Source organism: Janibacter anophelis NBRC 107843 (assembly GCF_001570945.1).
Classification (GTDB): domain Bacteria; phylum Actinomycetota; class Actinomycetes; order Actinomycetales; family Dermatophilaceae; genus Janibacter; species Janibacter anophelis.
The window spans coordinates 1-57,671 of sequence record NZ_BCSQ01000012.1; the positions used below are offsets into that span (position 1 = coordinate 1).

Below are 57,671 nucleotides of genomic sequence, written 5' to 3' on the forward strand. Positions count from 1 at the left end.
GAGACAACTCGTTGGTCGAGGTGCGAGGGCGTCCGCGCCCGAGCCTCGAGACAACTCGTTGGTCGAGGTGCGAGGGCGTCCGCGCCCGAGCCTCGAGACCCTGGTGGCGTTGATGTCACCCGGTGTCGTTGGCGCCATGTGGTCCCCCGGAGAGGGGCAACCAGGCGACACCAACGACGACGGGGTCACCCGGTCTCGAGGCTCAGGCCAAGGGGCCTTCGCACCTCGACCCACGAGACCCCGGCTTCCAGGCTCGTCCCTCGCACCTCAGCCAGCATGGGTCCCCGGACATGCCGAGAGGCCCGGACCAACCGGTCCGGGCCTCTCGACATCTGGTAGCGGGGGCAGGATTTGAACCTGCGACCTCCGGGTTATGAGCCCGGCGAGCTACCGAACTGCTCCACCCCGCGTCGTTGCGTTCTTAACTCTACGTGAACGAACGGGGCAGACCAAATCAGTTCTCCTCCAGGTCAGCCGAGCCCCCTCCGGGCTGGGCAGCTGCAGCGGCCTCGATCTGCTTCTTCAGCTCCTTCTGCGCCTTGTCGTAGGCGGCGAAGTCGCCCTCCTTGAGCGCGTCCTGGCCGTCCTTGTACGCCTTCTGCATGGCGGAGATGGCCGCGCGCAGCTTCTTCTCGTCGGCCGTGAGGTTCTTGGGCTCGGTGGGTTCCTTGGGCTCGGTCGGCTCCTTCGGCTCCGGCTCACCCGTCGGTCGACCCTCGGCGTCGACACCCGCGTCACCGCCGAAGAGCTCGTCGAGCGCGGTCTCGAGGTCCTGCGCCCACGCCACCTTGCCGCCGAAGGTCACGACGACGATCCGCAGCTGCGGATAGCTCGTGCCGGAGGCCGACGAGAGATAGATCGGCTCGACGTGCAGGAAGCCCTCCCCGACCGGCAGCGCCAGCTGGTTGCCGAAGGAGACCTGCGAGCCACCACGGTTGGCGTTGTTGAGGTAGTCGGTGAGCGTCTGCCCACCATCGCCCGAGGTCGCGTTGGACGAGACGATGTCGTTCTGCACCTGCCCGACGCCGGGCACCGTCGTGTTGCGCGGCACGGACAACAATCGAAGCTGCCCGTAGCCGGACGCCGGTTTGCCCTCGACCGACCCCGCATCCGCGTCCACGGCCAGGTACCCCGCCATGACGTTGCGGCTACCCCGCGGGATGTACGTCGACGTGAGCGACCACGACGGACTCTTCTGGTCGGGCATCGCCAACGAGAGGAAGTACGGCGGCTGCGCGACCCCCGAGTCACCCCGCGACGGGTCGTCCGGCACGCGCCACCGGTCCTGGCCGGCACGGAAGTCGCTCGCGGACGTCACGTGGTAGTCGGCGAGGACCGCGCGCTGCATCCGGAAGAGGTCCTCCGGGTAGCGCAGGTGCGACATGAGATCGCCGCTGATCTCCCCCTTCTCCTTGAGCAGACCGGGGAAGGCCTTGTCCCAGGAGGCGACGATCGGGTCGCTCTGGTCCCACAGGTAGAGGTTGACCGTGCCGTCGAAGGCGTCGACGGTCGCCTTGACCGAGTTGCGCATGTAGTTGATCCGGTCACCGACGAGCGAGCTGGCCTGCTGCGTCTGCACCGACGAGACCTGCCCCGACTGCACGCCCGACATGGAGAAGGCGGTGCTGTACGGGTAGTTCTGCGACGTCGTGTAGCCGTCGACGACCCACTGGATGCGCCCGTCGACGATCGTCGGGTAGACGTCGTCGTCGAGCGTCAGCCACGGCGCGACCCGCTTGACCCGCTCCTTGGGCGTGCGGTGCTCGAGCAGTCGCGAGTCCGACCCGACCGCGTCCGAGAGCAGGAACTTGATGTCGCGGTGCGTCAGCGCGTACGCAGCCTGCCGTGCACGCGAACCGATGGCCACGCCCCCTTCGCCCTGGTACGTGTAGCGCGACTCCTCGCCACCGGTCGGCTGGTCGATCTCGCGGGGGGTGTCGGTGTCGCCCTGCCCGACGATCGAGAAGTGCTGCATCTCCTCGCCGAAGTAGATCCGCGGCTCGTACTCGCCGATCTCGCTCGACGGCGAGATCCACTGCGGGTTGCCGGCGCGGGCCTGCGTGCCGCGGGCCATGACCAGGCCGTAGCCGTGCGTGTAGACGGTGTGGTCGTTGACCCAGTCGCGGCGGTCGCTCGGCACCTTGTCGAGGTCGAGTTCACGGGCGCCCACGACGACGTCGGTCGTCTCGCCGTCGATCTCGTAGCGGTCGACGTCGAGGTCGTCCTGGAAGGTGTAGTACGGCTGCTGCGCCTGCAGCTCCTGGTAGGTCGGGCTGACGACCGACGGGTCGAGCAGCCGGATACCGGGGATCGACGCGGCGTCCTCGCGCAGCTGTCCCGACGAGACGTCGGAGACGGCGTCGTAGGAGGCCGTGTCGACGCCCGTGACGCCGTGCGCGGCGCGGGTCGCGTCGATGTTGCGCTGGAGGTAGGGCTCCTCGAGCGAGTTGCGCGAGGGCGAGACCTTGTACGTCTCGACGAGCGCCGGGTAGATCGAGCCGACGACGACCGAGAGCACGATGAGCGTGCCGACCGCGATCGTCGGCAGGCGCCACGAGCGGCTGCGCACGGACGCGAGGAAGAGTCCGGCGCACATGGCGGCGGCGACGGCGAGGATGTACTTCGTCGGGATGACGGCGTGCACGCCGGTGTACCCGACGCCGGTCAGCACCTCGTTCTCCTCCGTCGTGAGGGCGTGCGCGCTCAACACGTAGCTCCACGCTCGCAGCAGCGCGAGGAAGGCGGCGATCACGGCGAGGTGGAGGAAGGCGGTGCGTGTCGAGCGCCCGCGCCCCGGCGGCACGATCCCGCCGTAGACGTAGTGGGCGAAGAGCGCGGCGAGCAGCGCCGCGAGCGCCGCGACGGTGAGGAACCCGACGACGAAGTTCCACCACGGCAGCGCGAAGAGGTAGTAAGAGATGTCCCGCCCGAACTGCTCGTCGGTCATCCCCGTCGACGTGGAGTTGCGCCACAGCAGCCAGGTCTGCCACTGGCCGGCGGCGGCGAGACCGCCGAGGATGCCCAGGACCGAAGGGAGGGCGATGGCCGTGGTCCTGCGGAAGGGTTCGATCGCCCGCCGGTACTGGGCGAGCGCCTGCTCCCCCGGCGTCATCGGCACCGTCATCGGGCGCGAGCGGTGGGCCAGCCACAGGCTCAGACCGATGGGAAGGGCGGTGAGCACCCCGCCGACGACGAAGAGACCGACCTGCGTGCGCAGCCGCGACCACCACATGTCGGAGTAGCCGAGGGCGCCGAACCACAGCGACTCGGTCCACAGGCTCGCGGCGATGCTCACGAGGAGCAGCAGGACCGCGACGGCCGCCACGATCTTCGCCAGGCGGCTCGAGGGCACGCGTCGGGAAGGGGGACCCGGGTCCCGGGGCGGCGGGGCGCCCCCTTCGTCATCCGGCCAACTCGCGCTGCTCATGGTGGGGTCACCGTACCCAGCCGACCTGAGGTGGCGTAAGGCAGCATGGTCTCCGTGCCCGACTCGTCATCCAGCAACCCCACCACCGAGCCCCTCGCCGTCGCCGCCCTCGAGACCGAGCGCCACGTCGCCTCGGCCGGGTGGGACCAGAACCCACGCGTCTTCGCGCTCGTCGACACCGCCGCCCTCGCCGCGGCCGAGCCGCAGCTGGCGGCGTCGCTCACCGGGGACGCCGACCGTGCCCCCGGCGCGCTGACCGCCATCGAGCAGGAGGACCTGCCGCGCACCTCCGACCTGGAGTCGCTGCTGGGGCGGATGGCCTGGCCCGAGACGGTCGACGGGGCCGCGATCGCCGTCGAGCGCATCGTCATCCCGCCGGGCGCCGAGCGTGACCTGCCGCAGGAGCACGACGACGCCCTGACTGCGTTGTCCCAGCACCCGCAGCGCGAGGACGTGCGTCTGCTCGTCGCCGTCCACCGCGACGGCCGCGCGATCTGCCTGCTGCGCCAGCGCGCCAACGACCGCGACGACCGCGTCGCGACGGGTGAGGACATCGCCCCCGGTCTCGTGCACGCGCTGCGGGCGACGCTGGAGGGCTAACCCGCGTTCGCGACCACGTCCTCGCACGTCGCGAAGTCCGCGGTCTCCCCCTTCGCGATGTCCTCCACGGTGTCGCTGGCCTCGGTGAAGTCGCCGACGGGCACCACGGTCAGGCCGTCGGGGACGTGCCCGACGACGTCACCGCAGTTGCTCTCGGGGGCGAGGAACCAGTCGGCGCCGGTCTCCTGGGCGCCGACCATCTTCTGCGCGATGCCGCCGATCGGGCCGACGACGCCGGAGTCGTCGATCGTGCCGGTGCCGGCGATCCGCTCGCCGCCGGTCATGGCGCCCGGGGTGAGCCGGTCGCGCACGGCGAGGGCGAACATCATGCCCGCGCTCGGGCCGCCGACGTTGCCGGCGTCGATGCGCACCTCGAAGGGGTAGTCGAACGTCGACTCGATGCCGATGCCGATGCCCGCGCGGCCGCCGCCGAGGTCGGTCGTCTCGACGGTGACCTTGCGCTCCTTGCCGTCGCGGCGGATGACGAGGTCGACGTCGTCGCCGGGCTTGCGGTCGGAGATGCCGTCCACGACGTCGGCAACGCGGTTGGTCCGCTTGCCGTCGACGGAGACGATCTCGTCCTCGAGCTCGAGCTGGTCGGCGGCCGGGTACCCCTTGCCGATCGAGGCGACGATGTTGTCCTGCGGCACCTCCACGCCGGTGCTGCGCATGCCGACGGCGATCGAGTTCTTCTGCGAGCCCTGCATCTGGGCCTCGTTGAGCTGCTCGATCTCGTCCTCGGAGACGCCCTCGGGGAAGAGCTGCTCCTCCGGCACCACCCGGGAGTCCCCGTCGAGGTGGCCCATGACGTACTCCCAGCCGGTGATGTGCCGCTCGGGCCCACCGAGCACGCGCACGGTCGTGAAGTAGAGGGCGCCCTCGGTCGGGTAGCTCTTGGCGCCCTTGACCGTCACCAGCTCGGAGCCGTCACTCAGGGTGCCGAGGGTGTCCGTCGCGGGGCCGGGGCGCTCGATCGCGTACGGGACCTTGATCAGCATGCCCGCGAGCGTGACGATGAGGACGAGGAAGGACACCACGAGGACCCACCGGGCGATGCGCTCACTGCGCGGGACGGTGTGGACCGGGTCGGTCACGGGGCCTCCTGCACCCCGGGTGGGAACCATCCGGGGCCTAGCGTGGTTGGGTTGAAGGACAGCACATCCTCTCAGGAAGAGACGGGACGGCCGACGTGAGCAACGACCCAAGCACCCCCTCCGGTTCCCCCGGGGACGACGGGCTGCCCCCCGAGATCATGAAGATCTTCCGCGACCTCAACGGCGGGCGTGACCTGCCGCCGCAGCTCGTCGAGCAGCTCAAGGCCATGGGCATGGCCCATGCCGACCCGGCCCAGGTGGCCGCCATGACCTCCCAGATCCAGTCGATGTTCGCCCCCGGCGCACAGCGGAAGGGGGTGGACGTCACCGCCGCGGTCACGGCCGCCCAGGAGCAGGCCGAGTCCGAGGACCACGAGATGGGCGAGCGGGAGCGCGGCCTCGCCGAGCAGGCCGTGCGGGTCGCGTCGATGTGGCTCGACCAGGTGACCGACCTCGAGGCCCCGGCGCTCACCGGCGCGGCCCTCTCCCGCTCGGAGTGGATCGAGGCGACGATGCCGGTGTGGGCCTCGCTCGTCGACCCCGTCGCCGACGGGCTCTCTGCGGCGATCCGCGACTCGATGACCTCGCGGCTCGACGACGCCGACGCCCCCGACCTGCAGGCGATGGGCCTGCCGGCCGGCATGGACCTGTCGATGCTCACCCAGCAGCTCGCTCCCTTCGTCGACACGATGTCGTCGCAGCTCATGACCGCCCAGACCGCGGAGGCCGTCGGGACGCTCTCCTCCGACACGCTCACGGCGACCGAGGTCGGCGTGCCGCTGCTCACGACGCAGGTGGGGCTGCTGCCGGGCAATGTCGCCGGCTTCGCCGAGGGGCTCGACGTCTCGCTCGACGAGGTGTGGCTGCACCTGGCGGCGCGCGAGGCGGCGCGGATGCGGCTCTTCACCGCCGTGCCGTGGATCGGGCCGCAGATCCTCGCCGCCGTGCAGGCCTACGCGCGGGGCATCGCGATCGACACCGACGCCATCGACGCGGCCGTGCGCGAGATCGACCCGTCCGACACTGCGGCGCTGCAGGAGGCGCTGACCGGTGGCTTCCTCAACCCGAGTCCCACTGCGGCACAACGGCATGCGCTCGGCCAGCTCGAGACCTGGCTGGCCCTCGTCGAGGGCTGGGTCGACCACGTCGCCGCTTCCGCGACCCGCGACCACCTGCCGCACACCGCGGCGATGACCGAGACGATCCGGCGCCGCCGGGCGACCGGTGGACCGGCGGAGAAGACCTTCGCCGCGCTCGTCGGCCTCGAGCTGCGACCGCGTCGGCTGCGTGACGCCGCCAACCTCTTCGCGGCGCTCGAGGAGCGCGTCGGGGCCTCCGGCCGCGACGGCGTGTGGGCGCACCCCGACGTCGCGCCGACCGCGGCCGACCTCGACGACGTGCTGGGCTTCGTCGAGCGCACCGCCGCGGGTGGCACCGACGAGAGCGCCGACCTCGACGCCGCGCTGGAGTCGATCCTGCGCGAGGCGGACGAAGGGGGCTCCGCCGACTCCGGTCGTGACCCGTCCGGTGACTCGTGAGCACCCACGCCCATCTCGACGCCGACATCCGTGAGCTGCTGACCGCCTGGTCGGCACCGTCGCCGGCCCAGGAGCGCCTGCGGCAGGAGTACCTGGCGCACGTCGACACGCACGAGCAGGCGAGCGCCAAGGCGGGGCCGCCCGCGCACTTCACCGCCTCGTGCCTCGTCGTCGACGAGGCGGGCGAGCGGGTGCTGCTCACCCTGCACCGCAAGGTCGGACGGTGGTTGCAGTTCGGCGGACACATCGAGGCGAGCGATGCGGGGGTGGCGGGCGCCGCCCTTCGCGAAGCCGTCGAGGAGTCCGGTCTGCCTGCGGACGCGCTCACGCTGCGCCCCGCCCTGGCCCAGCTCGACCGGCACTCACTGGGCTCGGGCTTCTCGCGGTGCACCGAGCACCTGGACCTGCGCTGGGTCGCCGTCGCAGCCGCCGGCAGCGCACCGGTCGTCTCCGCGGAGTCGCTCGACGTGGCCTGGTGGCCGGTCGACGACCTGCCGCCCGACACCGAGGACTCGATCCGCGAGCTCGTCGCCCTGGCCATCGCATCGGCCGGGTCACCCACACAATCTTGACGTCAAGGATGTGCATTTCCCCGGGCGGATGCGCGCCCGAACGCGCATTCGCCCGGGGAGATGCGCGGTCGGGGTCGCCTGTGGATGACGGGCGGAGCGGTCCTGCCGTCTGCGCCAGAGTGGGTGGTCACTGATCCCGAGTGACCGAGCGAGCACCGATGCACCCACCGACCCATCCACCGCGCGAGGCGCGGCTGCGCCCCCTTCGTCGTCAGGACGGGAGCGTCCAGCTGGGTGTCGGGCCGCGCTCGGTCCGGCTCATCGGGCTCACCGACGCCGAGGTGCGCTGGCTGGCCGCCCTCGACCCGCGGCGCGCGCTGACCGAGGCGCTCACGACCGCCGCACTTGAAGGCATCGAGCCCGCCCGGGCCACCGATGTCCTCGACCGGCTCATCGCCGGCGGCCTGCTCTCCCCCGTCGACCGCGACCGGCTCCCGTCCGTGGCGGTGGTGGGCGCGGGGGCGCTCCCGTCGCTCCTCGTCGACGTCCTGCGGCAGGGCGAGCAGGTGGGCGTCACCCGGGTGCGAGCCGGGGGCGAAGGGGGTCCCGCCGACCTGGCGGTCGTCGTCAGCCACGCCCCGGCCGACGCCGCGTCGGTGCACCCGTGGCTCACAAGCGGCGTCCCGGTGCTGCCGTTGTGGTGCCAGCCCGAGCACGCGAGCATCGGCCCCGTCATCGCGCCCGCCGGTCGCCCCTGCCTGCACTGCCTCGACCTGACCCGCGTCTCGGCCGACCCCGACTGGCCGCACCTGCGCGCCCAGCTGACCCGGCCACGCGTCACCGGCCCGGAGCCGGCCGACGGGCTGCCCGCGGTGCGGCTGCTCGCAGCCGGCCTGACCACCGCGCTCGTGCTCGACCACGTGACAGGGCGGGTGGCGGCGCCGGAGTGGTCCTTCGAGGTCGCCACGCCCGGGCCCACCCTCGAGCGGCACCGGTGGCCGGCCCACCCCGGCTGCCCCGAGTGCGGCGAACCGGGGCGCGCCGTCCGCCGGCCCCGGCCGGGCACCACGACACCCGGCGACAGGGGGTCCAGCGACCGATCAGGCTGGGACGACACAATGGCCGGGTGAGCCAACCTCCTCGTGGAGCCGCCGGCCGTGCCGCGCGGCTCGCCTCCCTGCCGCTCGGCCACGCCGGGCGCAGCGCCCGCGGCATGGGCCGCCGCCTCACCGGCACCCCGGCTTCGGTCGTCAACGAGGAGATCCAGCGGCGCACCGCGGAGCAGCTCTTCACCGTGCTCGGCTCGCTCAAGGGTGGCGCGATGAAGGTCGGCCAAGCGCTCTCGGTCCTCGAGGCCGCGATGCCCGAGGACCTCGTCGAGCCCTACCGCGAGATGCTCGTGCGGTTGCAGGACGCCGCGCCGCCCATGCCCACGACCGAGGTCCACGAGGTGCTCGCCCGCGACCTCGGGTCGCGCTGGCGCGAGCAGCTGACGATCGAGGACGCACCGGTCGCCGCTGCGTCGATCGGCCAGGTCCACCGGGGCGTCACCTCCGACGGCCGCGTCGTCGCGGTCAAGGTGCAGTACCCCGGCGCCGACAAGGCGCTTCGATCGGACCTGCAGCAGATCGCGCGGCTCGCCCGAGTCGCGACGACGTGGATGCCGGCCGTCGACATCAAGCCGGTGACCGAGGAACTCCTCGCCGCGGCCGACGAAGAGCTCGACTACGGACTCGAGGCGGCCAACCAGCGCGCCTTCGCCGAGGCCTTCCGCGGCGACCCCGACGTCGCCGTGCCCGACGTGGTCCTGCAGACGCGGCACGTGCTCGTCGGCGAGTGGCTCGAGGGGGCTTCGCTCAGCCAGGTGATCCGCCAGGCCGACCAGGACGTGCGCGACCGGGTGGGGCAGCTGTACCTCGAGTTCCTCCTCGAGGGCCCGCGACGGGTCGGGCTGCTCCACGCCGACCCGCACCCGGGCAACTTCCGCCTCACGCCCGACGGGCGGCTCGGGGTCCTCGACTTCGGGGCCGTCGCGCGCGTGCCGCACGGCATCCCGCCGGTCGTCGGCACCCTCGTGCGGCACGCGCTGGCCGGCGACGCGCAGGCGGTGCTCGCCGGGCTGCGCGCGGAGGGCTTCGTCCTGCCGGGCATCGAGGTCGACGCCGACGAGGTGCTCACCTACCTGCTGCCCTTCGTCGAACCCCTGCGTGAGCCCGAGCACGCCTTCACCCGTGAGTGGCTGCGCGGCGCCGCGCGCGGGGTGACCGACCTGCGGGCGCCGGAGTTCGCCACCGGGCTGCGGATCAACATGCCGCGCGAGTACGCGATGATCCACCGCGTCTTCGTCGGCGCGACCGGCGTGCTCAGCCAGCTCGGCGCCACAATCCCGGCCCGGGGGTCGATGGAGCGGTTGCTGCCGGGCTTCGCTGAGCCGGAGTAGAGCGCGCATCTGCCCGGGCACATGCGCGTTTCCGCTCCGACGAAGAGGGGTCAGCTCCCCTTCGTCTTGGCGGCCTTGGCCTGGGCCTTTGCGGCCTTCTTGTAGTCCCGGACCTCCTGCAGCGAGGTCTCGTCGGTGACGTCGGCGACCGACCGGCGTGACCCGTCCTCGGCGTAGGGGCCGATCGCCTCGCGCCAGCCGTCGGGCTGCACGCCGAGCTGCTTGCCGAGGAGCGCGGCGAAGATGCGCGCCTTCTGGTCGCCGAAGCCGGGCAGTGCCTTGAGTCGGGTGACGATCTCCTTGGCCGAGGCGTCGGTCCAGATGCGGGTGACGTCGCCGTCGTACTCGTCGCGCACCACGGTCGCCACGGCCTGGATGCGTCCGGCCATCGAGCGGCCGTAGCGGTGGACGGCCGGCGGGGTCGCACACAGGTCGGCGAAGGCCTCGGGGTCGGCGTCGGCGATCTGGGCCGGGTCGAGGGTGCCGAAGCGCTCCTTGACCTTGGCCGGCCCGGCGAAGGCGCGCTCCATCGGGAACTGCTGGTCCAGGAGCATCCCGAGCAGCAGGGCGAAGGGGTCGGTCGAGAGCAGCTCGTCGGCGGTCTCGTCCTGGGCGATGCGAAGGGAGGTGGCCATGCGCTCAAGCCTCCCACGCCGGGTGCCCGGCAGCGTGTCGTACTGCAGTTCGCTGCACGACCGACGAGGATCAGCGGCTCCGTGGCGGCTCACACCGCGAACTGCAGTACGACACACCTCTGGCCCCGCGCCCCTGACACCACTCCCCCTGACACGACAACAGGCCCCACCCGGGGCATCGGGTGGGGCCTGTTGGTCAGGCCATCGGGTCGGGCGTCATGCCGCGACCCTCGAATGCAGCTCATCGGAAGCTCAGGTGAGCGGGTCGGGGGTCGTGGCGCCGTGCCTGCACCAGGCGCTCGTCCGCGTCGGGGACGTAGGCCAGGGGCCGGTCGACGGGACGCCGTCGCAGCTTGAAGTACTTCATCTCGGTCATCTCCTCTCGCGGGTCGCTCAGGCGGGGATGGGGTGCTTGCGGGGCCGGCCGCGGGGCCGCTTGCGCGGGATGACGCGTCCGGCGTCGAAGAGCTCGCCGCCCCAGACGCCCCAGGGCTCGCGGCGCTCGAGGGCTCCCTCGAGGCACATCTGCTGGAAGGGGCAGTGCTGGCAGAGGGCCTTGGCGTACTCGACGCCCGCGGGCGTCTCGGCGAACCAGATCTCGGGCTCCTCCGCCTGGCAGGGCGTCAGTCGCTGTATGGGTGGGTGGCTGGTCAAGGTCGTCACTCGGGATCTCCTGTGGCGTGTGATGCGGGTGCTGGTGAGCGGTGCTGGGACACGACGAAGGCCGCGGTTCCCTGGTGTGGGATGCCGCGGCCTGATGTGGGAGGACCGGAGGGTCGTCTACGAGACGACGGGTCCATCAGGGCGCGGATCCACGACGAAGAGGGCCTTCGGGCCGGCGACACGGATGCGGTCGCGGGTGAAGACGCCGGTGGCGCCGCCGATCAGATCGGCGGACGGCACGAGGGCAGCCCAAGACGCCGGGATGATGTTCATCGTGGTGTTGTCCATGGGTCCTGCCCTCCTCTCGTCGACGCGCTCTCGGTTCACACGCAGGTGTTCCGACTGACAGGAGACAAACCTAGAGCACACATCCGGCACGCGCCACCGAATTAATTTCCGGAAGGTCTCCGGATCACTCCTCGCCCTCGCCGACGGCCGTCGCGGCGACCTCGTCGGGGTCGGCGCCACCGACGACGGCGAGCACCTGGTCGGCGTACTGGGAAAGCTTGCGCGGACCCACGCCGCTGATCGCGGACAGCTCGCGCTGCTGGGTCGGCTCGGCCTCGGCGATCGCCTCGAGGGTGGCGTCGGTGAAGACGACGAAGGCGGGCACGGACGCCGCCCGCGACACCGCCAGGCGCCAGGCGCGCAAGCGCTCGAAGGTCGCCTCGTCGTAGGTGGGTGGGCACTCGGGGCAGCGCCCGGAGGCCCGCTCGGTCGCGGTGTTGAGCTCGGTGCCGCACACCTTGCACACCTTGGGCCGTGAGGGCTTGAGCTTGCTGCCGCGCGGCGCGGAGGTCCGCTTGGGCGTGGAGCGCGCGCCCTCGCCGAGGATGCTCGCGGCCTGGTCGAGGAACCGGCTGACCCTTCGCGTCGGCCGCGCACCGGGCGTGCGCGCCCGGGCCCACGACAGGTGCAGCACCTCGCGGGCACGGGTGACGCCCACGTACATGAGGCGCCGCTCCTCCTCGATCTCCTCGACGCCCTCGGCCATCATGATCGGCAGCAGCCCGTCGGAGCAGCCGACGAGGAAGACGACGTCCCACTCCAGGCCCTTGGCCGCGTGGAGCGAGGCGAGGGTGACGCCCTCGACATCGGGGGCGTGCTGGGCGGCGATCCGCTCGTCGAGGTCGCGCACGAGCTCGGGCAGCCGCGCCTCGGGGCTGGCCGCCGTCAGTCGCGCCGAGAGGTCGACGAGCGCCTTGAGCGACTCCCACCGCGAGCGCACCGCCCCGGTGCTCGCGGGCGGGTCCTCGTGCCAGCCGATGCCTCCGAGCACGTCGGCGACGAGCGCGGGCAGCGGCTTGCTGCCGTCGTCGCTGCGCGCGGCGCCACGCAGCAGCAGCACGGCCTCACGCACCTCCTTGCGCGAGAAGAACCGCTCCCCTCCCTTGACGAGATAGGGCACCTCGGCGTCGGCGAGCGCGGACTCGAGGGCCTCGGACTGCCCGTTGGTGCGGAAGAGCACCGCGATCTCGCTGAGCGGGCGCCCTTGCGCCGCAAGGCCTTTGACCTTGTCGGCGACCCACGCGGCTTCCGCCGGGTCGTCGTCGAGCGCGGTGAGCGAAGGGGGGTTCCCCCCTTCGCGCTGCGGCACCAGCTCGACGGCGCCTCCGCGACGCTGCCCGTTGGTGTCGGTGAGCATGCGGTTGGCGAGCGCGAGGACCGGGGGCGTGGAGCGGTAGTTGCGCACGAGCCGCACCGTCTGTGCGCCGGGGTGGTGCCGGGTGAAACCGAGCAGGTGCTCGGGGGTCGCGCCGGTGAAGGAGTAGATCGTCTGGGCCGGGTCGCCGACGACGCAGATGTCGCCGCGGCCGCCGAGCCACAGGTCGAGCAGGCGCTGCTGCAACGCGTTGACGTCCTGGTACTCGTCGACGACGAAGTGCCGGTACTGGTCGCGCACGGTGCGCGCGATGTCCTCGCGCTCCTCGAGGATGCCGACGGTGAGGAGCAGGACGTCCTCGAAGTCGATGACCCCGCGCTCCCCCTTGACGTCCTCGTAGGTCGAGATGAGCCGGGCCATCGCGGTGTGGTCCATGCCGGGCGGCTCGCGGCGGGCGCGCCGGGCGGCGGCCGCGTAGGTCTCGGGGGTGAGCAGCGAGACCTTGGACCACTCGATCTCGGAGGCGACGTCCCGCAGCTCGGAGCGGTCGAGCCGCATGCCCATGCGGGAGGCGGCCTCGGCGACGACGGGGATCTTGTGCGGCATGACCTCGGGCGCCGCGCCGCCGATCGCCGACGGCCAGAAGTAGTGCAGCTGCCGCAGCGCCGCGGCGTGGAAGGTCCGCGCCTGCACGCCGACGACCCCGAGGTCACGCAGCCGGGTGCGCATCTCGCCGGCGGCCCGCGCGGTGAAGGTCACAGCCAGCACCCGCTGCGGCTGGTAGGCGCCGGAGCGCACGCCGTAGGCAATGCGGTGGGTGATCGCGCGGGTCTTGCCCGTCCCCGCACCGGCGAGCACGACCATCGGCCCGCTGGGGTTGGCGGCGACCTCGCGCTGCTCGGGGTCGAGCGCGGCGAGGATCTCGTCCGCGGACTGCGGGCCGGGCTGGGTGCTCACCCCGGCACTCTCTCAAATGCCCCCGACACCACGCCCCTCACACCTGGTCGAGCCGCTCCCCGAGCCACCCCTCGATGAGCCGCGCCGAGATCGACAGCCGCCCCGCGGCCCGCAGGTACCCCTCGCGCAGCTCCGCGCGGAACTCCTCGCGCGTGAACCACCGCGCCTCGGCGATCTCGTCGGGCTGGCAGACCAGGTCGGTCGTCGTGGCGCGGGCGGTGCAGCCGAGCATGAGCGACGCGGGGAAGGGCCACGGCTGGTCGGCGACGAAGCGCACGTCGGTGATCGCCACCCCGACCTCCTCGCCGACCTCGCGGATGACGGCGCCGGCGATCGTCTCCCCCGGCTCGACGAAGCCGGCGAGCACGGAGAACCGCCCCTCCGGCCACCCGATGTTGCGGGCGAGGAGCAGACGGTCCTGCGCGTCGGTGACGGCCATGATGACGGCGGGGTCGGTGCGCGGATAGTGCTCGGACCCGTCGTGCGGGCAGCGCCGCACCCACCCCGACTGCACGACCTCGGTCGGCTCCCCGCACCGAGGGCAGCGTGGGTGGCGGGCATGCCAGTTCGCGAGTCCGAGCGCGGTCGCAAAGAGTGCGGCCTGCGCCTCCGGGAGTTCGGTGGCGACCTCGCGGAGCCCGGCGAAGGGGGCGGCGTCCAGCTTTTCCTCCCGGGAGGCTCCCCCCTTCGGCGGCAGCGGACGGCATGCGGCGACGTGCGCGACCCCGTCGAGCAGACCGAGGTAGAGCAGGAGGGCGTCGGCGTCCTCGGGGACCGGCGGCCGCAGGTCGAGTGACCGGTCGGGACGAAGGGGGCTGCGGTCGCCGTGCAGCTCGATGACGCGCGTCGCGGGGTCGGCCAGGAGCGTCTCGAGGCGGCCGGGGTCGGTGCGGGCGGGTCCGTCGCGGTCGATGACGGAGGCCGTCATGGGCAGGTCGTGCATCGGGTCATTGGCCACGACCCCCACCCTAGGACCGGGGGCAGATCGCCCGCCGAGGGGCGTTGCTCCCGGGCTGCGCCCCCTTCTCCTCGTACGGTGGGCTCGTGACCTCCCGTGGACCGCTGTCTCTCGCCGCCCTGGCCAGCGCCGCCGTACCCGGCCTCGACCCGAGCTCGGTCGAGGGGGTCGTGGGCACCGAGCCGGCCCGTTCGTACGACGTCGCCTTCGTCCAGGACCACGACCACCGGCGCTGGGTGATCCGCTGCCCGCGCACGCCCGCGGCCTCGGCGCGACTCGAGCAGTCGGCCGCCCTGCTGGCCCTGCTCGCCCGGCGCCTGACGATGCCCGTCCCGGCGGTCAAGGGCTGGGTGGCGTTGCCCGAAGGGGGCCGCGCCGCCGTCCACCAGTACCTCACCGGCCGCATGGTCGACCTGTCGTCGATCGCGCCCGGTTCGAAGCTCGCGGCCGGCCTGGGGCGGGCCCTGGCGCAGCTGCACAACCTCGACCGCCGCATCTACGAGGAGGCGGGGGTGCCGGTGTACGAGGCCGAGGCCTACCGCACCCGGCGCCTGGCCGAACTCGACCGCGCGGCCGCCACCGGGCGGGTCCCGACGGGGCTGCTCACCCGTTGGGAGCACGATCTCGAGGACGTGGCGCTGTGGCGGTTCACGACCACGCCGACCCACGGGGCGGTCAGTTCCTCGACGGTGCTCGCCACCCCGGACGACGGGGAGGAGCCTGACATCAAGGCCTTCCTCGGGTGGGAGTCGGCGCAGGTCGCCGACCCCGCCGACGACCTCGCGGTGCTCGTCGCGGAGCTCGACCCGGAGAGCCTGGACACGGTGATGGAGGCGTACGCCCACGCTCGGGTGGACCGCCCGGACCGGCACCTGCAGCAGCGCGCCCGGCTCGTGCACCAGATGTCGCTCGTGCGCCGGATGATGTCCGCGGTCGCCGCCGGTGATGACGACGGTGCCGAAGAGCTGGCCCGCGACCTGCGCCGGCTCGACGACCGACTCTCCCGCGAGGACGACGCCAAGCCCGCGGCCGCTCGGACGGTCACGCCCGCTGCGGCGTGGACCAACACGTCGTCCGGCACGCCCGACGACACGACGTCGGGCGACACGACGCCGGGCGACACGACCTCGGGCGACACGTCGGGCCAGGCCGACGGGGCCCGAGAGGGGAAGCCGGCGGCCGGGACCACCGAGGCGACCTCGGCCGAGGCCACTGCGACCGGGACCAGCGATGCGGCCTCGGGAGGCCAGACCACCGAGGCACCGACCGGCGAGTCTGCCGCAGCTCCCGACGCCGACGAGCCCGGTGCCGCCTGGCGTTCGGACGACACTCCGGTGGAGACCGGCGGTCAGACCACGCAGCCGGTGCCGACCCGGTCGGCTGCCCGACCGACGACCGACACCCCGGACGCCGCGGCCGACTCGCAGGACCCGGCCGTCGAGGACCCGGCCGTCGAGGTCGGTGACCCCGGCGAGCCCACCCCTGCCTCGGCTGGATCCGAGCCGGCCTCGGAGAGCGCAGGGTCCGCCGACACGGTGACCCCGGTGAGCGATTCACCCCGCGAGTCACGGCCCGAGTCCCCCAGCCGCCCCCGCACGGTGGTGCGCAGGCCCGCAGGCGACCACGAGACGGCCGAGATCACGCCCCTCGTCGGGGACGACGGGGACGACGTCGTGCCCCCTTCGCCCCGCCGCTGACCCACAGGCGTACACACAGGGGACTCATGGTGCACGGCATGGCGTCATCCGCCACGAGATGCACCAGGAGTCCCTGTGGCTACGGGACGCTCAGCCGGCCACGACCTCACCCAGCAGCGCGACGACCTCGGCCTCGCCGATCAGCTCCGGCCGCACGGTCTCGCCGGTGGCGGCGTGGAAGAACGCGCCCCGGACCAGCCCGGGGTCGATCCCGCGCCAGCGGGCGTACGCGATCCGATAGGCCGACAGCTGCACCGCGCGCACCCGGGCCTCGTCGCCGCGGGGCGGGCGCCCGGTCTTCCAGTCCACGACCGTGACACCGCCGTCGTCGTCGGCGAAGACCGCATCGACCCGACCACGCACAGCGTGCCCGCCGAGGACGATCTCGAGCGAGAGCTCCACCTCGAGCGGCACCCGGTCGGCCCACTCACTGGCGAGGAAGTACTGCTGCATCACCGACAGGTCGGCGTCACCGAGTGACTCGTCGGCGCTGCCCGGCAGGTCGAAGACATCGACCAGACCGGCCCGCGCATAGTGCTCCTCCACCCACGCGTGGAAGGCGGTCCCCCGCCGCCCCGCCACCTGGGGCGGCTGCGGCATCGGGCGTCGCAGATCCAGGGCGAAGGCCGCCGGATCGCGGGCGAGCTGCACCAGCTCCGACGTCGACAGGTGCGCCGGCAGCTCGACGCTCACGTCGGCACCGCGGGCGCTGCGGCGCCGGTCCCGCTCCGCGAGCAGGATCCGCAGCTGGTCGTCGAGCGGGTCGGCCCCCAGGTCGTCGAGCACCACGGGCGACTCGCCACCGGCCGCCATGGTCGCCGCCGCCCGTTCGAGCGCCGGGCGCTCCTCGGGCTGCTCGCCACCGGGCCACATGACCAGGCGCGCGACCTCCAGCGCGGGGTTGCGCGCCGTCTTGTCCTCGGGCATGTCCGCCCACTCGACGATCTCGACGACCCCCGTCGCCATCGCCTCGTCGAGGAATCGTGACGGCAGCCGCGGGCTCTGCCCGGTCGCACCCCACACCCACGAGCCGAGCAGTAGTTGGCTACGCGCCCGGGTGCACGCGACATAGGCCAGGCGCCGCTCCTCGAGCAGCCCGTGCTCCCCGCCCGCGGCGCGGAATCGCTTGAGCTCCTCCTGCAGGGCCTTGGTCTCCCCGAGCGACAGGTCGAGCTCCGGCAGTCCCGCGTGGTCGCCACGCAGCGGGTACGGCACGCCGTCGAGCCCGGAGATCCACCCGGACTCGTTGACCTGACCGAGGGTCCAGCCCCCGTCCTGCGACCACGACGAGCGCGACGCGTGCGCGGGGAAGACACCCTCGCTCAGGCCCGGGACCGCGACGACGTCCCACTCCAGGCCCTTGGCCGCGTGGCAGGTGAGGATCTGCACGGCGTCGCGCACCGGCTCGACGACCGGCGCCTCGAGCCCGCGCTCCTGCTCGACGGCGGCCTCGATCCAGTCGATGAATCCGCCGAGCGTCGGCCGGTCGGCGCTCGCCGCGAACTGCGCCGCGACGTCGGCGAAGGCGTCGAGGTGCGCCCGCGCCGCGGCCGGCGACCACCCGGGACGCGAGAGCACCTCGATGTCGACACCCAGCTCTCGCTCGGCCTCGCCGACGAGGTCGGGCAGCGGCATGCCGGCGCCTCGCCGGAGCCGCGCGACCATGCCCGAGATCTGGTGCAGCCGCTGCAGCGCGGCGTCGGAGATCGACTGGCCGGACTCCCCGGTCCATCCGGGCTCGGGCAGCTGGTCGAGCGCGTCGACGATCGTCACCGCGTCGTCGGCACCGGGTGGCACGCCGCCGTCGGCCACCTCGGCCACCGCCTGTCGACCGAGGTGCCGCGCCCACGCCCCGAGGCCGTCGAGGTCCGCTGGTCCGAGCAGCCCGGGCGCCCCGGTGAGCAGTCGCATGAGCCGGTCGCCGCGCGCCGGGTCCTGCACGATCGTCAGCAGCGAGATGACGTCCGCGACCTCCGGGGTGAGCAGCAGTCCCCCGAGCCCGACGACCTCGTGGGGGATGTTGCGCGCGGCGAGCGCCTCGGCGACGAGGGTGAACTGGCTGCGCTTGCGGCACAGCACCGCCGCGCTGCGGCGAGGAGTCCCGTCGGCTTCGGCTCCGCGCCGCACCCGGATCCACTCGGCGACCTGCGCGGCCTCCTCGTGGGCGGTCAGGGCCCGCAGGGCCTGCACCTGTCCGCGCTGCGCACCGGGGCGAGGACGAAGGGAGGTGACCGCCACCCCGCTCACGGCCCCCAGCGGCGCGGCCACCGCGTTGGCCACCTCGAGGATCGTCTCGTCGTTGCGCCAGCTCGTCGACAGGTGCACCGTCGGGGCCGGCTGCCCCGACGTCCCGAAGTCGTCGGCGAAGGACTTGAGCGTCGTCGCGCTCGCACCACGCCAGGCATAGATCGACTGGTGCGGGTCGCCGACCGCGGTGACCGCCGCCGGCGCCTGCCCTTCGGGTGCGAAGAGCTGTCGCATGAGCACCAGCTGCGCCTCGGAGGTGTCCTGGAACTCGTCGAGCATGACCACGCGGAACCGCTCCCGCTCGGCCCGTCCGATCTCGGGGAACCGGGTGGCGAGCGCGGCCGCGAGCGCCATCTGGTCGGCGAAGTCCATGACCGAGCGCTCCCGCTTGACCTCGCGGTAGCGCTCGACGATCGGCAGGATGAGCCGCTGCTCGGCCATGGGCGTCATGACCTTGCCGCGGAAGTCCTTGGTGAAGTCCTTGCCCGCAGCAGCGATCCCCTCGAGGTGCGCGAGGGTGCGCCGGGAGAACTCCTCGATGTCCGCCGGCGTGCACAGGTGCTCGGCCAGCTCACCGGCGAGGGAGACGATCGCGTTGGTCACCGTCGACTCGACCTTGTCGATGTCCTCCATCGGCCCGTCCCACGCGAGGACGACCTCGTGGGCGAGCTGCCACGTGGCCGCCTCGGAGAGCAGGCGCGAGTCCTTTTCGTACCCCAGCCGCAGCGCGCCCTCGCGCACGAGCCGCCCGGCGTAGGAGTGGTACGTCGAGACGGTCGGTGCGCCGCCGAGGCCGTCGGCGTCCTCCCCTTCGGACGGTGACCACACACCGGCCTGCTCCAGCGTCGCGAGCCGCCGGACGACCCGCTCGGCGAGCTCACCGGCGGCCTTGCGGGTGAAGGTCAACCCGAGGACCTGCTCAGGAGTGACCAGGTCGTTGGCGACGAGCCAGACGACCCTCGCGGTCATCGTCTCGGTCTTGCCCGAGCCGGCGCCGGCGACGACGAGCAGCGGCTCGAGGGGGGCCTCGATGATCTCGCGCTGCTCGTCGGTCGGCGGGTGCTCCTGCCCGAGTGCGCGGGCGAGGTCGACGGCGGAGATCCTGGGCGGCCAGGTGGTGCTCATCGCAGCCGGCCTCCTTCCTCGTGGGCGGGGCAGGAGGAGCGGACCGGGCAGATGCGGCACCGGTTGTCCTCGGGCTGGGCGGCGAAGGTGGCCGCGGCCATCCCGTCGGCCGTGCGGACGATGAGGTCGTGGAAGCGGCGCGGGTCCTCGGCGTCGGTGATCGACGCCTGGCTCTGGACGGCGTTGCGCTGGTTGCGGGCCCGCCCGAGGTGGGCGAGCGCCGCCCCGGCGACCTCGGTGCCGTGTCCGGCGAAGCCCCCTTCGGCGATCGCGACCTGGTAGGAGCCGAGCTGCGGGTGTTCCTCGAGCTCCTTGGCGCTCGGGGCACTCGACCCGGTCTTGTAGTCGACGACGCGCAGGCGGCCATCGCCGTCGACCTCGAGCCGGTCGACGTTGCCGCGCAGCACCGCCCGGCCGATCTCGACGCGGAAGCTCTCCTCGGTCGCCACCGGCCGCCACCCCTCCGCGGTGGCCCGCGCGTGGTACTCCGCGAGCCAGTGCGCCATGGTGCCGGCGCGCTCACGCTTCTGGTCGGTCACCCAGCCGGGGGCCATGCCGAGCTCGGGCCAGCGCCGCTCCAGCTCGGCCTGGAAGGCCTCCTCCCCCGCGTCGCCCAGCTCGTGCGCGATCTCGTGGATGAGCGTGCCGACCTCCATCGACGTGCTGCTCGGCCCGTCGCCGCCGGAGGACTGGAGCAGCCAGCGCAGGCCGCACTCGGTGAACTGAGCGACCTTGGACGGACTCACCGGCACCGGGGCGTCCGCGGCGCGGACCGGACGCAGGTCCGTCAGGTCGCGCAGGGCCCACCAGGACGAAGGGGAGGCCCCCGCCACCCCTGCGGAGGCGAGGTGGGCCAGCCGCGCCGCGGCGCGGGCGACGGCGGCGGGATCCTTGGCGGCCAGCTGCTGCCGCAGCTGCGCGACGAGCCCGGTGAGGTCCAGGGGCGCCGGCACGTCGCTGGGCTCGCGGCGCAGCACGTCGGCGGGCAGCGGGTCGACGATGTCGAGGTACGGCGACGGCTGCTCGTCCTCCGCGGCGACCGCGGTGACGACGACGCGGTGCGTCGCACGGGTCAGCGCGACGTGGAACATCCGCGTCTCGTCGTGCCGCACGGCGGCGGCCGCACCCGCGCCGCTGCGGTCACGACCGGTGACGACGTCGACGAGTCGCTCCGAGCCGAGGAGCGAGCCGCGCAACCGCAGGTCGGGCCACACGCCCTCCTGCACGCCGGCGACGACGACGGTGTGCCACTCGTCGCCCGCGGCGCTCTGCGGGGTGACGAGGGCGACCGCGTCGGGGTCGGGGCTGCGGGCGGCGAGCGAGTCGGCGGCTACGGCCTGGCCCGCGACCGCCTCGAGGAAGGCGTCGGGGCCTGATGCCGGCAACGCGTCCTGGTGCGCCGCAGCCGCGTCGAAGAGCGCCACGACGGCGTCGAGAGCACGGTCGGCGCGGGCGCCCGCCCCGCCCCCGGCCAGGGCCGTCGCCCGCCAGGTCTCGGCGACCCCGGCGGCCTGCCACAGCTCCCACAGGACCGACTCGGCGGAGACCCCGGGCGCCCAGCCCGGTCCGCTCTCGGCGGGGTGTGCGGCGGCCAGGCCAGCGGCGATGACGACCGCCAGGCGGTGCAGGGGCTGGACGTCGTCGCCGAGGTGGGCGAGGCGATCGGGGTCGAGGACGAGCTCGCCGAGCAGCTCGTCGCTCGTGCGCGTCCCATCGGCGGCGAGCTCCTCGCGGCGCAGGGCGCGGCGCAGGCGGCGGACCGCGACGGTGTCGGCGGCGACGAGGGGGCTGCTCAGCAGGTCGACGACGTCGGTCGCGGGCAGCGCCTCCAGACGGCCGCGGGCGAGGTCGACGACGAGCTGGAGCAGGTGGAGCAGCGGACGGGCGGCCGGCTCGTCCCGCACGGGCACGCGGTGGGCATCGCCGAGCACCGGCACCCCGCGTGCGGCGAGGACCCGGCGCAGGGTGGCCTGCCGAGCAGCACCGCGGACGATGACCGCCAGCTCCCGCCACGGGACGCCGTCGAGCAGGTGCGCGGCACGCAGCTCGTGCGCGACGAAGGCCGCCTCCTGGGCGCTCGAGTGCAGCACGTGGGCCTCGAGCACACCGCCCGGACCGGCCGGACTCGCCGCCCGCTGCCGGCCCCCGCCGAGAGCAGCGATCCGGGGGGTGACCCGGGAGACGGCCGCGTGGACGCGCTCGGGCAGCCGGTGCCCGTGCCCGAGCACGGACGTCGTCGCCGTCCGCCCCGGCCACTCGCCCACGAGGTGGTGCGGGTCGGCCCCGCGGAACCCCTGGACCGTCGCGTCCGGGTCGCCGACGAGGACGAGGTCGACGCCCTCGCCGGTGAGCACCCGCAGCAGCCGGGCCGCGGGCGCGGTGAGCTCCTGCGCGTCGTCGACGACGACCACACGCAGCCCCGAGCGCACCCGCTCGCGGGCCTCGGGGTCGTCCTCGAGCAGCTCGGCGGCCGCCGTGAGCACCCACGCCGGGTCGAAGGCGCCGGGACGAGACAGCGCGGTCACCTCGTCGTACTCACGGGCGACCTGCGCCGCCGCGACCCACTCGGGACGCTCGTGCTCGTGCCCGAGGGCGGTCAGCTGCTCCGGGGTGACGCCGTGCTCGATGGCGCGCATGAGCAGGTCACGCAGCTCCTCGCGGAAGCCGCGGGTCGTGAGGGCCTCGGTCAGGTCGTCGGGCCAGCGCGGTCCGGTGCCGGACTCCTCGTGCCCCTCGAGCAGCTGCCCGAGCACGAGGTCCTGCTCGGCTCCGGACAGCAGCCGCGGCGCGGGCTGACCCATGAGGGCTGCGTGCTGGCGCAGCACCGCGAAACCCAGGGACTGCATCGTGCGGGCCATCGGCTCGGTCGCCGCGCCGGTCAGGCCGGCGGTCACCGCGTCGCGGGCCTGTGCCGCAGCCAGCCGTGTGGCGGAGACGAGCAGGACCTCGCCGGGGGCGCACTCCCCCTTCGTCACGCGGTCGAGGACGCAGGCGACGGCCACGGTGGTCTTGCCGGTGCCGGGGGCACCGAGGACCCGCACGAGGTCGCCGCGCGCGGCGACGGCCGCAGCCTGGTCCTCGTCGAGGTCCACGACGGCCGCGGGCCCACTCGTCGAGGGGGCCCGCAGGTGCACGGTCGGCTGCTGGTCGTTCACGGGCCCATCCCACCACCCGTGGCCGACAACGCGACGCGACCGCCCCCCTTCGTCGCTCCGCACGACAACGAGCCGTCCCGCTGCGCGGCACCGGCCATGCCCCTGTCACTACCCACAGGTAGGATCGTGTGATCCACCGCACGGTGGATCAGTGACACCTCGGAGGACCCATGAGCTCCACCACGCCCGGCACCCGCGTCCAGCGGATGCCCCGCGCCCAGCGCCGCGCCCAGCTGCTCCAGGCAGCCCTGACGGTCTTCGTCTCGAAGGGGTACCACGCGGCCGCCATGGAGGACATCGCCGACGAGGCCGGGGTCTCCAAGCCGGTGCTCTACCAGCACTTCCCCGGCAAGCTCGACCTCTACCTCGCGCTCCTGGACAACCAGTGCGACCACCTCGAGACGCTCGTCCTCGAGGCGCTCAACTCCAGCGACGACCACGAGGAGCGCGTCTACGCGACCGTGCGCGCCTTCTTCAACTTCGTCGCGGACGAGGGCGGCTCCTTCCGCCTGATCTACGAGTCCGACCTGACCAACGACCCGCAGGTGCGCCACCGGCTCGACGCCCTCGAGGCGCAGCTCGGAGAGGCCATCGCCCAGCGGATCGTCCAGGACACCCCGCTGCCCAAGGAGCTCGCCGAGATGCTGGGCCTGGCGATGTCCGGCGCCGCCCAGGTCATGGCCCGCACGTGGCTGGCGCACGGCGCGCACTTCCCCAAGGAGGTCGCCGCCCAGGCGGCCGGGCACCTGGCGTGGCGCGGCATCGGGTCCTTCCCCATCAACCGGATGGGCACCGCGACCGACCCCGCCACGGGCACCGACAGCGCCGAGTGACACGATGAGCGCGAGTCCCCGCACCGACACCGAAGGAGTGACCGTGGAGGTCAAGATCGGCATCCAGAACGTCGCCCGCGAGATCGTCATCGAGGCGACCGGTTCCGAGGCCGACATCGAGGCCGCGGTCCAGTCCGCCCTCGACGGCGGCGCGCTCGTCCTCACCGACGACAAGGGCCGTCGCGTCATGGTGCCCGCCGGCGCCCTCGGCTACGTCGAGGTCGGCGAGCCGAGCCGCGGACGGGTGGGCTTCGGCGCCTGAGCCCGGGCGGTGGTTGTCACCGGGTGACTGCCGCTGCGCTCAAATCGTCACTCCCTGATAGTCGCATCACGCGCCCCAGACATCTATGTTGGTCACGGAAGCCCACACGGGCACCTGAGCGCGTCCGCTCACCCCTGTCGGACGCAGAAGGAAGTGATTGCTGTGCTGTGGACCATCATCGTCACCGTCATCTTCGGTGCCATCATCGGTGCCCTCGCTCGCCTGGTCCTGCCGGGCAAGCAGAGCATCTCGACGCTCGTCACCGTGATCCTCGGCATCCTCGGTGCGCTCATCGGCTCGTGGGCCTACACCGCGCTGTCGGGCAACGAGAACACGTCGGGCATCGACTGGATCGCCCTCATCCTCGGCGTCATCGCCGCCGCGGTCCTCATCGTCATCTACGGCATGGTGGTCGGCCGCAAGCAGGTCTGACCCACCACCACCGAGACCGCGCATTTCCCCGGGGAAATGCGCGGTCTCCGGCGTTCACGGGACTCTGCATTGCCCTACGGCAATGCAGAGTCTCGACGTCAAGAGGGTGCATTTCCCCGGGGAAATGCGCGTCCCTGGGCGGTCAGGCCGACAGACCCAGTCGCCCCATCCGCAGCTGGTGGCGGTCGGTGAGCCGCTGCATCAGCTGACCGACCTCCTCGAGGGTGGCGCCGGGACGGTCGTGGCTCAGGCCGAGGACGAGGTCGCTCAGGGCCTCGCGCTGGGCCGCGACGACCTGTCCCTGGGTGAGGGCTTCGCCCATGAGGCGCCGGCCCCACAGCGCGAGCGGTCCGCCGCGGCGCGGGTCCTGACGGATGCCCTCGCGCACCGCCGAGACGATCGTGTCGACATCGCGGTGGTTGCCGCTCGCCCGCTGGATGACCTCCCGGGACTCCGCGTCGACGTACTTCGAGATCTCGAGGAAGAAGTCGTTGGCGATCCCGTCGCCGATGTACGCCTTGACCAGGCCCTCGAGCAGATCCCGCGGTCGGGTGCGCGCGTGGAAGGCCTCGAAGGCGTCCTCGAAGGGGGCCATCGCCGCCACCGGGTCCCCGCCGAGCGCGGTGATGTGGTCGCTGAGGTCCTCGTGGTTGTGGAACTCCTTGGCCGCCATCCCGGCGAGCGCCCGCTTCAGCCGCAGGTCGCGGGCCATCTCGGAGTCGGCGGCCATTCGGGTGAACCCGGAGATCGCGCCATAGGCGATCGCGCCGAGCAGGTCGATCGTCCCCTCCCTCTCGCGCGCGCCGAGACCGTCGGAGGACGAAGGGGGTGCCTGCTCGCTCATGCGTCGCAGCCTAGTGGGCGGCGGGCCACGTTTCGGCCCCTCGACGGGGTGACGGGTAGCATGCAGGGGACCAGCGGTGCCCGGTCGGCATCCACTCCTTGACCGGACGAGACGTCCGGCGCGTCCGCCCCCTTCGTGCGGAGCGCACTCGAAGACCTCCGATCGGCCCGTGCCATCCACGGCGCAGCGCGCCGTCACACGCTGATCGAGAGCCAGATGACCGACATCACCACGCCCGAGGACGTCCAGGCGACGCCCGACATCGAGGGCACCGCCCCGGAGGCCGCGGAGCAGACCTTCGCCGACTTCGACGTCAACCCGCAGATCGTCGCCGCGCTGGCCGACGCCGGGATCGTCCACCCCTTCCCCATCCAGGCGATGACGCTGCCGGTCGCCCTGGGGGGCCACGACATCATCGGCCAGGCCAAGACCGGTACCGGCAAGACGCTCGGCTTCGGCATCCCGATGCTCAACCGGATCGACCTCGAGTCCGACGACCCGCGCCCGCAGGCCCTGGCCGTCGCCCCGACCCGTGAGCTCGCCAGCCAGGTCGCGGCCGACCTCGAGCGCGCCGGCAAGCGCCTGGGCATCAAGGTGCTCACCGTCTACGGCGGTCGCGCGTACGAGCCGCAGATCGAGGCGCTGAAGAAGGGCGTCCACGTCGTCGTCGGCACCCCGGGCCGCCTCATCGACCTGGCCCAGCAGAAGCACCTTGACCTGTCCGCGACCCGCACCGTCGTCCTCGACGAGGCCGACGAGATGCTCGACCTGGGCTTCCTGCCCGACGTCGAGAAGATCATGGCGATGACCTCGCCGGCGCGGCACACGATGCTCTTCTCCGCGACGATGCCCGGCGCGATCGTCGCCCTGGCCCGTCGCTACATGACGCAGCCGACGCACATCCGCGCGATGAGCGAGGACGGCGAGGGCGACAGCCACACGGTCAAGGCGATCGAGCAGTTCGTCTACCGCGCGCACGCGATGGACAAGGTCGAGATGCTCGCCCGCATCCTGCAGGCCAAGGACCGCGGCCTGACGATCATCTTCTCCCGCACCAAGCGCACCGCGGCCAAGGTCGCCGACGAGCTCGTCGACCGCGGCTTCGCGGCCGCCTCGATCCACGGCGACCTCGGCCAAGGGGCGCGCGAGCAGGCGCTGCGCGCCTTCCGCAACGGCAAGGTCGACGTGCTCGTCGCGACCGACGTCGCGGCCCGCGGCATCGACGTCACCAATGTCACCCACGTCGTCAACTACCAGTGCCCCGACGACGAGAAGACCTATGTCCACCGCATCGGCCGCACCGGCCGCGCGGGCAACACCGGTGTCGCGATCACCTTCGTCGACTGGGACGACGAGACCAAGTGGGCGGTCATCAACCGCCAGCTCGACCTCGGCATCCCCGAGGCCGTGGAGACCTACTCCTCGAGCCCGCACCTCTTCACCGACCTCGACATCCCCGAGGGCACCAAGGGCCGCCTCCCCCGCGCCCAGCGCACCCGTGAGGGCTTGGACGCGGAGGAGATCGAGGACCTCGGCGAGACCGGCAAGTCCGGCGGCCGTCGCCCCGGTGGCTCCGGTGGTCGTGGCGGCTCCGGCAGCCGGGGTGGCTCCGGCGGTCGTGGTGGCCGCGGCGGCGACCGTGACGGTGGCCGGGCCCAGTCCGGTGAGGCGAAGGGGGACGGTCAGGACCGTCCGCGCCGTCGCCGCAACCGCCGCCGCACCCGCGGCGGCCAAGGCGCCGGCTCCGACGCGTAAGCGTGGGGGCTGCTCCCTTCGTCCGGGCGAACTAGGCTGCCCGGGTGCGTGACCCCAAGCCCATCGCCCGCCGCATCGCCCGTGGCGCGGCCCGCCGTGCCTGGTCGACGATGCAGCAGGTGCGGCCCCGCCCCACGGCGTCCGACGGCTCCAGCGCGGCGGACGCGACCTCGCGTCTCGCCGCGCTGACCCACACCCGCGACCACGAGGGCGCCGTCGCGCTCATCCGCGCCGAGCTCGACGCGCTCGGTGGTGACTCGGGGTGGCTCGACCAGGCCCGCCGCAGCGCCTCCCAGGCCGGCGAGCCCTCGCTCCAGGCGGAGCTGACCCGGGCGGAGCTGGCGGTGACGCCGCGCTTCGCCGGGCCCGCCCGCACGCGACTGGCCGCGGCCCTCACCCAGGTCGAGGGGCGGCTGCGCGAGACCGACCCGCAGTGGTCACCGACGCTCGACCCGGACGCGGTGAGCGCCGCCCGCACCGTCCAGGAGCGCGAAGGGGGTCACTCCCGCCTGCGCGTCGCCCACCTGCTCAAGGTGGCGCTGCCGGAGCGGCAGTCCGGCTACTCCGTGCGCACCCGCTACAACCTCGCCGGCCAGGTCGAGGCCGGCATCGAGCCGGTCGCCATCACGGCGCTCGACTTCCCCGGTGGCGACGACGTCGCCGAGGAGGTCGAAGTGCACGGCATCCGCCACCGGCGGCTGCTGCGCGAGCGCATCCCCGGCGACGAGACCGTCGACGCCCACCTCGACGCCTATGCCCGCGCCCTGCTGCCGGTCCTCGCGCAGGAGGCTCCCGACCTGCTGCACGTGCACTCCGGCGCGCGCGGCTACGAGTCCGCGCTCGTCGGGCGCGCCGTCGCCGACGCCCTCGACATCCCGTGGGTGTACGAGGTGCGTGGGTTCTTCGAGGCGATCTGGAGCAAGGACCTCGACCGGGCCGAGGCCGCCGAGACCTACCACCGCCGCCGTGACACCGACACGCGCTGCATGCTGGCCGCCGACGCCGTCGTCACCCTCAGCGAGTCGATGCGCGCCGACATCGTCGGTCGCGGCGTCCCGGCCGAGCGGGTCCACGTCGTGCCCAACGGCGTCGACTCCACCGCCTTCGCCCCGCGGCCGCGTCGCGAGGACCTGATCGAGCAGTACGGCCTGGCCGGCAGGTTCGTCTTCGGCTACGTGTCCAACCTCGACCACTACCGCGAGGGGCAGGAGCTGCTCGTCGACGCCGCCGTCGCGCTGCGCGAGCGCGGCGTCGATGCCGTCGCGCTCATCGTCGGCGACGGTGGCCGCCGCGCGGAGATCGAGGCGCACGCCGAGGAGGTCGGCGCCGGTGACGCGGTCGTCTTCACCGGGCGGGTCCCCCACGACGAGGTCCTCGACCACTACGCGCTCGTCGACGTCTTCGTCGTGCCGCGCGTCGACGAGCGCGCCGCGCGGCTGGTCACGCCGCTCAAGCCCTTCGAGGCGATGGCCGCCGGTCTGCCGGTGCTCGTCTCGGACCTGCCGGCGCTGACCGAGATCACCGGTGACGGCGCGAGGGGCGAGTCCTTCACCGCGGGTGACGCCGGTGCGCTCACCGACGCCCTCGAGGCGCTCGCCGGTGACCCCGACCGGCGCGCGCAGCTGGCCGCCGCCGGCCGCGCCTGGGTCGAGACCGAGCGCTCCTGGGAGGCCAACGGGCAGCGCTACCGCGACATCTACGAGCAGGTGCTCGGCGAGCAGCCCTGACGCCCCCCCCTGACCACGAACTGTGGCTGGCCACATCTACGAGGGTCGGCCACAGCACGTCGTGTGGCTGACCATCCGAAGTGTGGCCAGCCACAGTTCGTGGCGGGGGTATGGCGGGGGCGGGGGCATGGCGAGGTGCTGGGTGCTCGGCGAGCAGCCCTGACGCTCAGACGTCGACGTGCTCGCGCGGGTCGCCGTAGAAGACGACCCGGCTCGACTTGTTCATGAACGACGCGTCCTCGAGGGTCCACGTGTGCGCGTGCCGGTCGGTGCCGCGGATGCTCACGTAGTTGAAGCGGTCCGACGAGTACGTGCGCACGCCCTCGGCCTTGGCCCGGTTGAGCAGGTCGGTGTCGACCGCGCGCGGCAGGTCGGAGAAGCGCAGCCCGCGCGCCACCTCGCCCCGCATGAGGATCGAGCCGCCCTGCACGAGCCGCTCGAAGCGGTGCTCGCTCTTGGGGAACCGCAGGATCACCGCCCCGGTGCTGCGCAGCCAGGTGTAGTGCGCCCACTTGCCGACGATGCCCGCGCCCGAGACGTCGACCGCGTCGACGAGGTCGCGCAGGTACTCGCGCCCGTAGAAGTTGTCGTCGTCGATCTTGGCCACGTGCGCGCCGTCGCTGGCGTCGATGCCGAGGTTGAGGCAGGCGCCCAGGGTGAGCGAGGCGTCGGCGGCGATGACCTCGAGCCGCTCGATCCCCCGGTCGCGGAAGCGCGCCGTCACCTCGGCGACGTCGACGTCGAGCCCGTGGAGCACGAGGACGACCTGCAGCTCACCGCTCGCGAGCAGCGACTGCCGCGCCATGTTGTCGGCGACGGTGTCGAGCTCGTGGGCCCGGTTGGTCGAGATCACCGCGCTGACGCTCCGGTCGAAGGGGGCACCGCCCACCTCCCGCAGCGGCCGGGGTCGCCCCACGAGCGCCTCGAGGGCCGCGGCGCGGTGGGCGAAGGTGTGCCCGTCGCGCACCGCCCGCGTGGAGCGCAGGCCGGCGCGCTCGACGAGCTCGTCCTGCCACAGGTGGGCGATCGCCTGCTGGCGCAGCTGGGTGTCGTCCTCGACCCGGCAGATCTGCGCCGCAAGGGATCCGGGCAGCCGCTCGATGACGTCGGGGGTGCCGAGCAGGGCGCTGCCGGCGGCTGCCGACTCCAGCGCCAGCCACGGCGTGACCGGGCGGTCGGCGACGTGCGCCACCGCGCGGTATCGGCCGAGCACGGGCCGGTCGCCGGGGATCTCGGAGGCGGCGTCGTCGCCACCCAGGACGTCGAGCCGCTCGGGCTGCACGGGGTCCAGCCGCGCCCGGTCGAAGCCGCCGTCACCGACGAGGGCGAGCACCTGCTCGCGCCGCGGTGTGGCGCCGACGACGACCGGCGAGTGGACGAGGTGGTCGGCGGCGGGCTCGAGCAGGCTGACCTCGCGACCGAGCGCGATCGCCCACTCGGGGATGCTCCCTTCGTCGTCGACGAGGACGTGCACGGGCGCGGTGGCGCCGTCGACGAGGCGCGCGACCGCGTCACCTGCGACCCGGCGGCTGCCGGTGATCCACACGATGACGGGGGCGGTGGCGGCGAGCACTGCCGCCCGCTGCTCGGCGAAGGGCGCCTCGATGCTCACGCTGGAACGCGCGTCGACCTCGACGAGCACGACGTCGGGCGCCGCGTCGGTCAGCTGCCACTGGTGGGACAGCCCGGAGCGCACCCGCTCGGAGGCGAGCACCTGCGCGCGCAACCGGTCCGCGCCCGCGGGCCGCGGCGTCGCCTCCGCCACCGGAGCCATCGTCCGCTCCCGCCGCCGGCTCGCCTCGAGCCGGGCCCGCGGGCCGGCGGTCGCGTCCTTGACCGCACCCCGCAGCGCCTTGGCCGGGCCGCGCAGCCCGCTCATCGCAGCCCCTCCGCGGCCAGGTGCACGTGCCGGCGGGCCTCGTCCTCGGGCAGCCACAGGGCCGAGCCCTCGGGCACGCCCCACGTGGCCAGCTCGGCCTCGACGGCCGCGCGGGTCCACGCCGGGTCGACCCGGTGCGTCGTGCTCGTCGTCGGCTCGGTGACGACGACGTGGCCGGGCGACAGGTCGGGCGCGGGGCGTCCGACCGACAGCGACTCGGGCCGGCGGATCCACGTCAGTGCCGCCTCGACCCGCTCCTCAGGGTGGACCTGCACGACGTCGTCGGCCCGGTCGAGCAGGTGCCGCACTGCCGGCAGCAGCGGCTTGCGGTAGAGGCGCAGGCGCGCCGGATTTTCGCGGTGGAGCAGGGCGATGCGCACGTCGAGGTCGAGCAGGTCCTCCAGCTCGCCGTAGAGCTGCGTGGGGTCGACCATCGTGTCGGCGGCGTCGTCGACGACGAGCACGTCGAAGGGGGCGTGCGGCCGCGTCGAGACCCACACGTGCGGCGCGGCGAAGGGTCGGCCCTCCGCACGATCGCGGTCCGGGTCGGACTCACCGTCGCGCGTGGCCCAGTCGAGCACGAGGTCGGGCGGGGGCCCGTCGGGGAACTCGGCGCCGGGCTGGCCCGGGAGTCCTCCCTTCGCCCGCACGTCGTCGAGGTGGCGGTGCCACGCCTTGTACGCGGAGCGGTAGGCCAAGCGCGGCCCGATGCCCCACCCGACGCCGAAGTCGCTGCGGGACAACGACCCCGAGCGCAGGCGGGTCAGCTGCAGCGGGGGCTCGACGAGCGCGACCGCGCGCCCGGTCACGGCCGGGATGCGGGAGTCGTACTCGGTGTCGGCGCTCTTGCGCACGTCGTCGAAGGTGCCGACCCGCTCGATCGTCGAGCGCGGCATGACCAGGCCGGAGGCGTTGAGCCGCACCGACGGATAGCCGAGCCAGACCAGGCGCAGGTCGTCGTCGGGGCGGATCGTCAGGCCGTGCGTCGCGGGGAGGTCGGGGTCGGCGAGCAGCGCGGTGACCTGCCGCTCGAGACGCTCGGGGTGCGACCAGTCGTCGGCGTCGAGGAAGGCGAGGTACTCCCCCTTCGCCTCCCGGATGCCGAGGTTGCGCGCACGATAGGCGCCGCCGTTGCGCTCGCGCGTGATGACGCGCGCCTGCGGGTGCAGGCCGGCGATGCGGGCGATCTCGTCGGTGTGCTCGGGGCCGGAGGCGTCGTCGACGACGACGACGTCGAGGTGCGGCCAGGTCTGGTCGAGCAGCGCGCGGATGGCGGTGGCGAGCCACGGTCCGGGGCGGTAGGCGGTGACGACGACGCTGATCGTCGGCAGGTCGGCCTCGGTGACCTCGCGCCCGATCGCGGCCGAGACCCGTTGCGCCACACCGGCCCTGCGCTCGGCGAGCTCGGCCGGGTCGGGGCCGACCCGGTCGTACGCGGGCGCGCCGCCGGGGAAGGCCGCGGCCGTCTCCTCGCCGATGACCTGCGCGAGCTCGGCCTGGGTGAGCAGCCGCGGGACGAGGACACCGGCCTCTCGCCAGCGCCGGGTGAGCTGGCGCCACCAGGTGGCTTCGTCGCCGGTGAGGCTCGGGTGGGCGAGGTCGGTCTCGAGGTCGGCGCGCTCGTCGGGCGAGAGCTGGGTGAGCCGCGGCAGGTGCCTGCGCAGCACGTCGGCGCCCTCGCCGTGGGCGGCCTGACGCAGGAGCAGGGTGTGGGCGTGCAGCAGCGCCTGGCGGGTGGTGATGGTGGCTCCGTCGCCCCCTTCGACGAGCTCGCGCATGATCGCCGAGCCCTGGCGGATCAGGTCGTCGTCACCGCTGGTGAGGAGCAGCTCGGCGTACCCGGCGCGCCAGCTGACGGCGCCGGTGCGCTCGGCGAGCGCACGGACGGCCTCGCGCAGCAGGGGCGAGCGGGTGCGCAGCGCGGTGGCGACGACGTCGTCGACGCCGACCTGCTCGGCACCGCGGGCGTAGCCGGCCAGCAGCGGGTCGAGGCCGGCGAGCGGGGTGGGCCGCAGCCGGGCGCGAAGGGGGTCGACCACCCGTCGGCGGGCGGCGGGGTCACCGGTGAGGACGGCGCGGATCCCGCCGGCGGCGAGACTGCGGGCGCGTTGCAGTGTGGGCACGGGCGGCTCAGATCGCGGCGAGGATCGCTTCGGTGACCTCGCGGTAGGCGGCCGCGCCCTTGCTCGAGCGGGCGGTGTCGAGGATGGAGCGACCGGCCGCGGGCGCCTCGGCGAAGCGCACCGTGCGCGGGATCGGGGGCGAGAGGACGGGCAGCTTGTAGCGGGTGCCGAGGTCGTCGAGGACCTCGCGGGCGTGGTTGGACCGGCCGTCGTACATCGTCGGGAGGATGCCGATGGTCTTGAGCTTCTTGTTGAGCAGCTTCTTGACGTCCTTGACCGTGTCGAGCAGCTGTCCGACACCGCGGTGGCTGAGCATCTCGGCCTGCATCGGGATGATCAGGCCGGTTGCGGCGGTCAGGGCCGAGAGGGTGAGCACCCCCAGGCTCGGGCTGCAGTCGAGGAGGATGACGTCGTAGTCCTCGCGGACCTCCTCGAGCACCGACTGGAGGACGAACTCGCGCCCCGGTCGCGTCAGCAGCTGGGCCTCGGAGCCCGCGAGCTCGATCGTCGAGGGCAGCAGGTGCACGCCGTCACCGGCGTCGAGGATCGCGTCGGCGATCTCGGCCTGCCCGAGGACGACCTCGTTGACCGACAGCTCGACGGCGTCGGGGTCGATGCCGAGGCTGAAGGTCAGGCTCGCCTGCGGGTCGAGGTCGACGAGCAGGACCCGCCGCCCGAGCTCGGCCATCGCGGCACCGATGGATGCGACCGACGTCGTCTTGGCGACGCCGCCCTTCTGGTTGGCGACAGCGATGATGGCTGCCCTCTTCGCCCGTGCCACGTGTGACGCCTTTCGGTCGGAGTCGATGCCGGGCACATCCTCTCACCCTCCCCGGCGCGAAGGGGGTGCACCGCCCGTGTCGCGGACGGCCGGGTCTGGTGCCCGGGGCGGATGCCGGCTCAGACCGAGCGCACGCTGCCGATCCGCCCCTCGCGGAAGGCGTCGACGAAGAGGGCGTGGTCCGCGCGCACCCGCTGCGCGTAGTCGATGCCGAAGTCCACGATCTCCTGGACGAACTCCTCCTGCCGGTCGCGCAGCACCTGCGCGATCGCCTCCTCCGTCTGGAAGTCGACGATCGTGTGGTCGCTGTCGGCGTCGGAGACGCAGTGGATCTTCGCCGTCGCCTGCCCGAGGGCGGCCACGACCTCCTCGATCTCGGCTGGCTCGTGCAGGTCGCCCCAGGACAGGTCGACCTCGTAGGGCGAGACCTCATCGACGACGAAACCGACGTCGTCGATGGTCGTGAACCCGAGCAAGGGGTCGGCGTGGACCTGCAGGGCGCGCTGGCTGACGACGGTGCGCTCGCCCTCGTGACGGAAGGCCTGCTCGATCCGGGGCGCCTCGACGACATTCGCGAGAGCCGGCCGAGTGGCCTGCTTCATCGACAGCACGATGTCGTTCTCGTGCGCCTCGTTGAAGCCCTCGATGAGGATGCTGTAGGCAGGGAACCCGGCACTGCCGATCCCGAAGCCGCTGCGCCCGACGACGTCCTTGACCGCGTAGAAGGTCTCCCGGTCCACCCGCTTGGCAGGTGGGATGGTCTCCAGGTAGTCGCGGAAGGCCGCGAGCACCACCTCGCGCTCCGCCTCGTCGAGGCGACGCACCCCCTTCCCCTCCATGAACCGACGTCCGTCCCGGCCAGTGGTCGTCATCGAGTCGAGCATCGCCGCCCGGCTGCTGCTGCGGGCCCGCTGCAGGGTCGCGTGCAGCGCTCCGGACGTGTTGCCCAGCCGCAGGGCGAAGTCGGCGTCGCCGGTCCCCTCGACGAAACGGTGGACGCGCTCGATGTACTCGTCCAGGTACACGGCCGCCAGGTCGCGGACGGTCTGCTCGGGCAGTGCCTTCTGCCACGCCAGGACAGCGAAGCCGGCCACGAAGCGGCGCAGGTCCCAGGCGAACGGCCCGACGTAGGCCTCGTCGAAGTCGTTGACGTCGAAGACCAGCTCACCGTGCGAGTTGACGTAGGTCCCGAAGTTCTCCGGGTGGAGGTCGCCGTGGATCCACACCCGGCCCGTGCGCTCGTCGGCCCACGGCCGCTCCGCCGCGGCGAGGTCACGGTGGAAGAGGCACGCCGTCCCCCGGAAGAAGGCGAAGGGGTTGCCGGCCATCTTGCGGAACTTCACCCGGAAGGCGACCGGGTCGGCCGCCATCAGGTCGGCGAAGGCGGACTCGAGGGTGTCGATGACGTACTGCTGGCGCCGGTCGTCACTCATCTGCGCACCCTAGGCTCGCCACCTGTACGTCGACTGACCCGCGCTCAGCCCAGCACCGGCGTGACGCCCGAGGCGGCGGCCACGATGCGCTCGAGCGACTCGGGCGTCGTCGTGTTCTCCCCCAGGCGGTTGTCCTTGCCGTCGCCGTGGAAGTCGCTGCTGCCCGTGACGACGAGGTCGTGGCGGGCGGCGAGCTGCCGGGCGAAGGCGCGCCCGTCGTCGTCGTGGTCGCGGTGCTCGGCCTCGATGCCGACCAGGCCGGCCTCGACGAGCGCGGCGACGTCGTCGGCCCCCAGCGCGCGCTGGCGCTTGGTGGCGAAGGGGTGCGCCACGACCGGCACACCCCCGGCAGCGCGCACGAGCGCGACCGCCTCGGCGGTGTCGACCGCGTAGTGCGGCTCGTAGTAAGCGGAGCCGTTGTGCAGCCACCGGTTGAAGACCTCGTTGCGGTCGGTGGCGATGCCCGCGGCGACGAGGGCGTCGGCCAGGTGCGGACGCCCGAGGGCTGCCCCCTCCTGCACCTGCGCCAGCACGCCCTCCCACGTCACGGCGAAGCCGTCGTCCTGCATGTGCTCGACGATCCGCTGCAGGCGCGGCACCCGGTCCTCACGCATCCGCCGCATCTCCTCGGCCAGCGGCGTGTCGGCCGGGTCGAAGAGGTAGGCGAGCAGGTGGACCGAGCGCCCCCGGTGCCGGGTCGACAGCTCGGCCCCGCGCACGAGGGCGACCCCGTGGCGCTGCGCGGCCTCGGCGGCCTCGTCCCAGCCCGCGGTGGTGTCGTGGTCGGTGATCGCCAGCGTCGTCAGGCCCGCCTGCGCCGCCTGGGCGAGCAGGTCGGCCGGCGCGTCGGTCCCGTCGCTGCGGGTGCTGTGGGTGTGCAGGTCGATCACGCAGTCAGCCTATGCCCCGTCCCACAACCATCCGTGGATCGTCATCCACGAGGTGAGACGATGGCCCGATGAGCGAGGAGCAGCAGCAGGCAGAGAACCGCAAGCGGCCGACGACGGACGAGTTCCGGGCCTTCGTGGCGCAGGACTGGGCGCCGCGCAGCGACGAGCGGCCGGCGCTCACCGAGGCCGCGCGACGCGCGGCCGCCCGTCGTGAGGCCGTCTCGGCCACCCACCGGGGCGAGCGCCTCGTCATCCCCGCGGGTGGTCTCAAGGTGCGCAGCAACGACACCGACTACGTCTTCCGGCCGCACTCCGCCTTCGTCCATCTCACCGGCCTGGGCGCCGACCGAGAGCCCGACGCGGTCCTCGTCATGGAGCCCCTCGGCGGGCCCGACGACCACGCCGGCCACGAGGCGGTCCTCTACTTCCGCCCGCTCGCTCCGCGCGACTCCGAGGAGTTCTTCGGCGACACCCGCTACGGGGAGTTCTGGGTCGGTGCGCGCCCGTCGATCGAGGACGTCGAGTCGGAGCTGGGCCTGACCGGCCGGCACGTCGACCAGCTCGAGGACGCGGTGGGCAAGGACGCCGGGCAGGTCACCGTGCGTCTGGTCCGCGACGCCGACCGGGAGCTGACGGCCCAGCTGGACACCGTGCGCACCCAGGGCGGCGCCGACCAGGAGTCGCTCGCCGAGGCCGACGCCGAGCTGGTCCACGACCTGTCGCACCTGCGGATGGTCAAGGACGAGTGGGAGATCGAGCAGATGCAGGCCGCGGTCGACGCGACCCGCACCGGGTTCGAGGCCGTCATCCGCGAGCTGCCGACCCTGCCGGAGCGCGGGCGCGGCGAGCGCTGGGTCGAGGGCACCTTCGGTCTCGTCGCGCGGCACGAGGGCAACGGCGTCGGCTACGACTCGATCTGCGCCGCCGGCGACCACGCCAACACGTTGCACTGGATCAAGAACACCGGCGACGTCCACGAGGGTGACCTCATCCTCCTCGACGCCGGCGTCGAGCTGGACTCGCTCTTCACCGCCGACATCACCCGCACGCTGCCGGTGAGTGGCACCTTCACCGACACCCAGCGCGAGATCCACGAGGCCGTCGTCGCCGCGCAGGCCGCGGGCATCGCCGCGGTGAAGCCGGGCGCGAAGTTCTCCGACATCCACGCCGCCTCGATCCGGGTCATCGCCGAGCACCTGCACGCGTGGGGCCTGCTGCCCGAGGGCGTCTCGGTCGAGGACACCCTCGACACCGAGCACGGGCAGTACCACCGTCGCTGGATGGTCCACGGCACCAGCCACCACCTCGGTCTCGACGTCCACGACTGCGCCCTGGCCACCCGCGAGGAGTACATGGACGCCGAGCTGCAGCCGGGCATGGTCCTGACCGTCGAGCCGGGCCTGTACTTCAAGGCCGACGACCTCAAGGTCCCCGAGCGCTTCCGCGGCATCGGTGTGCGCCTCGAGGACGACGTCGTCGTCACCGAGGACGGCTGCCGCAACCTCTCGGGCGACTGGCCGCACTCCGCCGACGAGATCGAGGCCTGGATCGCGGACGTCCAGGCCCGCTGAGGCTCAGGCGAAGGGGGGCGCCCCCTTCGTCCATACACGGGCCGGGAACCGGGCCGGCACCTCCATCGCGGGCCGGGAACCCTGGGCCGGGCCGGGACATCCATTGCGGACCGGCTCACAACCCGGCCCAGCATGGCCAACCCGGCCCGACCAGGGTTTCCCGGTCACGCGGCCTGACGCAGTGCCCGCTGGATGATGGCGTGGACCCGCTCGGCGTCGTCCAGGTCGCTCCAGACGAGCCGCACGACGACGTACCCGGCGGCGCGCAGTCGGTCCTCACGCGCTTTTTCCGCCTGGAGCGCCCGCCGACCGTCCGCCCCGCCGTACTTGACCATCCCGTCGAACTCGACGACCACGCGCTCTCCCACGAGGAAGTCGACCCGCCCAACGAATCCCTGCGCGTCGTGGATGTCGACCTGACTGCGCACGTGCAGGCCCAGGTCGACGAGCATCACCCGGGTACGTGTCTCCCCCACCGACTCGCACACGGGGTCCGCGAGGTCGAGCAGTCGATTCAGCCGAGCTCGCGCTCGGGGCACCAGGCCGAGCGCCTCACCGGCGGTGAGGACCGAGTCCTTCGTCACGGCCTGCTCGTGCAGGGCCCGGTCGAGGCAGACCAGGGCCGGGATCGACGACCCCAGCGACATCTGGGCGATGGCGACGGCGACAGGCACAGCCGGCTGGCCACCCACGGGCGCGGACTCGACGCCCTCGGGCCACGGGTGCAGGCGCACACCACCACGGGTCCGCAGTCGCGGGGTGTCGGCCACGAGGTCGACGAGGGTGTCGGTCCCATACAACGGCAGGCCGTGCAGTGCCGCCGCGCTGGCATGCGAGGCCGCGGCGCCGGGACGGTCGAGGAGCATCGCCCGAGCCCGAAGGACGGCCTGCGTCTCTGGAGTCGCACCGTGCCACTGCACCCCGCCCACGTACAGACCGCGCCGGAGGCGCACCAGCTCACCCGCCCGCACGAGCCTGGCCACCTCGACCTCGTCGACGTCCGCCGCGCACAACTGCCTCGTCGTGCAGACGTGGTCGTGGGCGGTCAGCACCGCATGCAGTCGCGAGTCCATCACCGCAGTCTGGCCGTTCGGCCCTCGAAGGGTCCGGCGTCATCCACAGGCCCCCACCGCGCCGGGCACCGGTCGGGCCGGGATCTCCCGGATGGGCCGGGAAACCTCGACCCGGCCGGCTCACGAGCCGGCCAACTCTGCGCTTCCCGGCCACGCCAGGAGATCCCGGCCCTGCCGAGGGATCCCGGTCCAACCGGTGTGGCCGGGTCAACAGCCGGACCGGCCTCCCGCGCTGCAGGCGAAGGGGGAAGATGGCGGGAGTCTGCCCCCTTCGCCCCACCGAAAGGTCTCGCGCATGTCCACCAAGACCGTCCCCGGCAACTACTTCGAGGACTTCTCGATCGGCCAGGAGATCCGGCACGCGACGCCGCGCACGGTGACCGACGGCGACATCGCGCTCTACACCGGCCTGTACGGCTCGCGGTTCGCGGCGACGAGCGCGTCGACCTTCGCCGAGTCGATGGGCTTCGAGCGGATGCCGGTCGACAGCCTGCTCGCCTTCCACCTCGTCTTCGGCAAGTCCGTCCCGGACATCTCGCTCAACGCGGTGGCCAACCTCGGGTACGCGGGTGGGCGATTCGGGGCGCCGCTGCACGTCGGTGACACCGTGACGACGACCTCGACCATCATCGGGCTCAAGGAGAACTCCAACGGGAAGACGGGCGTCGTCTACGTCAACTCCGTGGGGGTCAACCAGCGCGGCGAGATGGTCGTCGACTACGTCCGCTGGGTCATGGTGCACAAGAAGGACCCGGCTTCCCCCGCGCCCGAGACGGTCATCCCCGACCTGCCGGGCGCCGTCGCCGCCGACGACCTGCTCGTCCCCTTCGACCTCACCGGGCGCGACTACGACCTCGAGCTGGCGGGCTCTCCCTTCGTCTGGGACGACTACGAGGTCGGTGAGCGGATCGACCACATCGACGGCATGACCATCGAGGAGTCGGACCACATGCTCGCCACGCGGCTGTACCAGAACACCGCGAAGGTCCACTTCAACCAGCACGCGCAGGGCCAGGCCAAGATCGGCCGCCGGCTCATCTACGGCGGCCACATCATCAGCCTCGCGCGGGGATTGTCCTTCAACGGCCTGGCCAACGGGCAGGTGATCGCCGCGATCAACGCCGGGGCGCACGCCAACCCGACCTTCGCCGGCGACACGATCTATGCCTGGTCCGAGGTGCTCGAGCGGATCGAGCTGCCCGGCCGCACCGACGTCGGCGCCCTGCGCCTGCGCACCGTGGCGACCAAGGACACCCCGTGCGCGGACTTCCCGTACAAGGGCGAGGACGGCACGTACCTGCCCGAGGTCGTGCTCGACCTCGACTACACGGTCCTCATGCCGCGCCGCTGATCCCCCGACGAGTGGCTCAGCCGCTCACACCCTCCCAGCGCCCGGACTCCCACGTCTCGAGCAGGTCATTGCCGATCGGCGCGAAGTCACCAGCGCCATTGGTCGTCAGCGCCGTGGCATACGCGCACGTCGGGTCCGCGTCGGCGCGCACGACCTGCACGGCGTCGTTGGGCATCGCCATGACGAGGACGAAGGGAGTGGGGTCCGGCGCGATGGCGCACCCCATGACGTCGCCGCTGGCCGGGATGGACCGCAGGTCGTCGACGATCGCGTCGCGGTCGGCGGACGGCAGCTCCTGCTCGGAGCCCCAGCGGAATCCGGTGCCCTGCTGCTCGTACCGGCACAGCACCACCTGACCGGGTGGCGTCGCCCCCACGAGGTGGGAGTCGGCTCCCGTGCCCGACCCGGACCCCGGCAGACCGCTCTGCGGGAGGGTCGCCGGGCACCGCGCGCCCAGCCCGAGCCGGCCCGGTGAGGCTCCGGAGGTCGACGGGGCATCAGGTGTCGTCGAGGTGGCGGGCTGGTCGAAGACATCCTCCGACACCCCGTCGCCGCACCTGCCGAGGACCAGCGCCGACATGACCAGGGCGACTGCGCGTACTGCTGCTCGCTGCGTCATGGAGGTCGGACGCAGCGAAGGGGAACATCGGTTCCCCTATCGCTGGAAGACCTCGAGGAGCAGCGCGTGCTCGACCGCGGGGTCCCCCACGGCTTGGGCACTGCCACCGAGGATGGTGCCGAGCAGCTCAGCGGGCTTCGGGAAGTCGTCGGGCAGCGCATCGTTGTACAGCCGGTGCTCCTCGAGCGACTCGACGGCGTCGTCGAGGTGGCCGGTGACGTCGACGAAGTGCGTCGGGTTCGGACCGGCGGCGACCGCGACGGCCTGCACCTTCCACGGCTCCAACCCGTCGGCGACGAGCTCGGGGAAGATCCACCGGTTGCCGGCGTCGGCCGTCGCGTCGAGCGTCGCCAGGCCGACGGCCCGGTGGTCGGCCTGGTTGAGGTTGCCGGCGCTGAAGGTCTCGGCGTGCGTCAGCGTCACGACGAGGTCGGGCTGGTGCCGGCGGATCGCGGCGGCGATGTCGCGGCGCAGCGCCACGCCGTACTCGACGACCCCGTCGGAGTGGTCGCCGAACTCGACGGTGTCGACGCCGACGACCGACGCGCTCGCACGCTCCTCGTCGGCGCGGGCGGGGGCGGCGTCGACCGGGTCCATCGTGTCTACGCCGGCCTCACCGCGCGTGAGCAGGAAGTAGCTCACGCGCTTGCCGGCAGTCGTCCACCTCGCCACGGCTGCGGCGATGCCGTACTCGATGTCGTCGGGGTGCGCGACGACGCACAGCACGGAGTCGAAGGTGGTCTCGTCGAGGGCGGCCAGGGCGGGCTGCGGGCTCATGGTGACGACGCTAGTGACCGGTGGACTCGCCGGACAAGCGCCACGCGGCGAAGGGGGTCTCAGCCCGCCGTGGGACCGCGCCGCTCGTAGTCGGCCCGGGCCTGCTCCTGGGCCCGGCGCACCTTTTCCTGGGCGGCGCGCATCGGGTCGAGCTCGGCGAGCAGCTCGCGGGCGGCGTGCACGTGCTTGTGCTCGGTGAGCACCTCGTAGCGGGAGGCGACGACCTGGCTGACCGAGGTGAAGTCACGCTGTCCGCCGGTCGAGCGGTACCCGAGCCACGCCCACACCGCACCGAAGGCGGCACCGATGAGCACGGTCGAGAGCAGCCGCGGGACCAGGCCCTCTCCCCCTTCGAACATCGCGAAGACCAACCCGACGAAGACACCGATCCAGACACCCGACAGCAGACCGCCGAGGACGACCTTGCCGCTCGTCAGACGCCCCTGCACCCGCTCGATCTGCTTGAGGTCGGTGCCGACGATCATGACGTCCTGCACCGGGAAGTCCTTGTCGGCGAGGAAGTCGACGGCCCGCTGCGCCTCGGCGTACGTGTCGTAGGTGTCCAACGACATCGGGTACTCCAGCCGCAGGTGGTGCTGCATCGGCGCGGTCATGTGGGGCTGGCTGCTCATGCCGCCATTGTCCCACCCCGGCCCGTGGTGGCCGAAAACGCCCACGACGACGACGAAGGGGATCTGGCAGGGTGACGAGCATGACCGCTCCCGCGCTGCTCCCCCTGACCGTCCGACGGCTCGACCGGATCACCGCGACCCTGCAGTCCACCGGTCGGATCCCGTCCCTCGTCACCGGGGTCGTGCGCGATGGCGCGCTCGTGCACTCGTGCGCGCGCGGCACCTTCGCCCAGGGTGTCGACCCGCTGCAGCAGCAGTACCGGATCGGCTCGATCACCAAGACCTTCGTCGCCGTGGCCGTCGTGCGCCTGCGCGACGCGGGGCGCCTGCGCCTGACGGACCCGATCGGCGACCACGTGTCGGGGACCCCCTTCGCCGACCGGACCATCGCCGAGCTGCTGACGCACACCGCAGGCATCGCCGCCGAGCCCGCCGGACCGTGGTGGGAGCGCTCTCCCGGCACCGACCGCGAGGGCCTGCGTGCGGCGATGGCCGACGCGGTCCGGGAGCGCCAAGGGCGGTACGTGCACTACTCCAACCTCGGCTTCGCCGTCCTCGGGGAGCTCGTCGAGCGCCTCACCGGCCGCGCGTGGCACGAGGTCGTCGCCGACGAGGTCCTCGCCCCGCTCGGGATGGCGCGGACGAGCGCGGCGCCGGTCGCCCCCTTCGCCACGGGCTACGCCGTCCACCCGTACGCCGACGTCCTCCTGCCCGAGGCGGTGCAGGGCACCGGCGCGATGGGGCCGGCCGGGCAGCTGTGGTCGACGATCCCGGACCTGGCGCGGTGGGCCGCCTTCGTCGCCGGCGACACCGGCGACGTCCTCTCGACCGACTCGCTCGAGGAGATGTGCGAGCCGGTCGCCGTCATGGACGGGGACGGGTCACGCAGTCGTGGGCTGGGCTTCGAGGTCGTCCGCGAGCGCGGTCGGGTCCTCGTCGGGCACGGCGGCTCGATGCCCGGGTTCCAGGCCGGTGTCCGGGTGGAGCGGGCGACGTCGACGGGCGTCGTGCTCACCCTCAACGCCACGACCGCCACGGACGCACCCGGGGTCGAGGACCCCTTCGACGTCCTCGACGACTGCGAGCCGCGCCTGCCGGAGGTCTGGGCCGCACGGGAGTCCGTGCCGAGCGGCCTGCTCGACCTGACCGGGGCGTGGTTCTGGGGTACGTCCGAAGGAGTCCTCCACCTCCTGCCGAACGGCTGGCTGCGGCTCGACACGGTCTCGGGGATGATGCCGCCCAGCCGATTCCGCCCGACGGGCGAGGACACGTGGGTGGGTCTGGAGCGCTACTTCCGCGGCGAGACGCTGCGGGTGCACCGGGACCCGAAGGGGGTCCCCCGCCACCTCGACATCGGCACCTTCGTCCTCACCCGGCGCCCGTACGAACCCGGGAACGTCATCCCCGGTGGGATGGGCGAAGGGGGCTGGCCCACCACGTAGGTGCGGGCCAACCCCCTTCGTCGGGCGCGGACTCAGCCCTTGACCGGGTAGTCCTTGAGGATGCTCTTGCCGATGATCATCTTCTGGATCTCGGCGGTGCCCTCACCGATGAGCAGCATCGGGGCCTCGCGGTAGATCCGCTCGATCTCGTACTCCTTGGAGTACCCGAAACCGCCGTGGATGCGGAAGGACTGGTTCACCACGTCCGCGCAGTACTCGGCGGCCATGTACTTGGCGATACCGGCCTCGAGGTCATTGCGCTCGCCCTTGTCCTTCAGGCGCGCGGCCTTGACCATCAACTGATGCGCGGCCTCGACCTTGCTCGCCATGTCGGCGATGCGGAAGAGGATCGCCTGGTGGTCGACGATCTTCTTGCCGAAGGTCTCCCGCTGCTGCGCGTACGCGACACCGAGCTCGAAGGCGCGCATCGCCAGGCCGCAGGCGCGGGCGGCGACGTTGACGCGACCGACCTCGACGCCGTCCATCATCTGGTAGAAGCCCTTGCCCGGCTCGCCGCCGAGGATCTTGGCGGTCGTCGTCCTGTGGCCGTCGAGCACGAGCTCGGTCGTGTCGACGCCCTTGTAGCCCATCTTCTCGATCTTGCCCGGGACGGTGACGCCCTGGGCGGTCTCACCGAAGCCCTCGGTCTTGTCGACGAGGAAGGTCGTCATGTTCTTGTGCGGGCTGTCGTGACCCAGGTCGGTCTTGACGAGCACCGCGACGAGGTTGGCCGACGCGCCGTTGGTCAGCCACATCTTCTGGCCGTTGATCGTCCAGTCGTCGCTCTCACCGTCGCGCACGGCCTTGGTCTTGATCCCCGCGACGTCGGACCCGAGGCCCGGCTCGCTCATCGAGAAGGCGCCACGGATCTCACCGGTGGCCATCTTCGGCAGGTAGTGCTGCTTCTGCTCCTCCGTGCCGTGCTTGAGGATCATGTACGCGACGATGAAGTGGGTGTTGATGATCCCGGAGACCGGCATCCAGCCGCGGGCGATCTCCTCGACGCACAGCGCGTAGGTCAGCAGCGACTCACCGAGCCCGCCGAACTCCTCGGGGATCATCAGTCCGAAGATCCCCATCTCCTTCATCTGGTCCACGATCTTCTGCGGGTACTCGTCGGCGTGCTCGAGCTCCTGCGCGACCGGGATGATCTGCTCGTCGACGAACTCCTTGACCAGGCCCAGCAGGTCGACCTGCTCCTCGGTCAGTCCGTCGGTCGTCTGCAGTCGGGACATGCGCCCACCTTCGTTGTGTCGTTGCGGGGATCCGGGTCAGTATCTCAGCGGCCCGCGGGCGGGGCCATGGTGTCCGAGGGTGTCCTCGGCCACGCCACCCGCGCTCCCACCACATGACGAAGGGAGGAGAGCCGCAGCTCTCCCCCCTTCGAGTGCTCGGCCGCGGACGGCCTCACGCCTCAGTGCGGCTCAGTACACCCAGACCTTGGTCCCGATCGGCGCGAGGTTGGCGCGCCAGATGGAGTTGATCGCGTCATTGGACAGACGGGCGCACCCGTGCGACGCGGGGTACCCGGGGATGGACGTCGAGCCGTGCAGCGCGATGCCCCCGTTGAAGTACTTCGGTCGCCACAGCTGGCCGAGCGGCGCGTAGCGCATGCCGTCGATCTGGCGGAAGATCGTGAACCGACCGGGCGGCGTGCGGTGGTTGGAGTCACCGGTGCTGGTGTTGAAGACCCACTTGGTCTGGCCGTTGACCACGAAGATCATGATCTGTCGGCGCAGCTCGATCTCGATGAGCGTGCCGCTCGTGGACTTGGGCCACTTGCGACCCATCCGGTTGATTTTGTCGATCGTCGCGGGACCAGCGATGCCGTCGCGCTTCATGCCGTAGACCTTCTGCACGGCCATGACGGCCTGCTCGGTCGTGTGTCCGTAGATGCCGTCGCTGCCCGAGTGCCAGTAGCCCTTGGTCGCCAGCGTCCGCTGGAGCTGCTTGACCGCGGCGCCGCGGCTGCCGCGCTTGAGCGTCGTGGCCGCCTCCGCCGCGGTGGGGACGATCAGGCCGGTCCCGACGACGGCACCGGCTGCCGCCGCGAACGAGCCGCGGACGAGGAGTCGGCGCTCCGGGGAGTCCTCGACGTCGAGGGTGGCGTGTCGTGGGTGGTACGTGCTCATCGCGGTTCTCATTTCTCCTCCGTGGCGAGCCCCCTGCAGCCCGCGCTTGACACCCCAGACGCACCAGCACGCTCCGTGGTTGCCGGGGTTTGCCATGGATCTTACGGGCAACCCCGCCGCCGCGGTGTCACGATTGCGGAAACGCCGGAAGCCGGGCCTCTCGTCGGCCCGGCCTCCGTGTCGTGCAGTCCCGTCAGTACACCCAGACGCGGCGACCGATCGGCGCCAGGCCCGCGCTCCAGATGTAGTTGATCGCCGAGTTCGACAGCCGCGTGCAGCCGTGCGACGCGGGGTACCCGGGGATGGACGTGGAGCCGTGCAGCGCGATGCCCCCGTTGAAGTACTTCGGTCGCCACAGCTTGCCGAGCGGTGCGTACCGCATCCCGTCGATCTGGCGGAAGATCGTGAACCGCCCGGGAGGCGTGCGCCACCCGGCCTTGCCGGTGCTCGTGTTGAACACCCACTGCGTCTGCCCGTTGACCACGAAGATCATGATCTGCCGGCGCAGTTCGATCTCGATGACCGTGCCGCTCGAGCTGCGCGGCACCTTGCGTCCCATCCGACGGACGACCGACATCGTCGCCGGTCCGCAGACGCCGTCGCGCGTGAGGCCGTAGACCTTTTGCACGGCCATGACGGCCTGCTCGGTCGTCTGGCCGTAGATCCCGTCACTGCCGGAGTGCCAGTAGCCGCGCGCGCGGAGCCGGATCTGCAGGTCCTTGACCGCGGACCCGCGATCCCCCCGCTTGAGCGTCGAGCCCGTCGGCGGCTCGGACGGCTCCTCGGGGTCGTCGCCGCCCCCGCCGCCGGAGTCGAGGTCGTCGACGACGGCCCACGTCCTCGGGCCGCAGATGCCGTCCTTGACGAGCCGGTGGTCGCCCTGGCAGTCGATGACGGCGGCCCGGGTGCGTGACCCGAAGATGCCGTCGGCGGCGCCGGGGCGGTAGCCGCCACCGCTCAGCTTGCGTTGCAGCTCGGCCACCGCGCTGCCGCGGCTGCCGAGCCTGACGGTCGGGTGGGTCGCGGCCATGGCCGGGACGATCGCTCCCGTGCCCACCGCGGCGGTGGCTGCTGCCGCGGCGAGACCACCGCGGACCAGGAGCCGCCGTTGCGGCGATTCGGCCACATCGGCCGGCGCATGACGTGCTGGATAGGTGCTCATCTTCGGTCCCCTCCTACCGAGGGCGAGCTCCCTGACGCCCGCCCGGTTCGGGGCGAGCGCCCTGAAGCCCGCCCTTTCACCACCAGACGCGCGACGGTGCGGCGTGGTTGCCCGGGTGACCGAAGTTCTTCCGGACAACCACGCCGAAGGGGGTCAGGAGCGGGCCGTGATCGCCTCGTGCGTCGAAAGAACTCGCCGCGCGATGTCGACGTGGAGGTTCTCGATCATCTTCCCGTTGAAGGTGACCACGCCGGTGCCGGCGCCGTCCTCCCAGGCCTGCAGGATCCCCTTCGCCTCCTCGACCGCCGCCTCGCTCGGGGCGAAGGTCGTGTTGCACACCTCGACCTGACCGGGGTGGATGAGGGTCTTGCCGTCGAAGCCCATGTCACGGCCCTGCTCGCACTCGGCGGTGAAGCCCTCGATGTCCTTGACCGCGTTGTACACGCCGTCCAGGACCGCGATGCCCGCCTCGCGCGCCGCGAGCAGCGCCCACGACAACGACGTGAGAAGGGGGGCGCGCCCCGGCACGTGGTCGGCCTGCAGCTCCTTGACCAGGTCGTTGGTGCCCATGACGAAGGCGACGAGCCGGTCGGACGCCCCGGCGATCTCGCGGATGTTGAAGATCGCGGCGGGGGTCTCGATCATCGCCCAGAGCTTCGTGTGCTCGGGCGCGCCGGCGGCCTCCATCGCCGCGACGAGCTGGCGCACCTCGTCGGCGGTGTTGACCTTGGGCACGACGATGCCGTGCGGGCCGGCCTGCGAAGCGGCGGCGATGTCCTCGTCGTGCCACTGGGTGCCGATGCCGTTGACGCGGATCGTCAGCTCACGGTCGCCGTACTCACCGGACTGCACTGCGGCACAAGCGGCCTCGCGGGCAGCGGGCTTGTCGTCGGGACCGACCGCGTCCTCGAGGTCGAGGATGAGGGCGTCAACCGGCAGGGTCTTGGCCTTGTCCAGCGCGCGGGCATTGGAGCTGGGCATGTAGAGGACGGAGCGGCGGGGGGTGTAGGTGCTCTCGGTCATGGCTCAGGCCTCCGCGTAGAGCTTGGCCAGCTCCGGGTCGTTGGCGGACAGGCGCTCGGCGAGCTCGAGGATGACCATGCACTGCTTGTAGCTGGCGTCGTCCTCCATCTTGCCGTCGATCATCACGGCACCGGCACCGTCGGGCATGGCCTCCTTGACGCGGCGGGCGTGCGCGACGTCCTCGACGGAGGGGCTGAAGACCTTCTTGGCGATGTCGATCTGCACCGGGTGCAGGCTCCACGCGCCGACGCACCCGAGGAGGAAGGCATTGCGGAACTGGTCCTCGCAGGCCACGACGTCCTTGATGTCGCCGAAGGGCCCGTAGAACGGGAAGATCCCGTGCATCGCGCAGGCGTCGACCATGCGCGAGATCGTGTAGTGCCACAGGTCCTGCTGGAAGACGGTGCGCTCACCGAAATAATCAGGAGTGCCGGCTGCGTCTTCATTCCCCTTCGTCGGGTCCTGGCGCACGAGGTACCCGGGGTGGCCGCCACCGACGCGGGTGGTCTTCATCCGGCGGTCGGCCGCGAGGTCGGCCGGGCCGAGCGAGATGCCCTGCATGCGCGGGCTGGCGCCGGCGATCGCCTCGACGTTGGCGACACCGCGGGCGGTCTCGAGGATCGCGTGGACCATGATCGGGCGCTGGACGCCCCCCTTCGCCTCGAGCTGCGCGAGGATCCGGTCGACGTAGTGGATGTCCTCCGGGCCCTGCACCTTGGGGACCATGACGACGTCGATCTTGTCGCCGACCTCGGTGACGAGGGTGGTCAGGTCGTCGAGGACCCACGGGCTGTCGAGCGCGTTGACACGCGTCCACAGCTGGGTGTGCTCGCCGAAGTCGACCTCACGCGCGATCTTGACCAGGCCCGCGCGGGCCGCCTCCTTCTTGTCCGCGACGACGGCGTCCTCGAGGTTGCCCAGGAGCACGTCCGAGACACCGACCATCGACGGGACCTTGGCCGCCATCTTTTCGTTGCTCGGGTCGAAGAAGTGGATCATCCGGCTGGGCCGCGCCGGCACCTCGCGGACGGGTGCGGGGGCACCCACGGCGAGGGGGGCGAAGAAGTCCTTGGCACTGCGCATGTGTGGCTCGAGTCCTCTCAGGGTGAGCGAAGGGGGGTTCCCGCGAAACCTAGCAAGCGGCCCGGTCCTCCCGTTATGACCGCACACACATGACTCCCGGTCGCTGCCCGACCTGCGCTCCGTGGACCCCCGACCGGGCCGGCCCTAGGGTGACGCCATGAGCGAGGTCAACCTCTCGGCACTGACGAGCGAGGCGCTGTCGAAGTCCGGCGTGCTCTGGCTGCGGCTGCCGGACGGCGAGCGCCTCACCTGGTTCGCCACGGGCAGCGACGAGCTCGACGGCCACTTCCTGCTCGTCTCGGGAGGGCTCGAGGCCGATCTCGGCGTGCTGCCGGAGCAGCTCGAGATCGTGCTGCGCAGCAAGGGTGACGGCGGCCGGCTGCTCACCCTGCGCGCCCGCGCGCAGTCGCTCGACCCGGGCAACCCGTGGTGGGAGCCCGCGGCCGCGGCACTGCTCGGCGAGCGGCTCAACGCTCCGAGCGACCTGCTCGACCGCTGGCGCAGCGAGTCGATAATCTGGCTCGTCTCCCCCTTCGGCGCACCGGTGCAGTCCCCCGGGCGCACCGGTCCGCAGGGCTCCGAGCGCGTCGCGGGACCGGTCACCCCCGGAGCGGCCGGCACGCCGGTGCGACGGCCGTGGCACCTCGGCGGGCGCGGCCGTCGGGGCTGACTGGCAGGGGCCACTCCCATGGTTAGTCTGTGAGGGTGAGCGCTCCCACCCGGTTCTTCGTCGCCCGTCTGGCGAGCCTCAACGTCTTCGACCCGCTCGGCGACCAGGTGGGGCGGGTGCGCGACGTGGTCGTCACCTTTTCCCCCTCGCGGCGCCCGCGGGTCATCGGCCTCGTCGTCGAGGTCCCGGGTCGGCGGCGCGTCTTCGTCCCCATGACCCGGGTGACCTCCGTCGAGGGCGGTCAGGTCATCACGACCGGCCTGGTCAACATGCGCCGCTTCGAGCAGCGCGCCACCGAGACCCTCGTGCTCGCCGACCTGCTCGAGCGCCCGGTCACGGTGCGCACCGACGACGGTCAGATCGAGGCGACCGTCGAGGACATCGGCGTCGAGCAGTCCGCCAACCGCAACTGGTCGGTGACCAAGGTCTTCGTCCGTGGGGGTCGCCAGTCCCGCCGTGGGCTGCTCGTGCGTCGTCGCGGCGAGACCTTCACCGTGCCCGTCGAGGACGTCACCGGCCTGTCCGCGTCCGTGAGCGCCGCCGAGCACTCCGCGGTCAAGCTCCTCGAGTCCGTCGAGGACCTCAAGGTCGCCGACCTCGCGGAGGTCGTCATCGACCTGGCGCCCGAGCGACGCGAGGCCGTCATCGCCGCCCTCGACGACGACCGGCTGGCCGACATCATCCAGGAGCTCGGTGACGACGACCAAGGCGAGATCATCGGCCTGCTCACCCAGTCACGCGCCGCCGACGTGCTCGAGGCCATGGACCCCGACGACGCCGCGGACCTGCTCGCCGCGCTGCCGCCCGACCGCGCCGAAACGCTGCTGCAGCTCATGCAGCCCGACGACGCCGAGCCGCTCCGCCGCCTGCTCAGCTACGACGAAAACACTGCCGGCGGTCTCATGACGACCGAGCCGGTCGTCCTCGCGCCCGAGGACACCGTCGCCGAGGCCCTGGCCGTCGTGCGTCGCGAGGAGATCACCGCGGCGCTGGCCGCCACTGTCTACGTCTGCCGGCCCCCGCTCGAGACACCCACGGGCAAGTACCTCGGGATGATCCACATCCAGCGGCTGCTGCGCGAGCCCCCGCACGAGAGCATCGGGCGCTACCTCGACAAGGCGATCGACCCCCTTCGCCCCGAGGCACCGCTCGGCCAGGTGACGCGCACGCTCGCGACCTACAACCTCATCTCGGCGCCCGTCGTCGACGAGGGCGAGCGCTTGCTCGGCGTGGTGACGGTCGACGACGTCCTCGACCACATCCTCCCCGAGGACTGGCGCGAGGAGAGGCACGAGGTGACCGATGAGTGAGCGTCGCCAGAGCCGCGTCGACACCCCTCAGGAGGTGCGCCGGCAGCTGATCCGCAGGCCGTCGGGCCTGTCGACCGAGACCTTCGGTGTCGCGTCTGAGCGGTTCGCGCGCTTCATGGGCACGCCGCGCTTCCTCATCTGGATGTCGATCTTCGTCGTCCTGTGGTTGGCGTGGAACACCTTCGCGCCCGAGAGCGCGCAGTTCGACCCGCGCTCGCTCAACTACACGCTGCTGACGCTCATCCTCTCCCTGCAGGCCTCCTACGCCGCGCCGCTCATCCTGCTCGCGCAGAACCGGCAGGACGACCGCGACCGGGTCGCCCTGGAGCAGGACCGGGTGCAGGCCGAGCGAGCCCTCGCCGACACCGAGTACCTCACCCGTGAGGTGGCGGCCCTGCGGTTGGCGCTGCGGGAGACCGCGACGCGCGACTTCATCCGCAGCGAGCTGCGCGACCTGCTCGAGGAGCTCGAGCGTCGTGATCCGGCTCCGGAGCGGGGCGACGAGGACGAGACCGAGGAGCCCGGACCAGCCCGGTGACGAGGTGGGCGAAGGGGGCGCCCCCCTTCGCGTCGGTGCACGCGGGTCCGGGACAACCGGACCGGGCCGGGATATCCGGGTCTGGCCGGGAAAACTGGGTCTGGCCGGGACATCCATCGCGGGCCGGCTCACGACCCGGCCCAGCACGTCCAAGCCGGCCCGTCCCGGACATCCCGGTCATGTGGCGTCCGCCGCCTGAGGGCGTTTGACCCGCCCGACGTCGTCGAGGTCTCTCCACACGAGGCGCACGACGACCGGGTTCGGCAGGCGGCGGGCGCCGACCTACCATGGAGCAATGGCTCCACACCCCACGATCACCGACGAGCAGCTGCGCGCCGCGCTCGAGACGGTCATCGACCCCGAGATCCGTCGCCCCATCACCGAGCTCGGGATGGTCGAGTCCGCCGCCGTCGACGCCGACGGGGTCGCCTCCGCCACGATCCTGCTGACCGTCTCCGGGTGTCCGATGAAGGACACCCTCACGGCCGACACGACCAAGGCGCTGCAGGGCATCGAGGGCGTCACCGACGTCAAGGTGACCCTGGGCGTGATGAACGACGAGCAGCGCGCCGAGCTCAAGACGCACCTGCGCGGTGGCCAGGCGGAAAAGGAGATCCCCTTCGCCAAGCCGGGCTCGCTGACGCGCGTCTACGCGATCGCTTCGGGCAAGGGCGGCGTCGGCAAGTCCTCCATCACCGCCAACCTCGCCGCGGCACTGGCCGCGGAGGGGCTCAAGGTCGGGGTCGTCGACGCCGACATCTACGGCTTCTCCATCCCCCGCATGCTCGGCGTGACGCACCCGCCGACGCAGGTCGACGACATGATCCTGCCGCCGATCGCCTCGGACGTGAAGGTCATCTCGATCGGCATGTTCGTCCCCGGCAACCAGCCGGTCGTCTGGCGCGGGCCGATGCTGCACCGCGCGCTGCAGCAGTTCCTCGGGGACGTCTTCTGGGGCGACCTCGACGTCCTCCTGCTCGACCTGCCCCCGGGCACCGGTGACATCGCGATCTCCATCGCGCAGCTGATCCCCAACAGCGAGATCCTCGTCGTGACGACCCCGCAGCAGGCCGCCGCCGAGGTCGCCGAGCGGGCCGGCTCGATCGCGATGCAGACCCACCAGCGCCTCGTCGGCGTCATCGAGAACATGTCCTGGCTCGAGCTGCCCGACGGCTCCCGGCAGGAGCTCTTCGGCTCCGGTGGCGGGCAGTCGGTCGCCGACTCGCTCACCCGCACCGTGGGTGCCGACGTGCCGCTGCTCGGTCAGATCCCGCTCGACGTCTCGCTGCGCGAGGGCTCGGACCAGGGCGACCCGGCGGTGCTGTCCAACCCGGACGGCCCGGCAGCCGTGGCGCTGCGCGGCATCGCCCGTGGCCTGGCGACCCGCTCGCGTGGCCTCGCCGGCCGCAGCCTGGGCCTGACCCCGATGGGTCGCTGACCCGGGCCTCCCCGACCGAACGACGAGACCGCGCATTTCCCCGGGGGAGATGCGCGGTCTCGTCGTTCTCCAAGTCCCGGGCGTGCTCACGTCGTGACGTCGAGCGAGCGCATTTTCCCGGGGAAATGCAGAGTCTTGACGTCAAAGGACTGCATTGCCCCAGGGCAATGCAGTCTCAGGAGGTCAGGTGGCCTCGCGGTCCCAGGGCGTCCCGGCCAGCGCGGCCCCGGACGGGTCGGCCGCAGCGCCACTCGCGGCGACCGCGCCGGCCGCCGCCGCGGCAGCGCCGACGGCGGCAGCTCCCTTCGCCGGCTTGTCGTCGATCGAGAAGGCGTCCTCCAGGGGCTCCATGAGCGCCTGCTTGACGATGCGCCGCGGGTCGTACTGGCGCGGGTCGTACTGGCGCCAGTCGAGGTCGTCGTACTCGGGCCCCATCTGCTCCTTGAGCTGCACCTTGGCGTCATTGGCCATGCGGCGCAGCCGGACGATGAATCGGGCCAGCTTCGCGGCGTACTCCGGCAGCTGCTTGGGACCGAGGATGATGAAGGCGAGGACGATGAGGACGAGGAACTCGGTCCCGTGCAGCGGCATCGCTCAGTTCTCCTTCGCCGCTTCGAGCGTCATCGTCAGCTCCTGCTCCTTGCCGTCCCTGCGGACCTTCAGGGTGACCTTATCGCCCACGGCCTTGGCTCGGATCCGGGTGATCAGCTGGTCGAGGTCGGTGATGCGGCGACCGTCCATCTCGGTGATGAGGTCGCCCGGCTCGATGCCGGCGTTGTCCGCCGGCCCGTCGGGCACCACCGCGTCCCCGCCGGGGACGTCGGAGTCCTCCAGGACCTTGGCTCCCTCGCCGGTCCAGCGACGGTCGAGGCTCACGCCGATCATCGGGTGGACCGCCTTGCCGGTGGCGATGAGCTGGTCGACGGTGCGCACGACGACGTCCGACGGGATGGCGAAGCCCACGCCGATCGATCCCGACGCCTGGCGCTGACCCGGCACCTGGGCGATCGCGGAGTTGACGCCGATGACGTCGCCGTCGCCGTTGAGCAGCGGCCCGCCGGAGTTGCCCGGGTTGATCGCCGCGTCGGTCTGGATCGCGGAGATGAAGGACTCGTCCCCCGCCTCGCCCGCGGAGACCGGGCGCTCCAGCGCGGAGACGATGCCGGCGGTGACCGTCGAGCCCAGCCCGAGGGGCGAGCCCACCGCGACCACCTCGTCGCCGACCACCACGTCGTCCGAGGCGCCGATCTGAAGCGGCTCGAGGTCGTCGGCCTCGACCTTGAGCACCGCGAGGTCGTAGGAGGAGTCCTGACCGACCACCTCGGCGTCGTACCGGGTGCCGTCAGGCAGCTCGATGCTCACCTCGCCGCCCTCGCCGGCACCGTCGACGACGTGGTCGTTGGTGACGATGTGCCCGCGGTCGTCGTAGACCCAACCCGAGCCCGTGCCGGACCCGCCGCCACCGCGCACCCGCACCGTGACGACGCTCGGGACCGCGTCCGCGGCGATCGCCGCGATCGACCCGTCGGGCCGCTGGGCGGGATCGCCGTCGCGCTGCACGATGGTCGGTCCGCCCCCTTCGCCGTCGAGCAGGGCCACGCCACCGGCGCCGATGCCACCGGCGAGCAGAGCCGCGGTGAGCGTCATGACGCCCGCCCCGAGCCACCCCGGGCCACGTCGGCGCGCCGCGGGAGGAGCGAAGGGGGGAAGCTGCTGCGGGTGCCCAGCGCTGGCCACGGGTGCGGCCGGCCACATCCGGCCCGGGTCATGTCCCCCGGCGTCGTACGACGCGGTCGGTGCGTCGTGGGCCTGCTGACCGTAGGACCCGACGCCGTACGGCTGGGTGTGCTCGGGCGACCGCTCGAAGCTCTCGTACGGAACGTACGGGCCGGGCGCCTCCGGTGCGACTGACTCGGTGGGCGCGTCCTGGGGTCGGGGCTCTTCACCCGGGTGCGGAGAGCTCATGACCTCGATTGTGCCTTGTCGAGCGGGTGCGCGATCACAGGGTGCCGGTCACCGGACGGGCCAGCGGGAAGCCGGACCCACCGCGACGGCGGCTGTCGGTGCGCGTCGACGGCGCGGGACGACGGTGGCTGAGGCTCTCGCGCAGCAGCGCGCGGCCGCGGTGGATGCGCGAGCGGACGGTGCCGAGCTTGATCTCGAGCGCCTCGGCGACCTCTTCGTAGCTCAGGCCCTCGATGTCGCACAGGACGACGGCGGCACGGAACTGCGGCGGCAGGGCGTCCAGTGCGCGCTGGACGTCGGCGTCGAGGTGGTGCTCGAGGTAGACCTGCTCCGGGCTGGCCGTGCCGCTGTGCAGGAGCGCGGCGAACTCGTCGGTCAGCGCGTCGAAGCGCAGCCGCTGCTTGCGGCGGGCGCGATCGAGGAAGAGGTTGGTCGTGATGCGGTGCAACCAGCCCTCGAAGGTGCCGGGCGTGTAGGCGTCGAGCGAGCGGAAGACCCGCAGGAAGACGTCGTGGGTGAGGTCCTCGGCGTCGTGGACGTCGCCGGTCAGTCGGTAGGCGAGGCGGTAGACGCGCGCGCCGTGCTCCTCGACGACCTGGGCCCACGTGGGCGGGACCCACTCGTCGGGGCTGGCGCTGCTCGCGATGTCGCTGCTCACCGACCCATCGTCGACGTCGAACCTGAAGGAAGCCTGTGATGCCGGCGCCGGACTAGGGTGGACTCCCATGACCGCCGCCCAGCTCAACAGCCACGCCTACGCCGAGCAGTTCGTCCCCGAGGAGGAGGCCTTCGAGTCGGCCCGACGCACCGGGACCGAGCTCGGGGCCGTGCCGATCGGCACCGGTGGTGGCGCGGCGCTGCGTCTGCTCGCGGCCGCCGTCGGCGCCCGTCACGTCATCGAGGTCGGCACGGGGGCGGGCACGTCGGGACTGTGGCTGCTCGACGGGATGCCCGAGGACGGCGTCCTGACCTCCATCGAGCTCGAGCCCGAGCACGCGCAGCGGGCGAAGCGGTCCTTCGCCGCGGCCGGCGTCGCGGCCCAGCGCACTCGCGTCATCACCGGTCGGGCCCTGGACGTGCTACCGCGGATGAACGACGCGTCCTACGACCTGGTCCACATCGATGCCGACAAGGAGGGCTACCCGGCGTACGTCGAGCACGCGATCCGGCTGCTGCGCCCCGGTGGCGTCCTCGCGATGGACAACATGCTCTGGCACGACCGGGTCGCCGACCCGGCGGTCCGTGACGCCACGACCGTGCTGCTGCGCGACCTCGGCAAGCAGCTGCGCGACGACGAGCGGCTCGTCCCGAGCCTGCTGCCGGTGGGTGACGGGCTCTTCGCCGCCGTCAAGCGACACCCGGGCGGTCGCGGTCGCTGAGCGACCCCTCAGGAGACTCCGGGGCCGGGGCCACGGCGGAACTGCGCCGGTCCCTCGGCGATCGCGACGACCTCGAAGGGCGTGATCTCCGTCGGCGCGGAGCCGATGATGCGGCTGCCGGCCGAGTCGGCCGCCGAGGTGGTGAACTCGTCGCAGAAGGCGTCGCGGTCCTTGGCAGCGTCGAAGACGTAGGTGCCCTCGAACCACTGCCCCTCGACCATGCGCCAGGTCTTGAAGGCCAGCCCGTCGAGGAACATGAAGTTGGCCATCGAGGTGCCGACGACGTACTCGCGCAGTTGCGCGGCGACGTCCTGCGGCGCGTCGGTCAGCGACCAGCGGACGGCGAGTCCGTATCCAGCGTTCATCATGATCCCCTCGGGCCCGTGAGCCACGACAGCAGTGTCCGGGCACCGTAACCAGTGGCTCCGACGCTGAGGAGCCCCGTGTCATCATCCGAACGCCCCGGACCGGCGATGTCCAGGTGGGCCCAGCGCCGCTCGCCGACGAACTCCTGCAGGAACAGGGCCGCGGTGACGGCCCCGACCTTGCCCGGGGCGTTGTCGAGGTCGGCGACGTCGCTGCGCAGGTACTCGCGGTACTCCTCGTGCAGCGGCAGCCGCCAGTACGGCTCCCCCACCGCGGCGCCGGCCTCGGAGAGCTCCCCGGCGAGCGCGTCGTCGGGGGTGAAGAGCGCGGCCATGCTGCGGGCGAGCGCGACGCGGGCCGCGCCGGTCAGGGTCGCGACGTCGACGAGGACGTCGGGCTCGAGGTGGTCGTCGGCGTAGGCGAGCGCATCGGCCAGGACGATGCGGCCCTCGGCGTCGGTGTTGGTCACCTCGACGGTGCGGCGCCCGCCGTACGGGGCGATGACGTCGCTCGGGCGGTACGAGGCCTCACCGAAGGTGTTCTCCGCCAAGGGCAGCAGCACCGTCAGGTGCACGGGCAGCTCCAGCGCGGCGACCGCGTCGATGACCGAGAGCACGACGGCCGAGCCGGACATGTCCGTGCGCATCGAGACCATGCCGGCGGCCGGCTTGACGTTGATGCCACCGGTGTCGAAGGTGATCCCCTTGCCCACGAGGACGACGTGCGGGGCGTCCCCCTTCGTCCCGTGGGTCAGGCGCACGAGGCGCGGCGGACGGGTCGACCCGCCACCGACGGCGAGCAGCCCACCGAAGCCCTCCGCGACGAGCCGATCCTGCTCCCAGACCTCCATCTCGAGGCCGCGGCGCTCGGCGACCTCGCGGGCGCGCTCGACCATCCACTGCGGGTCCTTGAGGTTGGACGGGGTGTTGGCCAGGTTGCGGGCGAGCAGGCTCGCAGCCGTCACCGTCGTGACGTGGTCGAGGTCGAGCGCGGCGTCGCCGGTCACGACGACGGTCGCGCCCGCCGGTTCCAGCCCTGCGACGGGGCCCTCGGGACCACGGCGCGCGGAGCGGTAGCCGCCGAGGACGAGGCCCTCGACGAGCGGCCGCAGGTCCGGGGCAGAGGCGGCGACGACGACCCGGGCGAGGCCGGCCCCGGCGCGCCCGACCCTCGCGCCGAGCCGGCGCAGCGCGTCGGTGTCGGCCGGCGTCGCGACGCCGACGACGCGGGCGATGGACCGGGAGCCCTCGGGCCGGGTGAGGTCGACGAGCTCGTCGCCGGTCAGCAGTGCCTCGGCGTCTGCCGGCAGCTCCACACCCATCTCCGCGAGCGGCGCCAGGTGGGCGGCGTCGACGACGAGGAGGTCGATGCCCCCTTCGCCCGTCGCGTCCGCGAGCGCGGACGAGAGGTCCGGGACGCTCGTGAGGTCGGTGGTCGGTGGGGACAGCAGGTCGATGTCTGGCACGGGCCCGACCCTACCGACCGCAGGCACGCGAGAACCCCCGGACGGTGGTGTCCGGGGGTTCGTCG

The 57,671-nt window shown here is 72.5% G+C and carries 49 protein-coding genes and 1 tRNA gene; 19 read left to right on the forward strand and 31 right to left on the reverse strand.

The window, feature by feature from the left end:
- Positions 1–333 precede the first annotated feature (333 nt).
- Positions 334–410 (reverse strand) — tRNA-Met (locus JAN01S_RS04610).
- A 44-nt stretch (positions 411–454) separates the two neighbouring features.
- Entirely contained in the window at positions 455–3,427 is a 2,973-nt protein-coding gene (locus JAN01S_RS04615) for a UPF0182 family membrane protein (RefSeq protein ID WP_084360034.1), read from the reverse strand.
- A gap of 45 nt (positions 3,428–3,472) precedes the next feature.
- Here JAN01S_RS04615 and JAN01S_RS04620 point away from each other — a divergent pair, with 45 nt between their 5' ends.
- Positions 3,473–4,027, forward strand: coding sequence for a PPA1309 family protein (locus JAN01S_RS04620; protein WP_068314389.1), 555 nt, complete (start codon positions 3,473–3,475; stop codon positions 4,025–4,027).
- Here the strand turns inward: JAN01S_RS04620 and JAN01S_RS04625 are convergent.
- Positions 4,024–5,121, reverse strand: coding sequence for a YlbL family protein (locus JAN01S_RS04625; protein ID WP_068314392.1), 1,098 nt, complete (start codon positions 5,119–5,121; stop codon positions 4,024–4,026). The genes JAN01S_RS04620 and JAN01S_RS04625 overlap by 4 nt on opposite strands.
- Before the next feature lie 95 nt (positions 5,122–5,216).
- On the opposite strand from JAN01S_RS04625, the gene JAN01S_RS04630 reads away from it, so the two are divergent.
- The 4 genes from JAN01S_RS04630 (at position 5,217) to JAN01S_RS04645 (ending at position 9,611) form a co-directional block, all read left to right on the forward strand.
- The gene (locus JAN01S_RS04630; protein WP_244884751.1) at positions 5,217–6,659 is read left to right on the forward strand and encodes a zinc-dependent metalloprotease; all 1,443 of its coding nucleotides are present in this window, start codon (positions 5,217–5,219) and stop codon (positions 6,657–6,659) included.
- Positions 6,656–7,231 carry an NUDIX hydrolase gene (locus JAN01S_RS04635; RefSeq protein ID WP_068314393.1) on the forward strand — a complete coding sequence of 192 codons (576 nt, stop codon included), beginning with the start codon at positions 6,656–6,658 and terminating at the stop codon, positions 7,229–7,231. Before JAN01S_RS04630 ends, JAN01S_RS04635 begins: the two co-directional genes overlap by 4 nt.
- A gap of 158 nt (positions 7,232–7,389) precedes the next feature.
- Complete coding sequence (locus tag JAN01S_RS04640) at positions 7,390–8,301, forward strand: TOMM precursor leader peptide-binding protein (protein ID WP_157075601.1); 912 nt, start codon at positions 7,390–7,392, stop codon at positions 8,299–8,301.
- Entirely contained in the window at positions 8,298–9,611 is a 1,314-nt protein-coding gene (locus JAN01S_RS04645) for an ABC1 kinase family protein (RefSeq protein ID WP_068314397.1), read from the forward strand. The genes JAN01S_RS04640 and JAN01S_RS04645 overlap by 4 nt, the downstream gene beginning before the upstream one ends.
- Before the next feature lie 50 nt (positions 9,612–9,661).
- Here JAN01S_RS04645 and JAN01S_RS04650 read toward each other — a convergent pair whose 3' ends face one another.
- The 6 genes from JAN01S_RS04650 to nudC all read right to left on the reverse strand — a co-directional run bounded on the left by JAN01S_RS04650 (position 9,662) and on the right by nudC (position 14,427).
- Positions 9,662–10,246, reverse strand: coding sequence for an HhH-GPD-type base excision DNA repair protein (locus tag JAN01S_RS04650; protein WP_068314399.1), 585 nt, complete (start codon positions 10,244–10,246; stop codon positions 9,662–9,664).
- Between the two features lie 241 nt (positions 10,247–10,487).
- Positions 10,488–10,622 carry a hypothetical protein gene (locus JAN01S_RS17640; RefSeq protein WP_280513173.1) on the reverse strand — a complete coding sequence of 45 codons (135 nt, stop codon included), beginning with the start codon at positions 10,620–10,622 and terminating at the stop codon, positions 10,488–10,490.
- A gap of 17 nt (positions 10,623–10,639) precedes the next feature.
- Positions 10,640–10,909, reverse strand: a complete 270-nt coding sequence (locus tag JAN01S_RS04655) for a WhiB family transcriptional regulator (protein ID WP_068314401.1) — start codon at positions 10,907–10,909, stop codon at positions 10,640–10,642.
- Between the two features lie 117 nt (positions 10,910–11,026).
- Entirely contained in the window at positions 11,027–11,197 is a 171-nt protein-coding gene (locus tag JAN01S_RS16820; protein WP_157075602.1) for a hypothetical protein, read from the reverse strand.
- A 124-nt stretch (positions 11,198–11,321) separates the two neighbouring features.
- On the reverse strand, positions 11,322–13,469 hold the full coding sequence (locus tag JAN01S_RS04660; RefSeq protein ID WP_068314403.1) for an ATP-dependent DNA helicase UvrD2: 2,148 nt from the start codon (positions 13,467–13,469) through the stop codon (positions 11,322–11,324).
- A 37-nt stretch (positions 13,470–13,506) separates the two neighbouring features.
- On the reverse strand, positions 13,507–14,427 hold the full coding sequence (nudC, locus tag JAN01S_RS04665; protein ID WP_068314513.1) for an NAD(+) diphosphatase: 921 nt from the start codon (positions 14,425–14,427) through the stop codon (positions 13,507–13,509).
- Between the two features lie 86 nt (positions 14,428–14,513).
- Between nudC and JAN01S_RS16825 the strand changes: the two genes are divergently transcribed.
- Positions 14,514–16,124, forward strand: coding sequence for a phosphotransferase (locus JAN01S_RS16825; RefSeq protein WP_157075603.1), 1,611 nt, complete (start codon positions 14,514–14,516; stop codon positions 16,122–16,124).
- A gap of 90 nt (positions 16,125–16,214) precedes the next feature.
- On the opposite strand, the gene JAN01S_RS04675 is transcribed toward JAN01S_RS16825, so the two are convergent.
- Entirely contained in the window at positions 16,215–19,496 is a 3,282-nt protein-coding gene (locus JAN01S_RS04675; RefSeq protein ID WP_068314407.1) for an ATP-dependent helicase, read from the reverse strand.
- Positions 19,493–22,651: an ATP-dependent helicase gene (locus JAN01S_RS04680; RefSeq protein WP_244884752.1), complete on the reverse strand. Its 3,159-nt coding sequence runs from the start codon at positions 22,649–22,651 to the stop codon at positions 19,493–19,495. The genes JAN01S_RS04675 and JAN01S_RS04680 overlap by 4 nt, the downstream gene beginning before the upstream one ends.
- A 170-nt stretch (positions 22,652–22,821) precedes the next feature.
- On the opposite strand from JAN01S_RS04680, the gene JAN01S_RS04685 reads away from it, so the two are divergent.
- From JAN01S_RS04685 to JAN01S_RS04695, 3 genes are all read left to right on the forward strand, one after another.
- Positions 22,822–23,484, forward strand: a complete 663-nt coding sequence (locus tag JAN01S_RS04685) for a TetR/AcrR family transcriptional regulator (protein ID WP_068314410.1) — start codon at positions 22,822–22,824, stop codon at positions 23,482–23,484.
- Between the two features lie 43 nt (positions 23,485–23,527).
- A complete protein-coding gene (locus JAN01S_RS04690) occupies positions 23,528–23,746 on the forward strand; it encodes a DUF3107 domain-containing protein (RefSeq protein WP_068314518.1) in 219 nt (72 codons plus the stop codon).
- Positions 23,747–23,908: 162 nt separating this feature from the next.
- Complete coding sequence (locus JAN01S_RS04695; protein WP_068314412.1) at positions 23,909–24,178, forward strand: GlsB/YeaQ/YmgE family stress response membrane protein; 270 nt, start codon at positions 23,909–23,911, stop codon at positions 24,176–24,178.
- Positions 24,179–24,320: 142 nt separating this feature from the next.
- On the opposite strand, the gene JAN01S_RS04700 is transcribed toward JAN01S_RS04695, so the two are convergent.
- A complete protein-coding gene (locus JAN01S_RS04700; protein WP_084360036.1) occupies positions 24,321–25,022 on the reverse strand; it encodes a ferritin-like fold-containing protein in 702 nt (233 codons plus the stop codon).
- 216 nt (positions 25,023–25,238) lie between these two features.
- Here JAN01S_RS04700 and JAN01S_RS04705 point away from each other — a divergent pair, with 216 nt between their 5' ends.
- Positions 25,239–26,777, forward strand: a complete 1,539-nt coding sequence (locus JAN01S_RS04705) for a DEAD/DEAH box helicase (RefSeq protein WP_068314524.1) — start codon at positions 25,239–25,241, stop codon at positions 26,775–26,777.
- Between the two features lie 44 nt (positions 26,778–26,821).
- Entirely contained in the window at positions 26,822–28,504 is a 1,683-nt protein-coding gene (locus tag JAN01S_RS04710) for a glycosyltransferase family 4 protein (RefSeq protein WP_068314420.1), read from the forward strand.
- A gap of 166 nt (positions 28,505–28,670) precedes the next feature.
- Here JAN01S_RS04710 and JAN01S_RS04715 read toward each other — a convergent pair whose 3' ends face one another.
- The 5 genes from JAN01S_RS04715 to JAN01S_RS04735 form a co-directional block, all read right to left on the reverse strand.
- On the reverse strand, positions 28,671–30,383 hold the full coding sequence (locus JAN01S_RS04715) for a glycosyltransferase (RefSeq protein WP_068314423.1): 1,713 nt from the start codon (positions 30,381–30,383) through the stop codon (positions 28,671–28,673).
- Positions 30,380–32,506, reverse strand: coding sequence for a glycosyltransferase family A protein (locus JAN01S_RS04720; protein ID WP_068314426.1), 2,127 nt, complete (start codon positions 32,504–32,506; stop codon positions 30,380–30,382). Before JAN01S_RS04720 ends, JAN01S_RS04715 begins: the two co-directional genes overlap by 4 nt.
- Before the next feature lie 7 nt (positions 32,507–32,513).
- A complete protein-coding gene (locus JAN01S_RS04725) occupies positions 32,514–33,287 on the reverse strand; it encodes a ParA family protein (RefSeq protein ID WP_068314527.1) in 774 nt (257 codons plus the stop codon).
- Positions 33,288–33,406: 119 nt separating this feature from the next.
- The gene (locus tag JAN01S_RS04730) at positions 33,407–34,720 is read right to left on the reverse strand and encodes a DUF2252 domain-containing protein (protein ID WP_068314429.1); all 1,314 of its coding nucleotides are present in this window, start codon (positions 34,718–34,720) and stop codon (positions 33,407–33,409) included.
- A gap of 44 nt (positions 34,721–34,764) precedes the next feature.
- The gene (locus JAN01S_RS04735) at positions 34,765–35,610 is read right to left on the reverse strand and encodes a PHP domain-containing protein (RefSeq protein ID WP_068314431.1); all 846 of its coding nucleotides are present in this window, start codon (positions 35,608–35,610) and stop codon (positions 34,765–34,767) included.
- Between the two features lie 68 nt (positions 35,611–35,678).
- On the opposite strand from JAN01S_RS04735, the gene JAN01S_RS04740 reads away from it, so the two are divergent.
- Positions 35,679–37,181, forward strand: a complete 1,503-nt coding sequence (locus tag JAN01S_RS04740; protein WP_068314435.1) for an aminopeptidase P family protein — start codon at positions 35,679–35,681, stop codon at positions 37,179–37,181.
- Between the two features lie 164 nt (positions 37,182–37,345).
- Here the strand turns inward: JAN01S_RS04740 and JAN01S_RS04745 are convergent, their stop codons facing one another.
- Positions 37,346–38,254, reverse strand: a complete 909-nt coding sequence (locus JAN01S_RS04745) for a type IV toxin-antitoxin system AbiEi family antitoxin domain-containing protein (RefSeq protein WP_068314440.1) — start codon at positions 38,252–38,254, stop codon at positions 37,346–37,348.
- A gap of 295 nt (positions 38,255–38,549) precedes the next feature.
- On the opposite strand from JAN01S_RS04745, the gene JAN01S_RS04750 reads away from it, so the two are divergent.
- Complete coding sequence (locus JAN01S_RS04750; RefSeq protein ID WP_068314444.1) at positions 38,550–39,605, forward strand: MaoC family dehydratase; 1,056 nt, start codon at positions 38,550–38,552, stop codon at positions 39,603–39,605.
- Positions 39,606–39,621: 16 nt separating this feature from the next.
- On the opposite strand, the gene JAN01S_RS04755 is transcribed toward JAN01S_RS04750, so the two are convergent.
- From JAN01S_RS04755 to JAN01S_RS04765, 3 genes are read right to left on the reverse strand one after another with little or no spacing between them, the layout of a single operon-like run.
- Positions 39,622–40,224 carry a hypothetical protein gene (locus JAN01S_RS04755; protein WP_157075604.1) on the reverse strand — a complete coding sequence of 201 codons (603 nt, stop codon included), beginning with the start codon at positions 40,222–40,224 and terminating at the stop codon, positions 39,622–39,624.
- Positions 40,225–40,260: 36 nt separating this feature from the next.
- A complete protein-coding gene (locus tag JAN01S_RS04760) occupies positions 40,261–41,001 on the reverse strand; it encodes a PIG-L deacetylase family protein (protein WP_068314450.1) in 741 nt (246 codons plus the stop codon).
- A gap of 59 nt (positions 41,002–41,060) precedes the next feature.
- Positions 41,061–41,633, reverse strand: coding sequence for a YflT domain-containing protein (locus tag JAN01S_RS04765; protein ID WP_068314453.1), 573 nt, complete (start codon positions 41,631–41,633; stop codon positions 41,061–41,063).
- A gap of 80 nt (positions 41,634–41,713) precedes the next feature.
- Between JAN01S_RS04765 and JAN01S_RS04770 the strand changes: the two genes are divergently transcribed.
- Positions 41,714–43,075, forward strand: coding sequence for a serine hydrolase domain-containing protein (locus JAN01S_RS04770; protein ID WP_068314533.1), 1,362 nt, complete (start codon positions 41,714–41,716; stop codon positions 43,073–43,075).
- Positions 43,076–43,107: 32 nt separating this feature from the next.
- Here JAN01S_RS04770 and JAN01S_RS04775 read toward each other — a convergent pair whose 3' ends face one another.
- The 5 genes from JAN01S_RS04775 to JAN01S_RS04795 all read right to left on the reverse strand — a co-directional run bounded on the left by JAN01S_RS04775 (position 43,108) and on the right by JAN01S_RS04795 (position 48,475).
- Positions 43,108–44,310 carry an acyl-CoA dehydrogenase family protein gene (locus JAN01S_RS04775; RefSeq protein WP_068314461.1) on the reverse strand — a complete coding sequence of 401 codons (1,203 nt, stop codon included), beginning with the start codon at positions 44,308–44,310 and terminating at the stop codon, positions 43,108–43,110.
- Positions 44,311–44,499: 189 nt separating this feature from the next.
- Positions 44,500–45,207 (reverse strand): L,D-transpeptidase family protein, encoded by a 708-nt coding sequence (locus JAN01S_RS04780; RefSeq protein WP_068314464.1) that lies wholly within the window; start codon positions 45,205–45,207, stop codon positions 44,500–44,502.
- A 193-nt stretch (positions 45,208–45,400) separates the two neighbouring features.
- Positions 45,401–46,369: a L,D-transpeptidase family protein gene (locus JAN01S_RS04785; protein ID WP_169797165.1), complete on the reverse strand. Its 969-nt coding sequence runs from the start codon at positions 46,367–46,369 to the stop codon at positions 45,401–45,403.
- Between the two features lie 153 nt (positions 46,370–46,522).
- Positions 46,523–47,392, reverse strand: coding sequence for an HpcH/HpaI aldolase/citrate lyase family protein (locus JAN01S_RS04790; RefSeq protein WP_068314467.1), 870 nt, complete (start codon positions 47,390–47,392; stop codon positions 46,523–46,525).
- Between the two features lie 3 nt (positions 47,393–47,395).
- A complete protein-coding gene (locus JAN01S_RS04795) occupies positions 47,396–48,475 on the reverse strand; it encodes an HpcH/HpaI aldolase/citrate lyase family protein (protein WP_068314473.1) in 1,080 nt (359 codons plus the stop codon).
- A gap of 157 nt (positions 48,476–48,632) precedes the next feature.
- Between JAN01S_RS04795 and JAN01S_RS04800 the strand changes: the two genes are divergently transcribed.
- The 4 genes from JAN01S_RS04800 to JAN01S_RS04815 all read left to right on the forward strand — a co-directional run bounded on the left by JAN01S_RS04800 (position 48,633) and on the right by JAN01S_RS04815 (position 52,431).
- Positions 48,633–49,145 carry a hypothetical protein gene (locus JAN01S_RS04800; RefSeq protein ID WP_068314476.1) on the forward strand — a complete coding sequence of 171 codons (513 nt, stop codon included), beginning with the start codon at positions 48,633–48,635 and terminating at the stop codon, positions 49,143–49,145.
- A gap of 35 nt (positions 49,146–49,180) precedes the next feature.
- Positions 49,181–50,455: a magnesium transporter MgtE N-terminal domain-containing protein gene (locus JAN01S_RS04805; protein WP_068314479.1), complete on the forward strand. Its 1,275-nt coding sequence runs from the start codon at positions 49,181–49,183 to the stop codon at positions 50,453–50,455.
- On the forward strand, positions 50,448–50,993 hold the full coding sequence (locus JAN01S_RS04810) for a DUF1003 domain-containing protein (protein ID WP_068314481.1): 546 nt from the start codon (positions 50,448–50,450) through the stop codon (positions 50,991–50,993). Before JAN01S_RS04805 ends, JAN01S_RS04810 begins: the two co-directional genes overlap by 8 nt.
- A gap of 295 nt (positions 50,994–51,288) precedes the next feature.
- Positions 51,289–52,431, forward strand: coding sequence for an Mrp/NBP35 family ATP-binding protein (locus JAN01S_RS04815; protein WP_068314485.1), 1,143 nt, complete (start codon positions 51,289–51,291; stop codon positions 52,429–52,431).
- A gap of 183 nt (positions 52,432–52,614) precedes the next feature.
- Here JAN01S_RS04815 and JAN01S_RS04820 read toward each other — a convergent pair whose 3' ends face one another.
- The 3 genes from JAN01S_RS04820 to sigE are packed head-to-tail and all read right to left on the reverse strand — an operon-like array spanning position 52,615 to position 55,054.
- Positions 52,615–53,022, reverse strand: a complete 408-nt coding sequence (locus JAN01S_RS04820; RefSeq protein WP_068314488.1) for a twin-arginine translocase TatA/TatE family subunit — start codon at positions 53,020–53,022, stop codon at positions 52,615–52,617.
- Between the two features lie 3 nt (positions 53,023–53,025).
- Positions 53,026–54,396, reverse strand: a complete 1,371-nt coding sequence (locus tag JAN01S_RS04825) for a S1C family serine protease (protein ID WP_068314490.1) — start codon at positions 54,394–54,396, stop codon at positions 53,026–53,028.
- Between the two features lie 34 nt (positions 54,397–54,430).
- Positions 54,431–55,054, reverse strand: coding sequence for an RNA polymerase sigma factor SigE (gene sigE, locus JAN01S_RS04830; protein ID WP_068314491.1), 624 nt, complete (start codon positions 55,052–55,054; stop codon positions 54,431–54,433).
- A 67-nt stretch (positions 55,055–55,121) separates the two neighbouring features.
- Here sigE and JAN01S_RS04835 point away from each other — a divergent pair, with 67 nt between their 5' ends.
- Complete coding sequence (locus tag JAN01S_RS04835; protein WP_068314492.1) at positions 55,122–55,775, forward strand: O-methyltransferase; 654 nt, start codon at positions 55,122–55,124, stop codon at positions 55,773–55,775.
- A gap of 8 nt (positions 55,776–55,783) precedes the next feature.
- Here JAN01S_RS04835 and JAN01S_RS04840 read toward each other — a convergent pair whose 3' ends face one another.
- Complete coding sequence (locus JAN01S_RS04840; protein ID WP_240312325.1) at positions 55,784–56,167, reverse strand: hypothetical protein; 384 nt, start codon at positions 56,165–56,167, stop codon at positions 55,784–55,786.
- Positions 56,140–57,606, reverse strand: coding sequence for a leucyl aminopeptidase family protein (locus JAN01S_RS04845; protein ID WP_068314496.1), 1,467 nt, complete (start codon positions 57,604–57,606; stop codon positions 56,140–56,142). Before JAN01S_RS04845 ends, JAN01S_RS04840 begins: the two co-directional genes overlap by 28 nt.
- Positions 57,607–57,671 lie beyond the last annotated feature (65 nt).

Bases quoted from the DNA above. Each gene is read 5' to 3' on its own strand.
- JAN01S_RS04825 (WP_068314490.1), bottom strand. From the start codon at position 54,396: ATGAGCTCTCCGCACCCGGGTGAAGAGCCCCGACCCCAGGACGCGCCC.
- JAN01S_RS04790 (WP_068314467.1), bottom strand. From the start codon at position 47,392: ATGACCGAGAGCACCTACACCCCCCGCCGCTCCGTCCTCTACATGCCC.
- JAN01S_RS04640 (WP_157075601.1), top strand. From the start codon at position 7,390: ATGCACCCACCGACCCATCCACCGCGCGAGGCGCGGCTGCGCCCCCTT.
- JAN01S_RS04780 (WP_068314464.1), bottom strand. From the start codon at position 45,207: ATGAGCACGTACCACCCACGACACGCCACCCTCGACGTCGAGGACTCC.
- JAN01S_RS04795 (WP_068314473.1), bottom strand. From the start codon at position 48,475: ATGCGCAGTGCCAAGGACTTCTTCGCCCCCCTCGCCGTGGGTGCCCCC.
- JAN01S_RS04705 (WP_068314524.1), top strand. From the start codon at position 25,239: ATGACCGACATCACCACGCCCGAGGACGTCCAGGCGACGCCCGACATC.
- JAN01S_RS04775 (WP_068314461.1), bottom strand. From the start codon at position 44,310: ATGTCCCGACTGCAGACGACCGACGGACTGACCGAGGAGCAGGTCGAC.
- JAN01S_RS04770 (WP_068314533.1), top strand. From the start codon at position 41,714: ATGACCGCTCCCGCGCTGCTCCCCCTGACCGTCCGACGGCTCGACCGG.
- JAN01S_RS04685 (WP_068314410.1), top strand. From the start codon at position 22,822: ATGAGCTCCACCACGCCCGGCACCCGCGTCCAGCGGATGCCCCGCGCC.
- JAN01S_RS04835 (WP_068314492.1), top strand. From the start codon at position 55,122: ATGACCGCCGCCCAGCTCAACAGCCACGCCTACGCCGAGCAGTTCGTC.
- JAN01S_RS04760 (WP_068314450.1), bottom strand. From the start codon at position 41,001: ATGAGCCCGCAGCCCGCCCTGGCCGCCCTCGACGAGACCACCTTCGAC.
- JAN01S_RS04700 (WP_084360036.1), bottom strand. From the start codon at position 25,022: ATGAGCGAGCAGGCACCCCCTTCGTCCTCCGACGGTCTCGGCGCGCGC.
- JAN01S_RS04745 (WP_068314440.1), bottom strand. From the start codon at position 38,254: ATGGACTCGCGACTGCATGCGGTGCTGACCGCCCACGACCACGTCTGC.
- JAN01S_RS04750 (WP_068314444.1), top strand. From the start codon at position 38,550: ATGTCCACCAAGACCGTCCCCGGCAACTACTTCGAGGACTTCTCGATC.
- JAN01S_RS04810 (WP_068314481.1), top strand. From the start codon at position 50,448: ATGAGTGAGCGTCGCCAGAGCCGCGTCGACACCCCTCAGGAGGTGCGC.
- JAN01S_RS04820 (WP_068314488.1), bottom strand. From the start codon at position 53,022: ATGCCGCTGCACGGGACCGAGTTCCTCGTCCTCATCGTCCTCGCCTTC.
- JAN01S_RS04730 (WP_068314429.1), bottom strand. From the start codon at position 34,720: ATGAGTGACGACCGGCGCCAGCAGTACGTCATCGACACCCTCGAGTCC.
- JAN01S_RS17640 (WP_280513173.1), bottom strand. From the start codon at position 10,622: ATGACCGAGATGAAGTACTTCAAGCTGCGACGGCGTCCCGTCGACCGG.
- JAN01S_RS04800 (WP_068314476.1), top strand. From the start codon at position 48,633: ATGAGCGAGGTCAACCTCTCGGCACTGACGAGCGAGGCGCTGTCGAAG.
- JAN01S_RS04620 (WP_068314389.1), top strand. From the start codon at position 3,473: ATGGTCTCCGTGCCCGACTCGTCATCCAGCAACCCCACCACCGAGCCC.
- JAN01S_RS04765 (WP_068314453.1), bottom strand. From the start codon at position 41,633: ATGAGCAGCCAGCCCCACATGACCGCGCCGATGCAGCACCACCTGCGG.
- JAN01S_RS04740 (WP_068314435.1), top strand. From the start codon at position 35,679: ATGAGCGAGGAGCAGCAGCAGGCAGAGAACCGCAAGCGGCCGACGACG.
- JAN01S_RS04715 (WP_068314423.1), bottom strand. From the start codon at position 30,383: ATGAGCGGGCTGCGCGGCCCGGCCAAGGCGCTGCGGGGTGCGGTCAAG.
- JAN01S_RS16820 (WP_157075602.1), bottom strand. From the start codon at position 11,197: ATGGACAACACCACGATGAACATCATCCCGGCGTCTTGGGCTGCCCTC.
- JAN01S_RS04785 (WP_169797165.1), bottom strand. From the start codon at position 46,369: ATGAGCACCTATCCAGCACGTCATGCGCCGGCCGATGTGGCCGAATCG.
- JAN01S_RS04615 (WP_084360034.1), bottom strand. From the start codon at position 3,427: ATGAGCAGCGCGAGTTGGCCGGATGACGAAGGGGGCGCCCCGCCGCCC.
- JAN01S_RS04650 (WP_068314399.1), bottom strand. From the start codon at position 10,246: ATGGCCACCTCCCTTCGCATCGCCCAGGACGAGACCGCCGACGAGCTG.
- JAN01S_RS04675 (WP_068314407.1), bottom strand. From the start codon at position 19,496: ATGAGCACCACCTGGCCGCCCAGGATCTCCGCCGTCGACCTCGCCCGC.
- JAN01S_RS04755 (WP_157075604.1), bottom strand. From the start codon at position 40,224: ATGACGCAGCGAGCAGCAGTACGCGCAGTCGCCCTGGTCATGTCGGCG.
- JAN01S_RS04815 (WP_068314485.1), top strand. From the start codon at position 51,289: ATGGCTCCACACCCCACGATCACCGACGAGCAGCTGCGCGCCGCGCTC.